We start from the raw sequence: 55,208 nt of genomic DNA on the forward strand, positions 1-55,208 counted from the left end.
GTCTCATCAGCTGTCGAGTTGTAGCTGCGTCTGAAGCCAGCGAGTGTTCGGCTTTCGCCTGCGGCGAAACCGAACACGAATGCCCAGACGAATGCGGGAATCTGGAGCTTGCGGTCGCGTTCGACCACGCCGAGTTCCTCGGCGTGCTCTTCGAGGAACTCGGAGGGAAACAATGTAGTGAGCCGACGCATAATCCGAGATGAGGAGGTTTCGTTGTGCACACTCGATACCTCCTCATTCCTTCCGAAAAGTATCCACGATAAGCTGTCGCTGTCACGTGGTTTCACGCTTAGCTAAAGACGGATAGTTCCAGTTGTTACTATAAACCGCGCGGGTGTGAGAGGTATGAAAGTAATTGGATAAGAGAGGCAAATACGGGTGTTTTAGCTCTTTTTTCGGATTACAATCTGACCGCAGTTTCGCCAATTATCGTGGTTCTCAGATAGAGCGTCCGTAACCCAATAACTCTGCAAAATCCTCTATCGATGGGCGATAATTCAAAAATTTTGTTTAACGCACGTGCTACGCTGGTGTCTAGATGACGCGGTTTTGCAGGTAGTCGAGGTGCTTTGCGTTGTAGACGATCTTGACCTCGTCGGTTTCGGCCGAACCGATACAGGTCAGGACGACGTTTTTGTCCTCGACTTCCTCGTCCGAGAGGATCTGCTGCATGTCCATGTCGATTTCGCCCTCGACGATGATCGCAGCGCAGTTTGCACACGCGCCTGCACGACACGAGAAGGGCCAGTCGTAGCCCTGTGCCTCTGCGGCCTCGAGGATGTACTCGCCCTCGTTGACCTCGAGCGTCCCGTAATCTTCGTCGTCGAGGCCCTGTTCGGCGGCGTCCTCGAAGACGTCGTCGTCGTAAATGTCCCAGCCGTTGTCGTCCACTACTTCGTAGTTGAGGTATTCTACCGTGGGCATCACCCGTCGATTCACGTCCCGCACTGGTATAGCTTGCTGTTCCGTCCGCAATCACTTTTTAAGGCGTGCTCAAAATGTCGCGGTACGAACCGGCAAGCGATAGGCTGAGAGGGATTATCGTAGCCAACCGCCACTTCCGAGACCCGGTCTTCGGCGTGGTATCTCGGTTTGCCGGAAGAAAACTATGAACGTCTACGATATTCTCTATGAGTGGTGCAAATACATGTCTTACCGTTGATACCTCGAGTGGAACGATATCGAATCGGACGGATTGGTCACCGACCGACCGGCTGACCGCGAACTGCCCCCGTTTGGACGGCGATAATCGACGGTAACCGTTCGAACGAGGAGGCCGGGAGTACATCGGAGAATCGTCCGGCTGGAGGTCAAAAGCCGAAAATCGGCACGAATCGGAACGTAAGGAACGCACCGGCGGTGGAGATAATCGGAACGACGTTTTGCATGAGGATCACGCGAGCAGTCGTCGAGGGATCGAAAAGGTCGGACGCCTTCGGGATGTCTCTGGGATCTTCGGTTCCGATTTTGGGGGGCTCTTCGCCTTCCTCTTCGGCGGTAAGCGCGCCGACGGAGACGCGTGTTTCCTCGCCGCGGGCGGCGTCCGGGATCGTCGTCGTCCTCGTTGCTCGACCCCAGCCGAGCCCGATGATGCTCATGGTCGCGATGACCACGAAACTCGCCGGGATACCGATGAACGAGAGCCCGACGACGAGCGTGGAACTGATGACGGCCACGACGATTGCTGCCGTCAACGGAAGGTTCGTGATGTCGTTGCCGAGCGTGTCGAGCGTTCGTCGAGCGATGGTGAAACAGCCGACGGCGACGGCGATCGATCCGAGCAGTATGAGCGGCACCATTTCGATTTCGCCGGTGCCGTAGATCGGTGCGATCGCGTTCGCGATGTTGCTCGTTCCCGAGGAAAACCCCATCAGACAGCCGATTCCGACGACAATGAACGCGCCAGTGATTTCGCGGCGGTCCGCGTTTTCACCGAATCGGAGCCGTGGGATCAGTCCCGATCGGTCGACGGTGATCATCTCACGGTCGCTATCGCTGGCTTCGATCGCGATCCAGGCGTTAATTTTGGGGTAGAAGTACCGACCGACGATGCCAGCTACCCAGAAGCCGATAATCGGGGCGACGATCCACCAGACGACGATCTCGCCCAGAACGGCGAGGTTGAGTTCCCCGGTCGCGAGGCCGAGTGCGGCGATCGCGCCGACGGCCGTCATCGACGTCGAAGCGGGGACGCCGGCGTAGTTGCCGACGAACAGCGCGCCGCCGATGAAAAAGAGGACGGCGACGTTCGCTCGAAGCGTGAAAATATCGGTCGTGTGAACGAGTTCGTCCCCGAGCGTCGTGACGACGTTCGGACCGATCGTGATCGCACCGAGAAAGAAAAACACCGACATCAGCGCCGCCGCCATCAGTTTGGTAATTACGTTGGCACCGACGGCAGGACCGAACGCAGGCCCCGTCGTCGCGCCACCGATGTTGTAGCCGACGAAGACTGCAACGATGAGCCCCACGATCAACAGTACTTCTGTCACATCAGGTGTACACACTTTCCATCCCTAAAAACACGCCTATTTTGCCCGTCACTGTCCAGTGAAACACGTCCAGAACCGACCACTCTCCGAGTCGGTGGGGCCGTCTCGAGGATGGATATCGGTTCGATGCGTCGCGGTCCAACCAGTTGCTGCCGAGAGGAATCAATCCTAAAGAACTTCAATCGAGCGTACCGTGGAGTACAGTAACATGTATTTCGACTCGAAACGCGTCGTGGAAGACGATCGGGGGGGAACTGAATCGCCGGTCCTGTACGACGGCAGTGAGCACAGCTACCGGAACTTCTCCGGAGTTCAGCTCGAACGTCCCGATGGTGATCGGTCATGCTGAACCCGGTCCGTGTCGATGCGGCTGTCGACCTCGCTTACGGCGCGTTGATCGGCCTCTCGATCCTTCTGATTCTGTTCCTTGGCACGAACGTCGGGATCGCTTTCGGTGTGGGTGTGTTCGCATCGTACGTGGTCCACGTCGTCTGGAAGATGGCGCGGTTCGATCCCGACTGGATGACTAGAGCGGTCCAGGAGTCGGTCGAGGAAAGCGTCGGAGAAACGGTTGAAGAGAGCGTTGGAGAGACAGTCGAGGCGAAAGTCAGCGAGACGGTCGAGGAGAGCGTGGGCGAGACGGTCGAAGAGACGGTCGAGAAAACAGTCGGAGAGACGGTCGAGAAGACAGTCGGAGAAACAGTTGAAGAGAGCGTGGGCGAAACGGTCGAGGCGAAAGTCAGCGAGACGGTCGAGGAGAGCGTCGGAGAGACGGTCGAAGAGAGAGTAGGTGAGACAGTCGAAGAGACGGTCGAGAAAACAGTTGGGGAAACCGTCGAAGAGAGCGTGGGCGAAACGGTCGAGGAAAAAGTCAGTGAAACGGTCGAGGAGAGCGTCGGAGAGACGGTCGAAGAGAGAGTAGGCGAGACAGTCGAGAAAACAGTCGGAGAAACCGTCGAGGAAGCCGTCGAACGGACCGTTGGTCGGCAACTCGAGGAGATGCAAGCGGAGGTTCAGGCCGTCGAGGAACGAGTCGATCGCCGCCCTCGCGAGGACGAAGTCGAGCAGTTGATCGATAGCTCCATCGACGAGAAACCCGACCGCAACGACGACAACGACGACGATAAACCGGCTCGAGACGACGCCGAAGAGTCATAGAGATTGTTACACCGATTTACTGGTGTGACCGCAGACGGGTCGCGGTTACCGGACGACGACGACCGGGACCGGTGATTGGCGAACGATTTTATCCGCGACGTTGCCGACGAAGAGGCGATCGGATACCGATCCACCGTGAGCACCGACCACGATCGTCTCGTAGTCGTCGGCCCGGTTGAGGATCGCACGAACGGGATGGCCCAGTTTGACGACGGTCTCTACGTCCGCGTCGCTGTCGGCGTTCGCGACGAGTTCGCGTGCACGGTCGAACGTCGGCTGGGCGTGTTCCTGTGCAGTCCCCTCGAGGTCGTCCGCAAGCGCCAGTCCAGTCGCCTTGCCCCACAGCGGCGACGGTTCTCCGACGACGTGCAAGACGGTTATCTCGGCGTCCGGATACGCCTCGAGTGCGTAAGTGAGTGCCTGTTCGCTCATATCGGAGCCGTCCATCGGAACGAGAACGCGCGAGATCATACGCGTTCTACGCGGGGGGAGCGAATAAACGCCTGGGTCGGGTTCTGGAGCGTCATCCGACGAGGAAGACGACGTTGAAGAAGCCGTAAGCGAGTAGCGTCGACATCGATGGGCCGACGATCCACATCGAGACGTACTTGATGACGGCCCGCGGGTTGAAGAGATCCCCGGCATCCAGGGCCGCCTCGGATTCTTCCGCGCCGATTTCGGTGACTGGGGCGTCGGGTTCGGCCGTCAGCGCCCCCATGGCGATCTCCGCGTCAGAACTTCCACGAATCGCCTCGCGAGCCGTAATAGGACGAGTCGCACGGCCCCAGCCGAGGCCGACGATCGTCATCACCGAGGACATCACGAGACTGATCGGAATGCCCATCCACGAGAGGGTGGTTGTGATCGTCGAGGCGGTTATCATGACGATCAGCGCCGCCAGAAGGGGAATGTCGCTCAGTTCGCTGCCGACGGACTCCATCGTTCGGCGCGCGATCGTAAACCCACCGAGTCCGATGGCGAGCGTCGCGACGACGATCGCGGTGTTCGGCTCGAGCGCGCCGCTGCTGACCAGCGGCGCGACAGCGTTCGGGACGTTGCTCGCCCCGGCACTGAAGGCCATGTAACACCCAATGACGAAGACGACGATCGTTCCCGCGATTTCCTGCGTGGTCGTGTTCGGTCCGAATCCGATCGGCAGTCTCGAGTCGGCCGGAAAAAAGACGAGAAGCGGTCCCTCGGTGGACGTGATCTCGAAGCGTCGGTTGAGCTCCGGATAGACGTACCGCCCGATCGTCGCACCGATCCAGAAGCCGATGATCGGCGTGACGACCCACCACGAGACGATCCAGCCGATCGTCTCGAAGTTGAGGGTATCCGTCGCGAGACCGAGCCCCGCGATCGCCCCGACGGTGGTCATCGACGTCGGAACGGGGACACCGAAGACGTTCGCCACGAGTATTCCCATCCCGATGAAAAACAGGACGGCGACCCCGGCCGCCAGCGAAATCTCGATGTGGATGATTCCCGCGCTCAGCGTCTCCATGACGTTTTGTCCGACGGTCCAGCCGCCGAGAAAGACGAAAAACGTCATGAGTCCTGCAGCAGTCGTCTTCCGCAAGAGCCCAGCACCGACGGCGGGACCCCACGCGATCCCCGTCGACGATCCGCCGATATTGAACCCCACGAAAACGGAGGCAACGACTCCGACCAGCAGAAGGGTTTCCACCATCGGCCGACGATACGGCTGTCGGTCTGAAATAGATACTGGATCCTACAAATACGTTATGTAGATCATATCACATTCGGTGCTCGAGACCGACGAAGTCGGTGGCTTTAGGCGGTCGCTTCCCTTCCGTCCGGCCATGACAGCGTTTCCCGAATTTCGAGTGATTCCCGCGGTCGACGTACAGGACGGCGAGGTCGTGCAACTCGTCCAGGGCGAACGCGGCACCGAAAAGCGCTACGGCGAACCGGTCGAAGCCGCCAGACGCTGGATCGACGCCGGCGCGACGATGCTCCACCTCGTCGACCTGGACGGTGCGTTCGACGGCGAACGCGCCAACGCCAACGCGATCGACTCGGTCCTCGAGGCCGTCGACGTGCCGACGCAACTGGGCGGCGGGATTCGAACCGTCGAGGACGCCACGGGGCTGCTCGAGCGCGGACTCGACCGCGTCATCCTGGGAACGGCGGCGGTCGAAAACCCGGAGATCGTCGCGGAGATCAGCGCGGAACACCCCGATAGCGTCGTCGTCAGCCTCGACGCGAAAGACGGCGAGGTCGTCGTCGAGGGGTGGACCGAAGGGGCGGGGATCTCGCCCGTCGAGGCGGCCGAGCGGTACGAAGAGCTCGGTGCCGGCGCGATCCTCTTTACGAACGTCGACGTGGAGGGACGACTCGAGGGCGTCGCGACCGAACCCGTGCGGGATCTGGTCGACGCCACCGACGTCCCGGTGATCGCGAGCGGCGGCGTGGCGACGCTCGAGGACGTGCGAGCGCTCGAGGACGCCGGCGCGGCCGCCGTCGTCGTCGGGAGCGCGCTGTACGAAGGCGAGTTCACGCTCTCGGAGGCACAGCGAGCGGTCTCCGACTGAAGGCGTTCACCGGGATACGACCGCGAGCCAGACTCACCGTGGAGTTCACTCGTGGACTGGCCGGCAAACGATGTGGTACCCACTGCAACTCGCTGTCCGCCTGATCGAGCGAGGGCTGGGCGGTCAGTGTATGAATAGTTACAGTTGGACCACGACCCTACATTTCACAGCACGAATGTATGACTAAAGTCACTTTCCAATAAACTTATACTAATTTAGTTTTTGTTGAATAGCGTAGCTGGCACGCTACTGAAGGACGTGAAATCGATACGTAAGTTAATGGATAGTACTGGATCGAAATTCGCGAGCGAGCGAACCTTCCAGTGTACGGTTTGCAGTTGTACGTATAGTCGCCGAAAGAGCACCTGTGAGGAGTGCTGGAACGATCGCCTCGTCCGTGTGGAGTAACCGTCCGACGCCGAGAGCGACGAACGACTCACACGGACCGGTGTCAGTCAGTTTCGGAGACCGCATACAGGTCGCGATTTTATCGGTACAACAGACCGGATCAACGCACTCGGGATCGACCGTACGACGGTTGGGGGCGTGGATGGCCGGATAACGGGTGTAACGACATAGCACGGCGAACAATTGGGTATACCACTATGAGGTTTATTCATCCAGGGGCAGTTCACGTGGTTCACTCGAGAAAGACGTTCAGACGTTCTAACAACCGTGTTTCCTTTATCGCTGCGCGAGTCGTGCCGTCACCTATGGCCACCGAAAAACAGCGGCCTCGATTGGGGTTCGGCACGACCGTCTACACCGAAGACGGGGCGCGGATCGGTCAGATTCGCGGGTTCGACGAGGAGGGGTTCTACGTCACGCTTCGGGACGGCCTCGAGGGGATGAGCGTCGAACACGTCCGTTCCGGGCAGAAGTTCGGCGAGGCACACCTGATGTGGCGGTGTCTCGAATGCGGCGAGATGGGAACGCTCGACCACGACCTTCCGGACAGTTGTCCCTCCTGTGGGACCGAACGGGAGAACCTCTACTACTGGACCGAAGATTGAGACGGACTGCTGTGCCGATTTACCAGCGGAATCGCCGGCACGGTCGCGGTTTCACCGGAAATGACGTACAGCAGTCCGTATGAGAGGGGACGGAAACCGTTTTCATCCCGCCCTGCCCACTGCGACCCACAGCATGGACATCGTCGTCTTCGGTGCCGGAAGCCTCGGGAGCCTCGTCGGCGGGCTGCTGGCTCGTGACTCCGCAAACGACGTCACGCTCGTCGCCCGGCGGAGCCACGTCGAGGCCGTCCGCGAGTCCGGACTGCGGATCGAGGGGGAACTCGAGGCCCGCGTCCGTCCCGCAGCGACGACTGACGGCCGGGAACTCGCGGCCGATCTGGCGATCGTGACAGTGAAATCGGCCGACACGGCCGCGGCGGCCGCGGCGCTCGCGACGGGATCGTTCGACGCCGTTCTCTCGCTGCAAAACGGGATGGGAAACGAGGAGACGCTGGCCGATGCTCTGGACGCGACGGTTCTGGCCGGAACGGCGAGCTACGGCGCGATCCGTCGGGAACCCGGTGTCGTCGAGTGCACCGGCCTCGGCGAGGTCGTCGTGGGTACTCGAGGCGGCGAGTCGAGCCTCGCGGATCGAGTCGGGCAGACGTTCGCCGCCTCCGGCCTCGAGACGACGGTTACCGACGACGTGTCACGTCGTCTGTGGGAAAAACTCGCCGTCAACGCCGGCATCAACCCGGTGACGGCGCTGGCCGACGTCGACAACGGGGCCGTTCTCGAGGACCCCGCGAACGCCGTCGCTCGCGGGGCGACCCGCGAGGCGGCACGCGTCGCTCGAGCGTGTGACGTCGGCCTCTCGGACGGGGAGGCCGTCGCCACGATGGAAGCCGTCGCGGCCGACACCGCGGGGAACGTCTCATCGATGCGCCAGGACGTTCTCGCGGGCCGCCCAACCGAGATCGACGCGATAAACGGATACGTGGTCGATCGAGCCGAGGAACGGGGCCTCGAGGCTCCGACGAACCGGACGCTTGCGGCGCTACTTCGGACCTGGGAGCGTGAAAACGATCTCCGGTGATCAGAACAATTGCGAGGAAACGGCCTCTGGTCACCGCACCCGAAGCGTTACTAGAACGGAGCTTCCGGCCCTTCGTCGGCCTCGCCGTCGTCGACGGTTTCACCGGGGAACGACGGACTCATTCCGCCGCCCATGTCGTCGCCGCCTTCCATCCCGGTGTGGGCGTTGACCTTCTCGATTTCGGGGATCTCTTTGACCATTCGGCTCTTGATCGCCTGAATCGTCATCGGGGAGATACCACAGCCGCTGCAGGCACCGCCGAGCGCGATGGTAACCTCGCCGGACTCGCGATCGAGGTCCTGAATCGCCGCGCTACCGCCGTGCATCTGGATCTGCGGGAAGTTTCGACGGAGGAAGTTCGTGACGCGCTCCTCGAGGTCGTCTCCGTCGTTCTGGGTTTCAGTACTCATGAACGCCCGTTGGGTGCCCGAGCCCCTAAACCTTCCGTCCCTGGTGTTCGGTCGACAACCGATCGTCCTCAGGCGAAACCGAAGACGCGCTGGAGTTCCGCCTCGATCTCCTCGACGTGGATCTCGAGTACCTTTTCGAACCGGTCCTCGTCGACGAGGACACCCGAGAGGCGATCGTACGGTTCCTCGGGGAGTTCGACCCGAAACTCGCCGTCGCCTTCGTAGAACGGTTCGCTCTCGTTCAGTACCTGCTGATCGATCGCGTGGACGAGTTCGGAGTCGTACTGGTCGTTCATCCGGTTGAAGGCGTTTTTGTACGCTTGCTGCAGTTCGGGAAAGTAGTTCGCGTACTTGTCCTCGAATTTCTCGGGATCGAAGTCGGCCATACGCGAGGGGAGGACGAGCACCGACAAAAGTCGGACGATCGGTCCCGGTCACGGTCGATCTCGGGCGGGTTCGGGGGCTGTTGGACCCCCCGCTGTGCGACGGTACCGGGGAAAAGTGGCTGCATACGCAAGCGGAACTGGAACCCGGCCCCTCGGCGAGAACGGAGACATGATGGCCGACAACCACCCCATCCGTCGGGAAGAACTGCCGCCCGGCTGGGGGCCTTCGGAACTCCGTGACGATCGGTTTGCCTATCGTCACAGTCGCCCGCCGATCACACTCGTCGCATCGGCGACGAGTGCTGCCCGCTCCCTGCCCGGTCTTGGCCTCTGTCGCTGCTGGAAACTTCACTACCGGTACTCGCTCGGAGACAGAACGATACGTGAAACGATCGGACACGTCTCGAGCCGTCGAGCCGCGGTCGAAGGACTTCTCGAGTGTATGCACTGTGTCCACAGGACCGTCGGCGACGTCGAAGATCCAATCGAGGTTCAGCGCGTTCTCGATCGGGTTTCGCTGTCGTGTTTCCTCCCCGAGTCGGCGGAGGCGACGTCACCAAACGATCCGTGAGGTGCTCGGAGAGCGTTCGCTGACGCTTCTCGAAGCGAGTCCCGAGTTCCTATAGTAGCCACTGGAAGTCAATGCACACCTGATCGCACGAGGTGTACGCGGTTCGGAGCGTGCGCGGTTCGGAGCGAACGGAGTGAGCGAGAACCGCGGAATGGCGAGCGGGGAACGCAGTGACCCGTGAGCGAGTGGAACGAGCGAGAAACGCGGAATGGCGAGCGGGGAACGAAGTAACCCGTGAGCGAGTGGAACGAGCGAGAACCGCGATATAGCGAACGGGGAGTGCAGTGAGCCGTGAGCTGTGCGATCAGTGTGTAAATAGTTCCAGTTGTTACTATATCGACCGGAACCGTCGTCATCAGCGTTTACGGGCGCAGATGAGGGTGCCCGTAGCCATCGATCCCTCGAGACCGGCAAACCGGACGAGGTAGTCTGGCGAGTCTCTCGATATCGAATAACCTCGAGAGCTTAAATCTCATAGTGATATATCGAACGTTGGGGCCGAGACGACGGTTCCAACACAGTGTTTATACCGACCAACGAGCTATTGGCGACACCGACCGGCGCGAATCCTATGACGACTCAAATTCCCTTCGCTATCGATTTTCACGTCCACTCCGACGACTCCTACGACGGCCACGAGCCGATCGAACTCGTTCTCGAGCACGCGGCAGATATCGACCTCGACGGCGTCGTCATCACCGACCACGACGAGATCGACGAATCGCTCCGCGCGGCTCGGCTCGCACCGGAGTACGGACTGATCGGGATCCCCGGCGTCGAAGTCTCGACGCGACACGGACATCTCCTGGCCATCGGGGTCGAACGGCGTCCCGATCCCGGCCAGCCGTTTCTCGAAACCGTCGAGACCGTTCGCGAACTCGGCGGGATCGCGATCGTTCCGCATCCGTTCCAGCGGAGTCGCCACGGGGTCCGGAAACGCCACATTACCGACGCCGACGCGATCGAAACCTACAACTCGATGCTCTTTACCGGCTACCGGAACCGGCGGGCACGGACGTTCGCTCGGCGTCGGGGCTATCCGGAGATCGGTGCGAGCGACGCGCACTACCTGCCGAACGTCGGCAAGGCGTACACAGAGATCCTCGTCACCCCCGACGACGGACGGACGACCAAAGCCGAGATCGACGGCGACGAACTCGTGGAGGCGATCCTCGAGGGACGAACCCAGATCCGGGGAAAGCGGACGCCGGTCCACAAGAGCACCGTTCAGTACGCCAAGGGTGCGGTCCGCAAGTCGACGTACCTCCTGACGTCTCGTGCGCCGCTGATCCCGACGGTGCCGACGTCGATGGATCGTTCAGGATAGCTGGTCGCCGACGATTTCGTCCGCGCGTTCGACGAACTCCGCTTCCCCCCCGGCCGGAACCGTCGCCCCGGCCGCGACGTCGTGGCCGCCGCCGTCGCCGCCGACGGCCTTCGACGCCTCGCTCATGACGACCGAGAGGTCGAGTCCCTTGCGGACCAGACTGTGCGTTCCGCGCGCGGAAACCTTGATCTCGATGTCCTCGCTATCGTCGTCTTCTCCGGTCACGTTTCCGTCCTCGTCATCGGCAGCGGCTGCTCGAGAATCGGTGGACTTCTCCGCGAACGCGAAAATCGGCTTCGATCGACTGATTCCGTCGTTGCCCATCGCCATTCCCGCGACGATGCCGACGATGGTCTCGCGGATCCGATCGCCGGCGTGGAACCACTGGACGTGTTCTTCGACGGTGACTCCCTCCCGGGTGACGAGGTCGATTCCCGACGAGAGGTTCCGGCGGTGGTCTCGCAAGAGCGTGCGGGCTCGCTCGAGCGCACCGTCACGATCGCCGAGACAGACGCCGAGGCCGACGTCGGCGCGGTCGTAGCGTGCGGTCGCGTTGAGCAGCGTCGAGAACTCGCTGGCGTCCCGGAGTTCCGAGCCGACCGGTTCCTCGGCCAGCACGTACGACGTTCCGACGAGTTGGTCGATCTTCCCCGGCGGGACGCCCGTCGAGACGGCCCGTTTGACGAGCGCACTTGCCACGGTCTGTTTCTCCTCGTTCGTGAGGCCGGCCCACCGACGCCACTCGCCGTCTCGCTTCAACTCGAGGTCGAGGTCGTCGAGAAATCGAAGCGCTCCGCTCTCGTCGTTCGAGATGCCGGGGATGTGAACGTCCGTCGCGTACTCGAGGAGTTTGGGCAGGGGTCTGGTCTGTTTGCCGTACAGCGCGAGGTCGGTTCCGGTCTCGAGGACGCCAGCGTCGACGCCCTCCTCGACGATTTTCGCGTTCGCGCCGTGGAGTTCGCCGCCGCTTGCCTGCATGTCGCCGACGGCACCGACGACGGCCAGCGCGGCGAGGTCGCGATTGTCCGCGCGGGCTCGTGACGCCGGCGAGTCTGCCGTGGCAGCGCCGCCGTCGGTCGCGACCGTCGAGTCCGCGTCGGGAGCGGAAACCGTCGCGAGCGCCCGCGCGAGGACGTAACTCGCGCCGGCACCCGAGAGTTCGGACGCGCCGTCGATCCCGAACAGGAGCGGATTGAGGTGGTACTCGGTGTCCGCCCGCGAGGGCGTCCCGTCGGAAGACGAGTCCTGTTCGTTGACCGTGGCCGGCTGGTGGTGGTCAGCGATGACGGGCGTGAACGCGCCGTCGTCCTCGTACTCGCCGATGATGTCGAGTTGCCCGCTCCCGAAGTCGGTAAAGAGGACGGTGGCGTACTCCGTTGCCGCGATGTCCGCGATCGCCTCCCCGTCGAGCTGTTTCTCGAAGACCGCCTCGAACGGGATACCAGCCCGCTCGAGGGCCTGTGCTGCGATCGCGGCGCTGGTCAATCCGTCGGCGTCGATGTGAGACGCGAGCAGAACGCGATCGGCCGCACGGAGCCGTTCGGCACACGCAGTCGCTCGCTCCTCGAGTTCGGGAACCGGCCCGGTCATCGGTACATCGGTCGATTGTGGGTCGTCATAAGGGATAAACCTCCGGTCCTCGAGTCGATCCAGTATAGTAACAACTGAATCGATTCACACACCGATCACAGTATCCGCGGTTCTCACTCACTCCGTTCGTCCTGAACTGCGCGGCCGTCATACGATCGGGTGTGCACTGGCTTTCAGTGGCTACTATCGCTTTTCGGGCGCTGGTTCTTCGAATTGGAACGCCTTCTGGACGGCCTCAGGAAGGGATGGTCGCGGAGCCGTTTCGTGCCGGCGAACCTTCTCTGATTTGTTCGTTTCTTCGTAGACTGCCCGGGCAACCGGGACTCCACGAAGGAAGTTGTGTTCGTACAGTACTTCGACGCCACGTTCGGTCGGCCCCCAAAACCGAGACGGTAGGTCTCGTGTGGATATGTTCGGCTCGTGGACGTAGACGTCCAGGAGACCGGCCTCTTGAAGCGTCTCGAGTTGATCGAGAATCGCACCTTCATTTTTCTGAATCATGTAGGAGAGTTCGGCTAGCGACGCGAGGTGGTGAGGATGGCCTAGCAGACACTGGACGATCAGATGGCGGGTCTCCTGGGAGAGTAACTCCCGCATTTCGCGTTGCTCGGCGAAAGGATCGTCGAAGACATCGCCCGCAGTATGGCTCATAGTGGACTGTAGCATGGCTCCGAACATAACGATTTGGGGTAACTAAGTGACCGATCGGACTATATTACTAAGTTAATCAGAAAACGTATCACTGAGCCAGTTGACGAACGAAATATGACGACGCCATCTGTACCGCCGAACGCCGGACAAATCATGGGTGCTGTCCGTCGCGCTCTGCACGACGTTGATGTCACACCGACAGAAGCGATGGATATTCTCTCGTGGGCACAAGACGAACTCCCAGCCATCTACGAACGGGACCAGACCGCGTATCTCGTCTTAGGAAGTTATCGGTCGCCCTATATCCGCCGGGTACGGTCGGTAAGTGATCGACTCAATCGCCGCTACGGAACCTACGCGTTCCTGATCGGCGATCTGGACGATATCGACGTCTCACGACTCCCCGAGTTCCGCGTCAAGTTTCATCTTACAGCGGCGCTCGCCGACTATATCACGACCGTTATCGAGCAGGATGCAGGCGGCGAGATTAACGAACTGGGCAAGCTTTCGGAGACAGAATATTTCAGGAAGGCGTACGTCCTGCCACGAGGCTACCGGTGGGACACGGAATCAAATCTTCGAGACAGAGACGACGTCCTCGCCGCAGCGGCTCAAATCGAGACTGCAACTGGTGCTGACGAGGAGACGAAACAGTCCGAACTATCGAAACTTGTCGATCGAGCCACTGCGGCTGGGATCGATGTGACTGTCGAGGATCTCACAGAGTGGCTTGCCGATCGTGATCTGGCGGTTCCCTCCTACAGCTGGATTCAGTTGAACGATTTCAGACTGTTCGAGTTGCAGGATCGGTGTTACCCATGGCTAACCGAAGACGATTTGGTGGAACGAACGGACGAGTTACCAGGTTCTCCGCGACCACAGTGGGAAGAGTAGATCCTGTGTTGCTATGACGGACGAGCACAACCCCGTACCCGTCGAACCGAACGGAGGCGAACAACCGTGACCGGGCTGTTCGAACGCGAAGTCGGCCAGGGGTGGGAGTCGCTCCATCCACGCGTTCGCGACCGGTACGGCCTCGAATCCGGCGAGAACCGTCAGGCGGTCGGCGTCGGACGCATGGACGAACTCGAGCGCCACCCGCTCGCGCTGCCGGTACTCTGGCTCGCCACCGCCGACGATTTCCTCTTTCCCGAGGCCGGCACCGACGTACCGTTTACCATCACGACGGTGCCGTTCGTCGACAGTAACGGCAACGAGGCGCTGTTTCTCGAGCGCGAGTTCGAGACGTCGCCGCCGCGAACGTTCGTCGATACGCTCCGCTGGAACCCGGCTCGAGGGGGTATCACGAACCTGTTCGGCCGCCGGGGCCTCGTCGCCGCGGACCTTCACGTCGACGCCGACGGCGATCGGCTCGCGCTCTCGATCGGGAGCCAGTGGCTGCGAATCGGCGGTCGGTACGTCACGCTGCCGGGACCGCTCTCGGCTGACGGTCGGCTGCGAGACTGGTACGACGAGGAAGTGGGTCAGTATCGCGTGGCGGCCGAGATCACGAATCCGCTGCTCGGGGCGGTCTTCGGCTACGAGGGCGCGTTCGATCACGAGTTCCGGCCGCTCGAAGGCGACCAGCCACCGCCGGCCGCGCTGGACGGACTCGACCTCCCCGGTGGGTACGGATGAGCGAATCTAGCACTGCGGCTTCGGAACTCCGTCGGCCGGCGAGTCGCGGGTGTCCGTCCGTCGCCGGCCGACGCGTGACCGACCTGAGCGCCGCGCTGGGTGGTCTCGTCTGGCTCGCGATCGTTGTCGGGGCTCAAACCGGAGCGATCGGCTCGTCGGCCGTCGAACGCTACGTCGCCCTCGCGACGCTCGTCCTGGTCCCGCTCGGGCTCGGATTCCTCCAGCCGGTTCGGGACGTCACGGGCTCGAGGACGCTCTACACCGCCGTCGTCGTCGGCCAGTTTCCGGCGGCGCTGGCGGTCGTTGCCGGGCTCGCGGCGTCACAGGGATCGGTCGTCGCGGTGGCGCTCGTCGTTCCGTGGATCGGCGTCACCGGTGGGGTGGCCCTGCTCGGCGCCCAACGGCTCGCCTCGAGACGCGGCGGGCCGCTCCCGGAACTCGCGATCGACGTCGCCTGCCTCTACGTTCCCGTCGCCGCCGTCTTCGTGCTCCTGCATACGGCCGGGATCGGTCTGGGGTTCGCGCCGATCATCGTTCTCCTGACCGGAGTCCACTTCCACTACGCCGGGTTCGTCCTCCCGCTCGTCGTCGGCCTGACCGGCCGACTCCTCACGGACGAGGACGGCCGATTCGGATCCACGATCGTCGGTCGCACAGGGGCCGCCACGACGGTCGTCATACTCGTCGGAATCGGTCTGATCGCGGTCGGGATCGCGTTCTCGGCGCTGCTCGAGGCCGTCGCCGTCCTCGTCTTCGCGCTCGCCGTGGTTGGGTTCGCCGTGCTGTGGGTTCGCGCGGTCGTTCCGGCGGTAGCGCGGGTCCCGGGGGCGTTGCTCTCCGTCGCCGCGCTGTCGGTCTGCTGGACGATGGCGCTGGCGCTCGCCTTCGCCTACTCGTCGCTCCCCGGGACGTCGGTTTTGATAACGATTCCTGAGATGGTTCGCTGGCACGGCAGCGTCAACGCCGTCGGCTTCGCGCTTCCGGCGTTGCTCGCCTTTCGGCTGCTCGAGAAAGAAAGACGGCCGTCGCCGTAGCGCTCGAGTCGGTACACGGATCTGCGAAATTCACAGACCGTATCAACCGATTTGCATATGTGTTAGGCGGTTTACAGACGTCTCAGCCGGTTAACACCGCCCGCGCGAGCGCCTCGAACGTCGCTTCTTCGGGGACGACGTCGACCGCGAGGCCCTGTGACGACGCGGTTTCGGCCGTCGGCTCGCCGATGACGCCGACGGTCGCGTCCGCCAGTCCCGTGAGCGCGTCGTCGCGCACGCCGCGCTCGGCGGCGGCCTCGAGGAAGTGTTCGACGGTCAGCGAGGACGTGAAACAGACGGCGTCGAGGTCACCGGCGGCGGCCAGTTCGGCCGAGTCGCCGCTGCCGTCCGGTCGCACGAGTCGATAGAGAACCGTCTCGTGGACGTACGCGCCGGCCGCCTCGAGTCCCTCGAGCAGAACCGGGCTGCCGTGGTCGCTTCTGGCGACTTCGATCCGCGCGCCGTCGACCTCGGCTGCGAGCGTGTCGACCAGTCCGCTCGAGGTGAACTCCTCGGGGACGATATCGACGGCGTACCCCTCCTCGCGGAGCGCGTCGGCCGTCGCGGGACCGATCGCACAGACGGTTTCGCCGGTCGGCTCCCAGCCTGCTTCCGAGACGAGTTCCGCGCCGGTCTTGCTCGTGAACACGACGTAGTCGGCGTCGGTCCGGGGCGTCGCGTCGGCCGGTTCGACCGCGAGCATCGGGTCGGGAACCGGGTTCGCACCGAGGTCTTCGAGCAGCGACACGGCCTCCTCGAGGCGCTCGTCGTCGGGGCGGAAGACGGCGACGGTCGGCGGCCCCGTCGATGGTGCGGAGTCGGCCGCCGTTTCGCTTCGCTCGCTCATCGGTTCTCACCCCCGCGGTCTGCCGTTCGGTTCGCAGAGCGGCTGCGTTCGTTTTCGAGGAACTCGACGACCGAGTCGCGGGTGCCCGCGACGTCGCCGATCACCGTCACCGCGGGCGGCGAGATTCCCGCCTCGTCGCGGGCGTCGACGATCGTCTCGAGGGTGCCCGTCGCGACCTGCTGTCCGGGCCAGGTTCCGCGTTCGATCAGTGCGACCGGCGTCTCGGGGGCCATCCCGGCCTCGAGCAGCGCCGTCGTGTAGTCCGGAAGCCGGCCGACGCCCATCAGGACGACGATCGTTCCGCCGGTGGCGGCGAGCGCGTCCCAGTCGACGGCCGACTCCGCTTTCGTGGGGTCCTCGTGGCCCGTGACGAACGAGACGGAGGAGGCGTGATCGCGGTGGGTGACCGGGATCCCGGCCACCGCGGGCGCGGCGATGGCGGAGGTGACGGCGGGAACGACCTCGAAGGGGATTTCGCGGGCCGCGAGGTGCTCGGCTTCCTCGCCGCCGCGGCCGAAGACGAACGAGTCGCCGCCTTTGAGCCGAACCACGGCGTTGCCCTCGCGGGCGAGTTCGACCAGTCGCTCGTTGATCTCGGACTGGGGCGTGCGCTCGCCGCCGGCGCGTTTGCCGACGTCCTCGCGTCGGTCCTCTGGAATGGCCTCGATGATCTCGGGACCGGGCAACTTGTCGTGGAGGATCACGTCCGCGGCCTCGAGCAGTCGCTTCGCCCTGACGGTCAGCAACGCCGGATCGCCCGGCCCGCTGCCGACGAGGTAGACGGTTCCCGATTCGACGTCCGTCGTGGAGTCTGTCGCCGTCATCCTATTGTCTGTATCCGTCATCCGTCCGATCTCACTTCCCCTCTGGCTGGTCGTCCGTCGAGACGGGGGCGTCGTCGCCCCCGCTGGCCTTTCGGGCGCGTTCGATCAACTCGTCCGCGCCGCGATCCGCGAGATCCGCCGCGAACGCGCGGGCGGCGTCGGCGTGCGTTTCGACGGGGAGGTCACGAGTCGTGAGCACCGACTCCTCGCCGTCGCGATCGAAGACGCTCACCCGGGTGTGGACGTACTCCCCCTGCAAGATCGCGTAGATCCCGATGGGCGCGATACAGCCGCCGCCGAGTTCCGCGAGCAGCGTCCGCTCGACGGTCGTCTCGACGCGACTGCGCGGGTGGTCGATCGCCGACTGGATCTCGCGGGCGGTCTCGCCGTCGCGAGCCGTCACGGCGAGGGCACCCTGACCCGGCGCGGGGACGAACGACTGCGTGGGAAGGGACTGGAAGTCGACGGAGTGGGACAAGCCGCTTCGCTCGAGGCCGGCTTCCGCGAGGACGATCGCGTCGTAATCCGTCTCGACCTCGCGTCCGAGCGCTCGCCGCTCGAGTTCCGAGAGATCGTCGAACCAGTCGTCGACGGTCCGGTCGAACTCCGGCTCGAACTCCTCGTCACCCGTATTCGCCTTCCGTTCCTCGTCGGCTTCCGTCCGATCCTGGTGTTCCCCCTGCAACGCGGGCGCGAGCAGCTTCTCGAGGCGGGTGTCGACGTTCCCCCGAAGCGGTTCGACGGTCAGATCGGACCGTTCGGAGAGCAACTGTGCACGGCGGCGCAGACTCGAGGTCCCGACGGTCGCACCCTCGGGTAGCTCCTCGAGCGTCGAGCCGTCGGGGGTGACGAGGACGTCCCCCGGCGGGCCCCGCTCGGGAACCGCGGCCGTGACGAGTTCGGCCGGCTGTTCCGTCGGCATGTCTTTCATCGAGTGGACCGCCCCGTCGAGATCACCCTCGAGAACTCGCTCGTCGAGTTCGCGGACGAACGCACCCGTCTTCCCCAGCTGGTGGATGAGTTCGTCCCTGATCTGATCGCCCGTCGTCTCGACGGTGACGAGTTCGACCTCGTACCGGCGCTCCTCGAGGGCCTCCTGTACCAGCGAGGCCTGTCGCCGGGCGAGTGCAGAGCCCCGTGTCGCCAGCCGCAACGTCCCGCGCGTTCTCATGGAAGGTACTCGTCGTCTCGGGTATGAAAAGCGCACGCTTGTGGGTCGGGACTCGAGTCGCGACGGCTGCGCGTTCGCGTCGCCGTCACTCCCCCGGGAGACTCGTTCGTCGTCTCCGCAGGAGGTAGTAACCCGCGAGCACCGGCTGTAGCGGGGCAAGCGAGAGGCTCAGGAACGCGAGGCCGAGGTAGAGTCCGGGGTTCGGCCGCCAGGAGTCGCCGTAGGTGCTGACGTAGGCGGCGTCCTGGTGGATCGCGATCGGGAACGTCCCGAAGGCGATCGCGCCGGCGAGGCCGACGGCGGTCAGGAACAGCCCCGGCAGCGAAAAGACGACGGCGATCACCGCCCCGGCGAAGCCGATCACCGTCGTCGAAAGCGACAGGGCGACGACCAGCCACCACCCGGACCAGCCGGGTCGCGTGCCGAACCGTTTGTGGCGACGATAGAGGTAGAACACGCCGGCGACCGGTGCCCAGAGGAGCGCGAAGAGGGCGTTTCCCCACGGGCTCGGTCGCCAGTGGTCGCTCGCGCCGCCTTGCCGACGGACCCGTCGAGCGTCGGCGAACAGTGCGATCGAGAGACCGAGGGCCAGGAGGGTGTAGCCGAACGTTCCGACGAGGACGAGCCCCGACTCGAGCAGCGGGACTCCGGGATCGGCCTCCTGTAACACGCCCACGACGCCGACGCCGATCACCGGCGGAAAGAGATACAACAGCCGCTCGAGGAGACGGGCCCACTCGACGTTCGCGAGTACCACCGACGCTCGAGCCATCAGTCGGCTTCCGTCGACCGTTTTGCCGCCCTCACAGCGCCTCTTTGTACGCCTCGAGCGTCTGCTCGACGTCCTCGTCGGTGTGGCCGTAGCTGACGAACTGACACTCGAACTGATTTTGCGAGAGGAAGATCCCCCGTTCTTTCATCTCGCTCCAGAAGATACGCCGCCAGCGGTCGGTTTCGGCGTGTTTCACGTCGGCCGCGTTCTTCGGGCAGTAGTCGTAGCGCGGGCAGGTCGGATTCTGTCGACAGCCGGCCTCGCACTGTTCCTCGAGTGAGTTCGGTCCCGGTCCGTCGCGCGTGAAGATCACTTTGAACATGCTCGCGGTGCCGGTCACCGTGTAGCTCGGTGCCTGATCGGCGACGATCTCGGTCAACCCGCGACGGAGTCGCTCGCCGAGGGCGTCGACGTAGTCGTAAACGTCGTTTTCGGCGGCGAACTGCAGGGTCTCGAGGCCGGCGGCCATCGTGACGGGGTGACCGGAGAAGGTGCCGGCCTGGAAGACGGGTCCCGACGGTGCGAACTGCTCGACGATCTCGGCGCGACCGCCGATCGCGCCGACGGGGAACCCGCCGCCGACGATCTTGCCGAAGGTCGTGAGGTCGGGCGTGACGCCGAACTCGCTCTGGGCACAGCCGAGTCCGCCGACGCGGAATCCCGTGATCACTTCGTCGAAGATCAACAGCGAGCCGTGCTCGTCGGTGATCTCGCGCAGGAACTCGTGGTACCCCTCCTCGGGATAGACGATGCCGTAGTTGCCGAGGATGGGTTCGGTGAGTACCGCGGCGATGTCGTCACCGTGGTTCTCGAAGACCTCGCGGATCGCCTCCTCGTCGTTGAACGCCACCGGGATGGTGTGGTCGGCGAACGACTGTGGGACGCCCGCCGAGGAGGGGGCCGGGTTCTCGGCGTCGCCTTCGACCAGCGTCGACTCCTGGGCCCCATGGTAGCCACCCTGCATGACGACGATCTTGTTGCGGCCGGTGTAGCCGCGGGCCAGCCTGACCGCCGAGGTGGTCGCTTCGGTTCCCGAGTTGACGAAGCGGATCTTCTCGACGCTCGGGACGTGGCGGACGACGAACTCCGCGAGGTCGACCTCGACTTCGGTCGGCGTCCCGTACATCGGCCCCTCGCTCGCCTTGCGCTGGATCCCCGCTCGAACCGGTTCGGGGAGGTCGTGGCCGAGCAGGAGCGGTCCGAGTCCCATCACCCAGTCGACGTACCGATTGCCGTCGGCGTCGACGACGTGGCCGCCGTCGCCCTTCTGGACGAAAAACGGGTAGGGTTCGATCGCGGCACGAACCGCGGAGTTGACACCGCCGGGCATCACCGACAGCGCCCGGTCGTACAGTGCTCGAGACTGCTCGTGGTTCATAGACTGGCGTTCGAGAGGGGAGCCCAAAGTAGTACCGGGGTCGGTCGAGGGTGCTCGAGACGACCGTTCGCGGTCGAGGAGAGAGCCCAAAGAGAGCGTGACGGATCTCATACGGTTTACTGTAGATCGTTTCCGGTGAGAACGCGACCCGGGCGGCGGTCTCACCGGTAAATCGCTACAGTAATCCGTATCAGTGACGAATCAGCGGTTCAGATCGTATGGACTCTTGAGTCGGTGTCGACAGCAGACCGCATCAGACGGCGTCCTTCCCCGTCTTGCCCGTCCTGACCTGATAGGCGTTCTCGACGGGGAGAACGAATATCTTCCCGTCGCCGGGTTCGCCGGTGTTCGCCGCGTCGGCGATCGCTTCGACCACGTTTTCCGAGGAGACGTCGGCTGTGTGGCTACCGCCGGTTCGCTGCGGGCCAGCAGGCCCGCTCGCGACGACGCACTCGATTTTCACCTTCTGGTGGAGGTCGACCGTGTACTCCTCCCCGCGCCACTGGCCCGTCTTCGCGGGCTGTGATCCCCGTCCCGAGACGTTGGTGACGGTCAGTGACGGCGCGCCGACTTCGGCGAGTGCCTGCTTGACCGCACCGAGCTGGTCGGGGCGAACGATAGCGGTGATCAGCTCGAGGTCGCCGTCGGTGGCTCCCCCACCGTCCGTACGGACGGTTCCCCCGTCAGCACGACCGCCGTCGGTCGCGACGTCTGGACCGCCGAATTCGGGGTAGGTGTCGACGCCGTGTTCGGCCAGATCGAGCCCGTCGCGTTCGTGATCGGGCGTGACTCGAGCCTCGCCGACGAGCCTGAATGCACCCCAGACGGCAGCGGTCGCGAGCACCGTCCAGATCGTGATGACGGCGACGCCGACGATCTGCGGGGCGAACGCGCTTGCCTCGATCGAGAGGATCCCACCGGCGATCAGGCCGCCGCCGATGGCGGTTCCCTCGATCGACCACAGCGGGTAGATGACGAGTCCGAGCATCCCCGCGGTCCCGTGGACCGGGAAGACGGCGCAGACGTCGTCGATCTTGAGCCGTTCGTCGACGAATTTGAAGACGATCGGAAGCTGCGCGCCGGCGAGGAAGCCGATCGCGATCGCGCCCATCGGCGTGATGAGATCGGTCGGGCCGGTGACGCCGACGAGGCCGGCGAGCATGCCGTTCGCGACGTACAGCGTGTCGACCTTCCCGTTCATCGCCAGCGAGACGGTGGACGCACCGAGTGCGCCCAGCCCCATCCCGAGAGCCGTGACCATCGCGACGCTGCCGACGTAGCTGAAGTCGGCCAGTTCGAACGTACCGGTGTCGATGACGGTCGCCGCGGTGCCGACGTTGAATCCGAACCAGCCGAAACAGAGAATCAGCGTCCCCAGCACGGCGAACGTCAGCGAGTGACCGGGGATGATGTTGACGCCGCCGTCGGCGTCGTACTTGTCCATGCGAGCGCCGATAATCCAGGCCGCGGTGAGGCCGGCGACGCCGCCGACGCCGTGGACGACCATTCCGCCCGCGAAGTCCGCAAAGCCCAGGCTCTCGAGGATCGGCGTTCCGCCGGGGGCGTACCACACCATCCCGGCGACGACCGGGTAGATGACCGCCGCGAGGAGGAACGTGTACGTCACGTACGCCCGGAGCTTCGCACGGCCGGCGACCGCACCCGAAACGATCGTCGCGGCCGTCATCGCGAACACCGCGCTGAACAGCCACATCACCCAGTCGAACGATCCCTCGCCGAACATCGTCAGCGGCGTCGAGTCGCCGCCGACGAGGGCCGCACCGACGTTGTTGGCGATCCCCATCCCGACGACGAAGAAGACGAAGATACCGACCGCCCACGTCAGCATGTTCTTGGTCAGCTGGTTCGCGACGTTCTTCGAGCGGACCTGTCCCGCCTCGAGCATCGCGAATCCCGCGTGCATGAAGAAGATGAGGAACGTAACCGTCAGCGCCCACATCAGGTTCATCCCCGTCGCCAGCGACTCGAGATCCGCCGCTTCCGCCTGGAGGACGACCGGTTCGATCACGGACGATCACCGACCGGATCTCCAGCAACACCACGTATTGTTTTACGAACGCCCATACTAATTCCGAATAGCCCGTCGTTTGTGTTCCAAATCACGTTCGCACAGTATCGACACACACTATATAAGGATAATCGTTGGAGTTCGTCCAGAAATGCTCCATAATAGGTTAGGGTGTGAAAGTCTAGAGGCGGTATAATCTATATAAGGTCCAGGGAGCGTCCACTCGTTCCGTTTCTCGGACGGTTAGTGGCCGTTCGTCAACCGCGAGTCGGGAGCAAAGGAGGCGAATATTGTCATTAGGGCCGCCGGGACCGACACTTCACCCCGCTATCGACTCGCGCGCACCAAACGTCGCCGCTCGAGCGGGGGATTTCGACAGGTTCTGGACGATCGTCCGAACGGTCGCGAAGAACGGTGTCAGCCCAGACGCTGGGCAACGTCTTCGGCGAAATAGGTGAGAATCAGGTCCGCACCCGCCCGCTTGATCGACAGCAGCGACTCGAGTGCCGCCTCCTCCAGATCGAGCCATCCCTTCTCGGCGGCGGCGTGTATCATTGCGTACTCGCCGGATACGTTGTAGGCGGCGACCGGCTGGTCGAACGCCCGGCGAACATCCCGGACGACGTCGAGGTACGGGAGCGCCGGTTTGACCATCAACACGTCGGCGCCCTGCTCGGCGTCGAGTCGAACTTCCCGCATCGCCTCGCGAGCGTTCGCGGGGTCCATCTGGTAGTGCCGGCGGTTGCCGAACGAGGGTGCGCCGTCGGCGGCGTCCCGGAACGGGCCGTAGAACGCGCTCTCATACTTGGCGGCGTAGCTCGTGATCGGCACCTCCTGGTAGCCCGCGTCGTCGAGCGCGCCGCGGATCGCCGCGACCATGCCGTCCATCATCCCGCTCGGCGCGACCATGTCCGCGCCCGCCTCCGCGTGAGAGACGGCGATCCGCTCGAGGGACTCGAGGGTGGCGTCGTTGTCGACGGTCAGCGCCGGATCGTGCTCGCAAGCGGAGTCGTGGTCGTGGTCCCCTTCACCCCGCAACTCCTCCTCGAGCGGCCCACAGTGGCCGTGGTCGGTGTACTCGCAGAGACAGACGTCCGTGATGACGTAGGCGTCGGTTTTCGCGGTGATCCGGCGCGTGGCGTCCTGGATGACGCCGTCCTCGACCCAGGCCCGCGTCCCCTCCGGGTCCTTCGATTCCGGGATGCCGAACAGCATGACGGCCTCGACGCCCGTCTCGAGCACTTCCTCGACGCGGGCGACGCTCTCTCCGACCGGGACGCGCTCGTGGCCGGGCATCGACTCGATCGGAATCCGTTCGTCGGTCGTCGCGTCGACGAAGATAGGAGCGATGAAGTCCGTTGGCTCGAGGCTGGTCTCGCTGACGAGCCCGCGGATCCGATCCTGGCGGAGTCGTCGCGGGCGGTGAGTGAGGTCCATACCGGATGCTATCGGCGGAACCGTCAAAAGCGGTGCGTTCGCCCGCAGCCACACCGAAACATTCGTTTGAGCTAGCCGGAAACTTATGGCGATCCAACCGATCGTCTCGAGTATGCGCCGCCGCCGCTTCCTCGCCGGAGCCGTCGTCGGAGGGAGTCTCCTCCCCGGCTGTTCCGCCCTCTCTGCATCCGAGACCGAGCCAGAGCCGGATTCGAACGACCGCCCCCAGTTCGGCGTCGACGACGCCGACAGCGAGTCGAACGGAGACGACACGGACGAACCGAAACCGACCGAACGCGGTTCGCCGTTCGACGAACCGACGGTCGTGGACTTCGAGACGGCTCCGCTCACAGCCGCCGTCGTGAACGGCCGCGTCTCGACCGACGACGGGCTGTCGATGCACCTCGAGTTCGCCGAACCGGCAACCGCAGAATCGCCGGCGACACTCGTTGCAACCGTCGAGAACCGACGGCCGTACGAACAGACGTTCCGTCCGCGACGACTGCTCGTTCTCGACGATCCGGCCTCGAGCCGCTCGAGCGACGACCGAAACGTCACCGTCTATCTCGCGCCCGCGGCGGACCACCCGCTGGCCGAGACCTCCCCCGGGTACGACCGCGACGGGGGCGGCCGGTGGCGACTCGAGACCGTCCGCGACGACTGGTTTCCCGACCTGGTGACGCTGGGGGCCGAAGAGCGCGTGACCGGCGAACACTACCTGCTCGGAGACCACCGACGCGGCGACGAGCCGATCGAAGCCGGCCGGTACGAGTTCACTCGGCGCGGCGACGGATTCGAAATCGCGATCTGGTCGACCGACGAGCCGGGCCCCGACGCCGACTCGTCGCTTGCGGACGCGACGGTCCCTTCACAGCCGGACGAAACCGACGTCCGGTGGTACCACGACGCGACGCCGGAGACGCCGGTCTTCCTCGAGCCGAGTCACGAATCGGTCACAGCGCCGGCAAAGATCGAGTTCGACCTCGTCAACCACGGCCGGGAGTCGCTGTCGGGGAACCCGTACTACTGGCGACTGTTCAAACTCGAGGGTGGCCGGTGGTTTCCGATCGACCCCTGGGAGTGGCCGATGCCGGCGGCTGCGGTTCGGCCGGGCGGCGTCGACGAATCCGAACTCTTCGTCTACGACGGCGATCCGGCCGAACGGTGGGGCACACGGACCGTCGGTCACCTCGGCGGCGGCCGATACGCCTACACCGTCGGCTACAGCGCGGACGACGAGACGCATGCAGCGGCGTTCGACCTCGAGGCCCCGCCGCTCGAGGTCTCGGTCGAACTGGATATCGCCATCGACGACGAGGGTGAAACGATCGTCGTCGAACTGCCGAACTACGAGGAGGCCCGCCGACCCGCGACGGTCACCGTCTCGCACGCGGGATCGGACGGCGACTTCGTCGATCTCGACCAGCGGCTCGTTCCGGAGCAACTGCCCCGGCGCCCGTTCAGAGCGCTGCGGAATTCGCTTCCGCTGTTCGAGAACGGCGTCGAGACGGTTCGGGTCAAGACGGACCGCGGAACGGCGCTTCGTCGCTTCGGATACGAAGAGGACGAGACGCGGACGATCGCCTACGACGGCGACCTGTTCGAGACGACCGGGTCGCTCGAGGAGTGACAGACGACCGGGTCGCTCGAGGATGATTCGCGTCCGTGCGGGCGCGTCGACGAACAACTGACTTCCCATCCGGCTCGAGGTTTCAGCACACTAATGACCGTGAAGCGTTACCGTTTCGATCGAGCCAGAATGATTGCGTCGATTCCGGCCGGCCGACGACCGGTCCGAGACGGACGAACCGAGTTCGGCGTAACTCGACCCCCGACCGGCGCGGACGAGAAGCGATGATCCGCGCACAGCTTCGCATCCGTCTGCCCGACGGCGTGTGGGTGGCCGACGTTTCGCGGCGGTTCCCCGACGCGACGTTCGAACTGCTTGCGGGCTACCGGGTCGACGGCCGCGCGACCGAACTCGGCGAGATCGTGACCGACGAGCCCGACGCGGTCCTCGAGGCGCTGCGTGATCATCCCGCAATCACGGAGTTCGAACCCCTCGAGGCCGCCGACGGGCGCGTCCTCAGCAAGTACGAGTCGACGGACACGGATCTCTACGAGTTCGTCGAGACCTCCTCGCTTCCCATCGAGTTCCCGGTCGTCGCTCGGGACGGCTGGTTCGAACTCGATCTGACGGGAACGCGCGACGAACTGGATCAACTCCGGGCGATCATCGAGGCGGCGGACGGATCGTACGAACTGCAGTCGGTCGTGAGCACGGCCGATACGGACACGCTGGTGACCGACCGCCAGCGGGAACTCCTCGAGACGGCGATCCGGGAAGGGTACTACGAGGTCCCGCGAGAGTGTACGCTTGCCGATCTCGCCGAAACGGCCGACGTCGACAAATCGACCGCGAGTACGATCCTCCGGCGGGGCGAGGCGACGCTGCTCAAGTGGTTCTTGACCGGGCCGGATCGAAAGGGCAGGCGTCTCCGATAGCTCGCAGGAGACCGAGTCGGTTCACGATCAACTCTCGAGCGACGCCCACGATACTCGAGCGATACCAGCAAGCGACACTCGAGCGACGCCCGCGACACACGAATCGCCATTGCCGAGACGACGCGGACCGCCACTGCCGAGGCGATGTCCGGCCCAACATGTTGCCGGAACGTACTCCTACTTCTGGACGAGACGATTGGTTATGTTCGGTACGGCTACCGGGATCCTGAATCTTCGAACGCTCGACCAGCGCGGGGCGGAAAGCGTCGACGGGCGGCTCTACATCCTGATCGCTCTGGCGACGGTCTTCGGCGCTGGACACCACGCCGACCACGTCGTTCGCGGGAATCACGTCGGATGGCCGCTGATTCCCGAGGTGACGGTGTTTACCTACACGCTCGCGATTTACCCGCTTCTCGCGCTCGGTCTGTACCTGACGCTGACGGAGCGGGTCGGCGCGGGGTACTGGACCGTCCTGTTGGCTGTGATCACCTTCGCCGTCATCGTCACCCACTTCGGACCGTTTGCGACCGAACCGCCACGGGACGTTATCGCTCCATACGAGAACGTCTACGTCGGCTACGCCGCGTTCGCGTGGTTACTCGGGTTCGTCGGATCGTTGGTCGCGGCGACCGCCTACTCCGCCCACCGCTTTCGGTGGGCTCGTTCGACGGAGGTACGAGGCGAGGATGAGAGAAAACGGACCGACCGAAGCGGGACGCGTTGATCGCGCTGCCGTCGTCCGGACGGACGTGTCACGACTATTCTCCCGTGACGGAACCCACCGACGACTACGGCGACTCGTCTCGGAGCGCGCCCTCGATCGACTCGAGGTCTGCCTTTCGGAACGGACCGTCGACACTGTCCGGATCGTCGTCGTCCAGGTCGCCGATCGTCCAGAGGATGCCCGCCCGCATCTGTGATTTTGGTGGGAGGTCGTTCGCGTCGACGTCGTAGCCGACGGCGTCACAGATCGCGGCGAGGGACTCTTTCGTGAAGGCCGTCGACTCGATCCGCTCGTATCGGTCGACGGCCAGCCGTATCTCGTTTCGGAGTTCGTCGACGGTTCGGGCCATACGGGTCGCAACGACGGGGCGGGTCGTGTAGATTCCGGTCGGCCGTCGATCGGCTTCGTCCGGGGTTCCTCGTTCGCGTGACTGCCCCGGGGCTCCGAACTCGAGTATAGCAGGCCCGGTGAGGGGATCACGATCGGCCGGGTCCACATCGAGTGCGGATCTCCCATTCGCCCGGACGGGCCCGCCGTCCGATTATATACCTGCTGGTTTCTCCGATTTCGCCGTTTCGAACGGAGCAGGTTACTCCCTGCGGTTTTAGGCACCCCTAACTCGAGACGCGACTCGTACTCACTTAAAAAGAGTCCGTACTTTTAAGTGTGGGCCACCCGTCTGAACCTGTTAGCAATGGCCATAGATCCACAGTTTCACGAGAACCGCGAGAAGGTCGGTGAGGAAAACGGCATCGCCGTCTGGGGCCCCGTCGACGAGCCGGAGGAACTCGGTATCCGGGGGACCCACGTCGCCGTCGACTACGATCTCTGTATCGCCGACGGAGCCTGTCTCGAGGACTGTCCGGTCGACGTCTTCGAGTGGGTCGACACGCCGGACCACCCCGAGAGCGAACGGAAGGCCGAACCGACTCACGAAGCCCAGTGTATCGACTGTATGCTCTGTGTCGACGTCTGTCCAGTCGACGCAATCGACGTCGACGCGGGTCGAACGGCGTAATCCTGCAGAAACCCTCGAGAAGACTTACTCGGCGCGATCGACGTCGACTTTTTCCTTGAGCGTTTCGAGTCCGTCGCTCTCGGCGAGTTCCTGCAACCGCTCGCGGAAGTGTTCCTCGCAGAGGCCGACCTTGACGCCGTCGGATTCGGCGGCGAAGGCGGCCGTGCGGTCGCAGTAGTGGCAGTTCATACGAGCGTGTAGGAACCCCGACGCATTGAACCCTCCGCTCTCGGCTATCGTTGGTATCATTCTCCCTATAACTCGAGGCGGTCGTACTTCGCCCGCGAGAGTCCGGCGAGACCGAGACGCCCGTCGTGGGCGTCGGAACCACCGGTCGCGAGCAGGTCGTGGCGGTCGATCGCCCGCTCGACCGGTTGGAGGTCGACGTCGCGATCGTAGGGGTAGCGCAACTCGAGGGCATCGAGGTCGGGCGCCAGCGCGAGCGCTCCCTCGAGGTCAGGATACCGCAGGGGATGTGCGAGCGAGACGATCTCGCCCGCCTCCGCGAGCGCCGCTCGGCCGCGTTCGAACGACGGGATCTCTCGCGGGACGAAACACGGGCAACTGGAGCCGATGAGGTGGTCGAACGCACCCTCGTAGTCGTAGTCGGTGTCCGGATGGTCGTCGATCGCTCGGGCGACGTGCGGGCGGCCGAATCCCTCGCTCGCGGTCAGATCCAGGTCGACGCCGAGACGGTCCTCGACGCAGTCGACGATCGCCTGTCCTCGCTCGATCCGGTTCGACTGAATCCGCTCAGTCGTCGCGACGAGTTCGTCCGTCGGTTCGACGCCGTACCCGAGGAGGTCGACCCGCTGGCCGCTTTCTGTTTCGACCCGGAGTTCGATTCCGTGGACGATCGTAACGCCCTCACGCTCGAGAATCGGGTCGTCGAACGGCTGTAATCGATCGTGATCGGTCACCGCGACGACCTCCACGCCGCCACGACGGGCCGCCGCCGGTAGTTCCTCGAGCGTCAGGCTGCCGTCCGAACGGGTCGTGTGGACGTGCAGATCGGCGTAGGACATAGCTCACCTGTGGACCGGCGCGGTTTAGCGGTTTCTCTCCGTCGTCACGGCACCGGACCGTGGTCTCTAGAGGCATACTAGGAAGCTAGTCAGTAGGGGAGGACTAGTAATCCTTTATGGACAATGTTTATAATCATTGTTCACACACAATATGGTGTAATGCTGCTCAACGGCACCGGCGACGTCATCGACGACTACGACTACCCCGCAACGACCGACGAACTGATCGCGGAGCACGGAGACCGGACGCTCGAGCTCCCGAACGGCACCGAAACGGTCGGCGAGGTACTCACACGTCTCGAGTCCGAAACCTTCCAGGCCCCCGAAGACGCTCGATTCGCCGTCTACACCGCGGTGAGCGACAAAGCGATCGGCCGCGTCGGATACAGCGACCGCGACCCGACGCCGGTCGGCAGTCCGTACACGCCCGACGCGATGTCCTTCTAGAGGCGGACTGATTCCTTCTAGAGGTAGACTGTCCACTGCTTCTCTCGATTGGCCGAACGCCGTTCGCCCGACGGACGGCGTCGTGGCTCGGAGTTCTCTTACAGCAAACCACCTCACCCGAGGATCAACAGTCCCCAGTCCAACCCGAGGATCACCCGTCGTTAGTCCAGAAATTCGACTGCGTCCGCGAGTTCGAGCGGAACCGACCCCTTCCGATAGCCTTCGACGTGGCCGTTCGGGCGGGCGCGGTAGACCACCGCTGGTCGGTGACGGACGTCCGGCTGTTCGCCGCGGACGGCGTTCCAGGCGTCGTCACGAAAGCTCGAGCAGTCGACGAACAGGATCGCGCCGCCGCCGTGGGCGGCGAGCTGGCCGTTGACCTTGGTCTCGGCGGTGTCGCGAACGGCGGCGACGGGGCCGGCCGCCGAACGGTTTTTCGGCGGCTGGGGCCGGGTGACCTCGACGAGGACGTTGGTCTCGTTTCCGCGGGCGCGAAAGTCGAGGGAGTGGCCCGTCGTCACCTCGATCTCCGGAACGACGTCGTAGCCGGCGTCGGTCAGGATCTTCGCGGCGACGAACTCGCCCATCGCCGCGCTCATGCGGACCCGATCGACGTGGTCGCTGGTGCCGAGCTTGCCGGACATGACGTGTCTGTGCTCGTCGAGGACGCCGGTCTCGAGAAAGCCCTCGAAAAACCGCGTCGTCTCCCGCCGGCCGGCGTCGGGAAAGCCAGCCGCGTGCTCCCGAAAGAACGCTCGAGTCGCCTCCCGGCCGTCTTTCGACATGAACACCGGGAGGAAAAACCACGAGATGTGCGGGTAGTCGGCGAGCCACGGGTCCGACTCGTGGAGCGTCGAGAGCAGTTCCCGCTGGGCCCACCGTGAAACGTGATAGGGGACCTCCCGCCAGCCGAACTTATCCGTTTTCCACAGCGACGACGGCGTTTCCGTGTTCCCCATCCAGTAGGCGTCGTCGTCCTTCCGGGCGAACAGTGCGAGGTCGCCGTTTTGCATCTCGAAGCGGTGAGTGTCCCACCCGCCACCGATATCGAACCGCGGCGACACCGAACGAGCACCGATGTTCGATCGCAACGGCTGTAAAATCTTCCGTCGAACTCGCTGCTCGCTCCAGTTCGTGGGCGAATAGCGAAAGCGAAGCGGCCGTGCCACATCGGTTCTACGGCGTAGACCGCCATACGTCTTACGAGGGTGTCCCAACCGGAGAGCATCATGAACGACCGTTACATTGATATGGAACAGCGCCCTACATTGGTTATACCTACCATGTCAATGGGTGCCTATGATGAAGACGAACACGAGCGCCGCGAACAGCAGGCCTCGAGAGTCGATGCGGATTTCGACGACGAGCGGACGATCTATCACGGTCAGGTCGAGTACGATTCCGGCGACTCTGCGGAAGCGCTTTTGAACAAGTTCGAGGAGATCAAGTCGGACTAGTGGCCGCGCGACTCTCCTTTGGGGGTTTCCCTCCGCGCTGAGCCGACGGTTTCTCGATCTCGAGCGAGCGTTTCGACGTGTCACGTCCCCCACGCTCTCCGATCAGTCGTCGAGGCGCTCGCTCGTTAACCCGGACGTTACTCGCCCTCGAGATCGTCCCATCCCGGCGTCTCCGGCGCACCGCGGGCGTCCTCGACGTCGGCGGCGGTCGACGGAGACGGAACGGTCTCGCCCGCAGCGACTCGGCGTCGGTGCCACTCTCGGATCGCGGGACCGATCCACGCTCCGTCCTCGTCGGTCGCCACACCACTCCCGCCGCCCGATTCGTCGGTCGCCGCCTCGAGCGCTCGGTCTCGCGCTCGCTCGTAGTGAGCCTCCGAAATCTCGACCGTGCCGGGACTCGAGGCGGCTGCCACTGCGGCAGTTTCCGCCCGATCCTCGGCCGTCAGCTCTCCCGCCGCGAGTCGCTCGATCGTCCCCTCGAGCGCCGCCGGTCGGGGATGACAGAAGAGTTTCTCTCCGATCGCACCGGTTCCGAGCAACAGGCCGTCGGGCTCGTCGTCGACTTCCGTCGAGACCAACCGTTCGCCACCGAACGTCTTCTCGACGCGTTCGCACTCGGTCTCGACCCCGAGCGCGAGCGTCTGTTCCGGGTAGACACCGCAGTCCTCGGGGAAGAACTCGCCGTCGTAAACGCGACACTGTAACGTCGACGGATCGAGGAAGACGCAGGTTGGGAGCCACGACGGCTCCTCGCGTCCGAACGGCGCGACCGGTTTCGGCGGTTTCCGCAATCCGAGGAAGAAGACCGGACGGCCTGCGACGGCGGCGATCCGTCGGCCGTCGATCTCGACGCTCTCGCGGTCGTCCCGAGCGTGCCAGAACCGCGGCGTCAGGGCGGGGACCGCCCCCTGCTCGAGGACCGTCCGAACCGTCCCGCGGGTGAGCGAAACGAACGTGGGATCGTCGTCGACCGGGTTCCGGTCGACTTCCGCCTCGTCGTGAGTCCGACCGTGAGACCCGTTTTCGCCGTGTGTCCGACCACGAGATCCGTCGTCACCGCGGGTTTCCGTCTCGAGTAACGGCCGCCAGTCGAGACAACAACCCGCACAGCCCTCGCAGTTGACCTCCATGACCGGCGGTACGACGGCGGTCGGTATATACTGCCGGCCGGTATCAACCGGTCCGGTTCTGTCGCGGGACAACGACTTTCACCGTCCGGAACAGACGGTCGCGTATGGCAACGGACTCCTGTGACGGCTGTGGTCGACCGGTATCGGTCGCCGGCGGTATCGCCAACGTCTGGACCTTCGGCGAGGACGACGGCAGCGACGGGACCGCGATGACACTGGAGTTCGAGGACGGAACCTCACACATGCTGTGTTACCCCTGTATTGGGGTACTTCCCGACGAACCGACCAGCGCGGACGTCGACCGCCTCGAGCAGGTCGACGGGGACACCTCTCGGCTCGAGCCCCGGTGAAAAAGTAGCGAATGGAGTGACAGGAGACGACACTGGAGCGGAAGGGGTGGGATTCGAACGCCACGAGGCACGTGAGGCCGCCGCGGACCCGAGGGGCACCGCGGTGCTCTACCGCTGAGCGACCCTTCCGCAGTAGATCTGTGGCGCGGTTCGGTATTTGTAATCGGCCGGCTACCCGGTGGTAGACGGTCCCTTCGATCGCGACGGTCCGTAGCCTTTAGGGTGTGACCGCGCCGTGAATCGAACGGTGAACACCGAGCGGATCTTCGATGCGTTTCCCGCGCCGAGCTACCGCGGGAACCAGGAGCAGGCCCTCCGTGACATTCGAGACGCCTTCGCGGCCGACAACGACGTCGTGCTCGTGCGCGCGCCGACGGGAAGCGGGAAGTCCCTGCTGGCTCGAGCCGTCGCCGGCTGTGCCCGAACTGTCGGCGAGGCCGAGCCGAGCGAGGCGTCGGGCGCGTACTACACGACGCCGCAGGTCTCACAGCTCGACGACGTGGCGGCCGACGACCTGCTCGCAGACCTCAACGTGATCCGCGGGAAGTCGAACTACACCTGCATCCTCCCCGAGGAGCGAAACACGCCGGTCAACCAGGCCCCGTGCGTTCGCGAGCGCGGCTACGACTGCTCGGTCAAGCATCGGTGTCCGTATTTCTCTGATCGTGCGATCGCCTCGAACCGGGAGATCGCGGCGATGACGCTCGCGTACTTCATGCAGACCGCCGGCAGCGAGGTCTTTCGAAAGCGAGACGTCGTCGTCATCGACGAAGCACACGGGCTGGCCGAGTGGGCCGAGATGTACGCCACGATCCAGCTCGGGCCACGGACGGTCCCCTTCTGGGACGAGCTTCGCGTCCCCGACATCGACGGCATCGATCGGGCCGTTCGGTACGCCGAGAACGTCGCACAGACGTGTGGCCGCCGCAAGGACGACCTGCTCGCACAGGAGACGCTGTCGCCCGCGGAGGTGCGCGAGCGCGACCGCCTGCAGGAACTGATCGGCGAACTCGAGTGGTTCGTCTCGGACTACCGCGATCCGGAGAGTCCGACGACGTGGCTGGTCGACCAGTCCGAACCGTCCGCCGGCGCTCGAGGGGATGATCCGGCCGACGACGAAGACGACGACGGAGGCGGGCCCCTGACGATCAAGCCGATGAATCCCGAGAAGTACCTCGCCCACACCGTCTGGGATCGGGGCAACGCGTTCGCCCTGCTGTCGGCGACGATCCTCAACAAGGACGCCTTCTGTCGGCACGTCGGATTGAACCCCGACAACGTCGCGCTCGTCGACGTCGGCCACACGTTTCCCGTCGAGAACCGACCGCTGTACGACGTCACACAGGGAAAGATGACGTTCGAACACCGGAAGGAAACGACGCCGAAACTCGCCCGGACGATCGTCCGGACCATGCAACACCACCCCGACGAAAAGGGGCTGGTTCACGCCCACTCTTACGACATTCAGGAGCGTCTGGCCGACCTCCTCCGGGATTTCGGCGTCGGCGACCGAATTCGGGTCCACGACCGGGACGACCGCGACGCCGTCCTCGAGGAGTGGAAAGCGAGCGACGATCCCGACGTCTTCCTCTCGGTGAAAATGGAGGAAGCCCTCGATCTGAAGGGTGACCTCTGTCGCTTCCAGGTGCTGTGCAAGGCACCGTTTCTCAACACGAGCGACTCGCGGGTCGCACACCGACTCGAGGAGGGCCAGTGGGCCTGGTACTACCGGGCGGCCCTGCGCACCGTTATTCAGGCCTGCGGCCGGGTCATCCGTGCGCCCGACGACTACGGTGCGACCTACCTCGCGGACTCGAGTCTGGTCGATCTCTTCGAACGGGCGCGAACGGACATGCCCGACTGGTTCGAAGCCCAGGTCGATCGGATGAGCGAACCGCAACTTCCACCGTTCGAACCGCGGGCGGCCCTCGACGGAACGGAATCCGGATCGACGACCGGTTCGACCGGGGAGGCGGGGTACCAGCGCACGCGGACCAGCTCTCGAGGGAACCGCTCCTCGCAGCGATCGTCACGCTCGAGTCCGCTCGCCGACGTGTGGGATACCGACGGGTGACGCGGATCGATCGAGCGCGGATCGATCGAGCGCGGATCGACTGGATGCAGATCGACCGGCCGGAGGCGAGAACGCGCGGTGTCGAGTGACGAAACCGGGGCCGCGAGAAAACCGAGTAACGGGGACGTGTATCAAGACCGCGGGCGACAGTAGTCCGCGCCGCGGAGCGGATCCCAGCGGAGCCGATCAGAACGCGGCGAGTGCGCCCCAGGCGATCATCGACGTGACCATGAGGACCGCGAAGATGACCGCGATGAACTGACTTCGATCCATGTCTAGCGTGACTCACCGCGGGGCTATGAATGTCACGACCGATCACCGTCGTTCCCGCAGTCGGCCGCTCGGAGTCGGTTGATCACTCGAAGCGTCCGTCGAGGACGACGTGGGACACGCCCGCGCTGTGGCTCTTGACGCGACGTTTCCCGACCACCTCGAGTTCGCGACCGGCCGCCGTCGCCGCGCGCTCGAGTCGCTCGAGCGGTCGATCCCACAGAAGCGACTCCGGCGTCGCCTCGTGGTAGTGGATCACGCCGCCGGGGACCAGCGCCTCGAGCGCTGTCGGCAGGAATTCGTGGGCTTCGTCGGTTCGCGCGGCGTCCGTCGTAGACTCCTCGTCGGCCGATTCTTCGGCGCTGCCGTAGTATCCCATCACCACCCTGTCGGCGTCGACATCGCTCGTGAGTTCCCGGCAGTCGGTCATGTAGGCGTCGACGCGGTCGTCGACGTCGTTCAACACCGCGTTCTCGAGGAGGTTCCGGAACGCGGTCGGGTTGATCTCGGCTGCGGTTACCCGCGCGCCGGCACGAGCCATCGGCAGCGTGAAGTAGCCGATGCCGGCGAACATGTCGAAGACGTGCTCGTCGGTTCCGGTCCGTGTCGGCCCGTCCGCGGAGTCTACAGGCCGTGACTCTGTGTGCACGACCTCGCCCATCCGCGCCCGCTCGGCCTGGTTGCCGGGCGAGAACATCACCTTCGCGGGATCGAGTCCGTACCGGGTCCCGTGTTCCGCGTGGATCGTCTCGGTATCCGGATCGCCCGCGAGCAGTCGGGTCCGTGGCTCGCGGCACGTTCCCGCCTCTCCGTCGTTGGCGATCCCCTCGTTGGCCAGCACGCTGTCCGCCTCGCCGTGGAGTTCGAGCAGCGCCTCGGCCAGTTCGGTCTCGTCGGGACAGCCGTCGGGAACCGAGACGAGAACGACCGAGCCGACGACGGCCCACGACCCCGGTGCGGCGGCGAGGGCGTCCTCGTCCCAGCCCCGATCGGCGAGTCGGTCCTCGAGGTCCGGCGTTCGCGGTTCGGGATCGACCTGTCGCACGACCTCGAGCACGTCGGTCTCCGACGGCGGTTCCGTAACCGGCAGCGCCACCCGGTCTGGGCCGTCCTCGCGCACCCGTCTCGAGTCGTCGTATACGCCCTCGACGCGAAGCGACTCGATCGCCGTCTCCGTACGCGGTTTGTCGACGATCACTGCGAGCGGGGCGTCGGTATGTGCCCCGACCGAAGTCGACTCGAGCGAGGGTTCGTCTCCGTCCGATTCCTCACGCATCGCTCTCGTCGTCCTCGCGCGGGTTCTCGTACGGATCGTACGGCTCGGTCGTGGCGGTGTCAGTGCCACTGTCCGGGTCCGGGTCGGGGAGTACGTGGAGTCCGGCGCGGCTTTTCAGGACGGGCACCGTTTCGGCGTCGGGGTCGAAGTAATCCGGCCGGGACACCGTCTTCGCCTGATACGTTTCGGGATCGAGCACCTGGACCGCGTTCTCGTCTTCGACCGTGACGACCGTCGTCTCGACGGCGTCACCGCGCTCGCCGAGTTTGCGGGCGTCGGGCGAATTCCCCTCCTCGTAGCTCGCCTCGTAGCGCTCGCCGGTTCGAACTCGAACCCCCTTGAGGTTGCCTCGAGCGCTGCGGACGAGTACCGGCCCGTCGTCGTCGGCGTCGTCCTCGAGGTCGATGACGTCGCCGGGTCTGTACGGCGGCAGACGAACGGCGAAGGTGACGCGATACACTTCGTTGCCGTCTTCGTCCTCGGTGACGAGCGTCTCGGCGTCGTTGACCGTGCCGCCGAACTCCTGGACCATCTTGTTCGAGATCTTCTTGCCGATCTTGTTGGTCGAAACCCGAATATTGAGGCCGTCGTCGGTCTCGGTCGTCTCGGTGACGAACGCGTTCCGATCGCCGGTCGCCTCCATCTCGGCGACGGTCGTGTTCGAGATCTCCTTTGCCCGCTCGATCTCCTCGTCGGTCGGCGTCCGCCGTTCCGCACGGATCTGGACGATGCTGGCGTAGTAATCGCCGGCGATTCGGCCACAGCGGGTGCAGGTCTGCCGGGCGATCCTGACCGGCACCGTCACCCGCTCTTCGACCGGCGTGCCCCGAGCCACGCCCGTAAAGTAGCAATGCATCCGGATCGTGTTCTGGTCGACCTGTTCCGGTTCGACCTGCCAGGCGACGTCTTCGACGTCGACGTGGACCCCGAGCGCGTCGCTGACCTCCTCGATCGCGACGTCGGTGTAATCTTCGGCACCCACGTCGACCCATCGGTTCCCCCGGTGAACCGCCCCACACCGGGCGCAGACCCGAACGTCGACGTAATCCGGCGCGTCCACGAAGTCGAAGTCGTCGAAGTAACACGAGTCACAGAGTTCGACGTCGGAACCCGGCCGGAGCGGATCGGTCGCCCGTTTGCCACCGGTCTCGACCGATTCACCCACGGCGTCGTCGTTCGCGTCGCTCGGCGATCGATCGGGAACCGGATCCCCACAGCGGGGACAGAACGCCCGCGATTCGTTCATCGTACGTCAGGTTAGGGATTCAGCGGGTTATACTGTTCGCTGTGCGATCCGCATCCGTCCCGTCGGTTTTCAGAACTTGACACCTCCACGCGAAATGAAGGGGTCGAGTTCGGCGGCGACGGATCGGGCTGCATCGAGGAAAGCACATATTTACCGTTCCCGTCCGGCGGTTTCTCTCGGTTTCGACTGGTGGGCTGTCGACTGACCCTGCGCTTCGACTCCGCAACTCGAGGTACACTCCGAGTGTCAGACGTTCGTCAGACAGACTCGAAAATCAGTGTGTCAGACGTCGTCACGTCCCAGGGTCTCCATGCGAAACGAAGGGGTTCGAGTCGTGGATGCGAAAATAGTTTCACGTCTTATACGTTCTACGCACGAGTGACTATCGCCGGTCGAATGTCACGGGGCTTATTTCAGTCGAGAACGTAGATCGAGTATGAACTGGCAGGCGGACTGGGGACTTCGGTTCCGGATGTTTCTGACGATGTTTCTGTTGTTCGCGCTATACATCGTCTTCGCCGCGGTGCTCACGGGGTATCTGACCGGCGGTCCGAACTTCCTGGTCTTCGGATTCCTGTTCGGCGGGATGTCGCTGGTCCAGTACTACTTCAGCGACACGCTCACGCTCAGAAGTATGGGGGCGAAAGACGTTTCTGCGGACGAGTATCCCCAGCTTCACGCATCGGTCGAGCGTCTCTCCCAGCAGGCCGATCTCCCGAAACCGAAAGTCGCCGTCATCGACTCGAACGTCCCGAACGCCTTCGCGACCGGCCGGAACCAGAAAAACGCCGCAGTCGCGGTGACGACGGGTCTGATGCGAACCCTCGACCGGGAGGAACTCGACGGCGTGCTCGCCCACGAACTCGCCCACGTCAAGAATCGGGACATGATGGTGATGACCATCGCGTCGTTTCTCTCGACGATCGCGTTTATGATCGTGCGATGGGGCGCGTTCTTCGGCGGCGGTCGCGGTCGCGGTCGCGGCGGCGGCGGTATCGTCGTCGCGATCCTCGTCTCCCTGATCGTCTGGATCATCAGTTACCTGCTCATCCGGGCGCTCTCGCGCTACCGGGAGTACTCCGCCGACCGGGGCGCAGCGGCGATCACCGGCAACCCATCGGCGCTCGCCTCCGCACTGATGAAGATCTCCGGACAGATGGATCGTGTCCCGAAAGAGGACATGCGCGAGGAGGCCGAGATGAACGCATTCTTCATCATCCCGATCAAGTCCGGCATCGTCGGCCAACTGTTCAGCACGCACCCGCCGACTGAAAAGCGCGTCGAACAGCTTCGAAGTCTAGAACAAGAGATGGCGATGACCTAATACGGATTGTTGTACCTGTTCGTCGGTGCTGATCCCTACCACGCGTGGGGACGATCGCTCCATCAAATTCTCATCGGACACTGCGGGCCCTTCGAAGCGCTTTTGCCCTGGCCGAAGAAAGCGCTTCTATAATGCTCGAGCGGGAGCAACTCATCGAAATCGTCGTGGCCGTCTCGTCTATCGTCCTGATGCTCGGGGCCATGATCTACATCGGACAGACGTACGGCAGCGACGGCGTCCTCCAGCCCGAAGGAGCGGAACTGCTCGTCGCCGTGATCGTCGGATTTATCTTCTTGCTTACCGCCGTGGGGATCGGTCTCGCCGTCACGTTGAACGACCCCGAAGACGGTCTCGAGGACGACGACGCCGACGCTCAAAACGCCGCCTGATCCGGGTTACTGTACGCCACTACCGACGCACCCGCGATCCGAGCAGCTGGTGTATCGGCCCATCGTGCAGCAATCCGTCTGACGCCGCCGGCACCTTTTTCACGTAGTGAGTGTGACATTATCTATGGCCAGTTCCGACTCGAGTTCTGCGGCCGTCGAAACCGGCGGCCTCCGTCTGCTCGGGGTCGCTATCGCGTTCGGCCTGGTCGGTTCTTCTGCGCTCTTGCGGTCGACGGCGGTCGCCTCCCCCACGACAGCGTTCGGCGGACTGGCGATCCTCACCGGTCTCGGCGTCTTCCGGCTGTGGCGACGTTCGCCGACGCCCGAAGAGACCGACGAGAACCGATCGGAGGAAAGCGACCACGGCAGAACCGACGATCGAGCCGGCGACCCGAGTGAACCCGACTGCGACGACGGTGACTCGAGCGTCTGGAACGCGATCCCGCGCTGGCAGTACGGGGGACGCCACGTCGAATCGGGCGGACTCGCCCGCGGCGAGCAGGAGGAAGCACTCGCGGACGTCAAACAGCAAGCGGAGGAACTCTCCGACGATCCGTACCGAAAGTAACCGACGTATCGCAACGACCGACGAGTTCAATCGCCTGTGGACTCCGCCTCGTCCGTCTCCGTCTCCGTCTTGCGCCAGTCCTCGAGTTCGTCGTCCTCGGCGTCGTCGATCCGCTGTTCGTAGTAGGCCATCGGATGCGGAATCCGCTCACAGAGGTCGTCTTTGTTCACGCAGTCGCCGTACGATTGCATCGTCGCACACGAGGGTGGCGAGTACTCCGTCGGCGACGTGTCGCCGCGGATGTGGTCGGTCTGATAGCGGGTCATCTCCTCGCCGAACGACGAGTTCACCCGGTAGAGGTCGACGATTTCGTCGGTGTTCATCCCGATGCTCGCGAGGAACGCAGTGATGGCAAACCGGGAGTGGTGTGGAAGGTGTTCTCCTTTCTGTATCTGATCCAGCAGGGACTTCATACAGGGCGGGAACAGGTCGGGAACGACGGTGTCGATCTCGCGGGTGAGATCCAGCTCCGCGAGCACGTCTCTGATCTCCGTCACGTCGTCCTCGAGACCGACGGCGATCGCCTCGGGGACCTCGAACGGGAGGCCGTCCTCGATTCGATCACGGATGGCCTCGCGCAGCAATTCGAGCAACTCGTCCTCGTCGACCGGAACCTCACCCCGGGCGAGCGGTCGATTCACGAGTCGCCAGCCGTCGTCCCACAGGTCGGCGGCGAGGGGAAGGTAGGTTCCGACGGCGATTCGATACTCCCCGTCCGAGGCTTCTCGAATCGCCCCCTCCAGGTCGAACTCCGCGAACAGGTCCTCGAGATCGAGTCCCGCCGTCTCGACGCTTTTCAGTTCGGTGGTGTCGGCGAGGTCGTCGACGAACCGTTCGTAGGCCGTCGCGGCCTCCGCGCGAGCGTACCGGCGAACGAGGACGCGTTCGTCGACCATCGACACGAGGACGCGCGCGACGGGATAGGAGAGCAACTCGACGCGGTGATCGCGGTGTGGTTCGCCGGTGGTGCCGTCCTCGATCGCGGTAATGACGCGTTGGCGGGCGCGGTCGACGACCGCCCCCTCTCGCTCGACGACGGTCGCGAGATCGACCGCCTCCGTCGCCACGGTCTCGCGGGCGGCCTCAAGAAACGGGTACCGGGCGTGCAGGCGCTGCATCGGTAATGGGATGTTACTCCGTCGGGATAAACGCGCTGGTTACGATCCCCCGACGGAGTTCGTCCGACAGAATCGGTAACAAGCGGTTGCCAGCGTGGTAACAGTATATTACCGCCAATCACCCGATTCGAGAACGGCCGCGTTAGGGCGGCGGCCGATCCGGCCTCGAGGGTCGATTTCAAGGGCCCCCAACACGTCGGTGCGGGTATGCCACGGGTTTCGGGTGACGGCGCGTCGATCTTCTACGAATACGACGAGTGCGACGGCGATGCGGACGGCGATCCGGTCGTGTTTCTGCAGGGACTTGGCGACGGGCGGTGGATGTGGCGCTGGCAGCGCGAGGCCGTCGCCGACGCTCACGACGTGATCGCACCCGACACGCGGGGAACGGGACGATCGGATCCCGGACTCGCGCCGGTCGTTCCGCGTCTTCCCGGGCGGCTCCGCCGACCCCTGTTGTCGGGGCCGGCGGGCTACTCGGTCGAAGGGCTCGCCGACGACCTCGAGGCGGTGCTTTCGGACGTCGGGACGCGCCGTGTCCACCTCGTCGGCGCGGGACTGGGGGGTATGGTCGCTCAGCAGTACGCCCTCGAGTATTCGCGGGCGGAGACGCTGACGCTGTGTTCGACGAGCCACGGCGGGATCGACGCGGTTCCGGTTCCTGAAGACGTCCGAGCACAGATCGTCGGCGAGTCGAGTGGAAACGAACGCGAGGCGCTCAGGAATCGGTTGCGTCCCGCGTTCTCCGACCGATTCGTAAACCGCAATCCGCACCTGATCGACCGGATCATCGAGTGGGGACTCGAGCAGAACGCTGACGCGCCGGCGCGCGAATCTCAGCTAGCCGGCGTCACGAACTTCGACGTGAGCGACCGGCTCGAGCGAATCCGCGTCCCGACGCTCGTCCTCCACGGGACGAACGACAGGGTCGTCCCGTCCGGGAACGCGTTACTGCTCGAGGAGGCGATTCCGGACGCACGCCTCGAGTTGATCGAGGGAGGGTCACACTACTTCTTCCTCGAGGAGTCCGAGCGGACGAACGAACTGTTGAACTCGTTCCTCGAGACGCGTCTCGAGGCGTAGCCCGGTCGTCAGCGACCCCGGTTCGATCCGAAAGGAGGGTTTCGTCGGTCTGGAGTGTCGAACGGCCCTGCTCGCGGGCGGAATCGAACCGTCGGTCATACGGATTGTTGTACCTGTGTGCCGGAGCGACCGGACGCCGTCCCGCGGTTGCTCCGGTAGTGACTGACAGCAGTCCGTATCAGGCGTTCGAAGTCGACTTCGGTGTCGCGTCGCTGATCCGTACCTCCCCATCGCTGCAGACGCCGACGTCGAACCCCTCGTAGGTGAACCACACCTGATGAGAGGCGTCGTCGGCCCGGCAGGCGTGATCGAAAAGGGACTCGAGTGCGTCGGGATCGATTGCGTCGTAAAGCGGTGTGAGTTCGAGCGGATCTCGCTCGACGAGCGACGCAACTGCCGTAACGATGGCCGCGGTCGGCTGGTCGTCGACCGCCGGATCGAACGTCGTCACGTAGCTGTCTCGCGGTTCGGATGCGTCAGCGGGATCGTCCACGGAGGGCATACTGCTCTCTACTGTGGACGTGCTGGTAGGTACTATCCTTACTATGTAGCAATATTAAGTGTCGTGTCGTTCCGCTGGGACGACCGCGTCAATCGTCAGTAGACGACGCGGCCCGCTCGAGCGCGCGTCCTCCGTCGCCGAAAACCCCGGTGAGGAGGTTCCGGTGGCCCCGCCGGAGCCGGCCGGCCAGCGACTGGCGCGTGATGTGCAACTCCGAGGCGAGGTCGTCGAGAGTCGCCCTGCGCGGATCGTCGAAATACCCTCGTTGAAAGGCGAGTTCGAGGGCCTCGAGCTGTGCCGGCGTCACTCGCTCGTCCTCGTCGGTGTACTCGAGGGGCTGCAACCGCACGAGCGTGATTCGGACGCCGTGGCTCCGACACCGGTCCTGGAACGCGCCGAGTTCCGCGTGGTCGTCGACCCGAAGCTTGAACGTCCACCGCTCGTGTTTTCCCGTAGCCGAAAGCAGAGACGCGTTCGACTCGGCGATCGCACTGACGATCCCGTCGAGATCGGGGTTCCAGTCGACCCGGTACAGTAACCCCCGTTTTCCGAGGTCGTCGATCAACGTGAATTCGGTCGCCGCGTCCGTCTCTCCGATCGCCGCCTCCACGTCGATCCGTTCCGCTCCTCGAATCCAGACGTACGGAAACAGCGAGTCGTTCACCGGGACGATCCGCTCGAGTTCGACTGAGACGTCCGGGACGGTCACGAACAGTTCCCCGAGCGGGAATTCGTCGGCCTGGACGCAAAACTCGACGAGTATCGCCATTGCAGTTGCGTGACGGTAACAGACTCCATAAATCCGGGGGTACAAGTCAGGTGCCGTGAGGGTTCGACAGTAACGACGAGATTCCGATCCGCGGAGCGTCCCCAATCCGGTACTACCCCTCCCCAGACCGCCAACAATGCGGCGTCGGTCGCGAACTGACGCCGTCCCCATCGGTGACCACGTTCGATCGATCGGTCCCCGAATCGACCGGACGGACGTCTCACGAACCGAAATCGAGCCTCGAGAATTGCCGGACGCGAAAACGGCTGTCGGCCAAAACGACGGTCGATCCGGAGAAGACGGCGCTCGATCGGCTATCGGACCGGACGATCAGTCGCTCTGGATACGCGGCGCGAGCATGTAGGTGACTTGCCCGTTGCCCTCTCCGAATCCGAAGTAGATCTTGACCGGGAACTCCTCGCCCAGATCGAGCGTCACTTCGGTGTCGGCGGGGATCGCCTTGTTCATGTCTTTCAGATAATCCAGCGAGAACAGCGAGTGAGCTGGGCCGACCTGCAGGTCGATCAGGTCCTCCTGGGTCAACTCGAGGTGGACGTCGTCGGTGTCGCCCTCGGCGTTGACGTAGAAGAACTCCTCGGCGTCGTCGACGCCGAGTGCGATGTGGTCGGAGACCATATCGGCCGCCGTCACCGAGCGGTTGACGTCTTTGCCCTCGAGGACGACTTGTGCCGGGAGATCGAGGTCGGGAATATCCGGTTCCTGGCGGATCGAATCGGGATCGATCAGCGCGAGCGTGTACTCGAGTCCGTCGATCTGAATGTGGAGCTTTCGGGTCTCCTCGTCGAGTTCGAACTGGACGAGCTGGCCTGATTCGGCCATACCGGCGATATCCTCGAGTCGGGAGAGGTCGACGCCGATCAGCCCGCCGTCGGCCTCGTACGATTCGAACGCGGCCGCATCGAGCGAGAGATCGACCATCCCGACGTTTGCGGGGTCGACGGCCCGGATCTCCAGCCCGTTTTCCTCGAGGTGGATCTTGCACTCGTCGACCAGCACGCTCACCGAGTCGAGCGCACTGGTGAGCGTTTCCGCGCTCACGATGGCCTTGAACATATGCGTCGGGATACGAACGGTCGCCATAAAAAGCCACCCTTTACGGCTGGACGCCTCGAAGCCCCGTCATACAGTCGGACGGAAGGCATAATGCGGATTACTCTCACTGTATGCCGGAGCGACCGGGCGCCGTCCCGCAGTCGCTCCGGTAATGACGTACAGCAAACCGTATGAGACGTCGGTCGCGAATTCGTGGCCGTCGCCATCGGAGACGGCCGCAGGAGGGCGACCGATCGTCGAATAATGCTATCCGCCAGTATCACGACTCGATCTTCTCGACGATCTCCCTGGCCTGCTCCTCGGCTTTCTCCTTGCCGACGATCTTCTGGATCAGGACGCTGGTCACCTCCCAGTCGTCTTCGCCCTCGAGCCTACCGGTCCTGACCTCGCTACCCTCCGAAACCGACTCCGCAGGATTTTCCGCCCAGTCGGGCGTGCGGATCTCGTCGTAGCGATCGGAATCGCGAAATCTGACGTGGATGTACTCGTCTTCCGTCTCTACCATCTCGACGTCCGGAACGTCGGCCATGGTCGTGTCGCCGTCGTCACCGAGCCTAAATTCCCGCCTTGCGAGTGTCGAACGAGCTCACCGACCGATCGGTCGTACAGGTTGTGACCCGCTGGCTCCTCTCGCATCCGTCGAACGCCGCGGTCCGTACGTGCCACTGGTGGCCCTCGAGGCGGTAGAGTCGGTGTGTCCGATTCGATTCCCGCGGCTCGCGAGTTCGAGGGCGTGTCGAAGACGCACTCGAGCGGGTGCGACGATGGTGTCTTGGTGAGAAGGGTCGAACTGGCCCGACGGGACCGCGCTCGTGGTCTCTGCCGTCGCCGCAACGGCGTTCACCCCTCGTAGACGTGGCCGTCGCTGACCGGCGGTGCGCCCATGCCGATCACCGTCGTCCGCTCCTCGGAGTCGTTGTGCGCTCGGTGTGGGCTCTCCGGTTCGGCGACGAAGAACTCGCCCCGATCGACGCGGTAGACGCGGTCGGGCGTCTCTACGGTGAGTTCCCCCTCGAGCACGTAGAACGCCTCCTCCTGTGTCTCGTGGTAGTGCAGCCCGGAGAGGGGGATCTCCTCGCCCGGTTCGACGTGGTACACTCGGAGCCCCATCTGCTCCATTCCGGCGGCCTCGCTCACGTAGCGCATCTCCGACGGGCGATCCGGCTCCGGCTCGAGGTCGTCCGGATCGACGACGTGATACCCCATACCGAGACGGTCGTCGGCAGAACGTGGTGAATGCTTCGGTGCCGTGTCCGGGACGTCCATCCAACGTGGGCCGGTGCCCCTCGAGCGGTGACTCTCCCGAAGCTTGTGGCCGCCTTCATACGGATTACTGTAACTGTGTACCGGCGCACCCGTCGCCCGGGTCGCGGGTGCGCCGGTAATGATTTACAGTAAACCGTATCAGCGGTCGATACGGCTCGAGTGCTCGACCGACCGTGGGTCTTCATCCCGACGAAGATCACGCGCCACCAGTTCGACGAGTTCCGGAAGTCTGTCGTGATCACGCGGCCGGGAAAGCGCCAGAAACGGCGTCTCCTCGGTTATCGTCGAACACGATCGGAAGTTGTCCGCCGTCGCCCCAGTCTCGTCGAGTAACCCGCCGGTGTAGGTTCGGGCGATCAGTTCGACGACGCGATCTCGAGGGGGAACCGGCTCGAGGGCGAGTTCGTCGCCGTCAGACAGCACGTAACACCTCGAGAGCGACACCGGATCGGCCGTCGCGTCGATCCGTTTGTATCGCTTTTCCGAATCGCCGATCTCCTCAGGCCGACTCGTCCCGTCGACGTCGAGCGCGTCGATCGCATCCGGCAACAGTCGGATCTCGGGGACGCCCGGGACGACGACCGGCCGGCCGGACTCGAGGCGGATCCCGACCAGATCGTCCTCGAGGGTCGTATACCCCAGTTCGTGGAACGCGGCTGCCGTCGTCGACTTGCCCGCACCCTGCGGTCCGAGAAAGACCGCCGCTCGGTCGTCGACGGCGACGGCGCTCGCGTGGACGACGAGTTCGCCCCGCTGGTGGAGGACGAGTCCCATGATCTCGTTCGCGAAGAGGCGTCGAACGACCTTTCTCGGCGGATCTCGTTCGGTCACCGAATCGAACAAAATCCGTCGTCCCTCTTCGACGAGAAACGAGCCGATTCCGTCGTAGGTGAGCCGACAGGCGGCCGGCTCCGCCTCGAGACGGCGGATTCCGGTTCCGGACACCGATTCCGGTACCGGATCGACGCTTGCCCTCCGAATTTCGACGTCGACGGCCTCCGCTGGCGCTTTTGCCCTCGGGAACTCCGGGAGCGTCACTGCCGATCGAATCCTCAATCCGTACGATGAGTAGTGGTTCATAGTTCGTGTCTCGGTTTTCTCGGTCGTCTCGCGCTCGTTCGTTCGTGATCCCTATCGCCTCGAGCCCGCAGCCCCGAGCTGTGAGCCGTACAGCGCAGCGTACTCCGAGTCCGCGTCGATCAGATCCCGGTGGGTACCCGATTCGACGACGCGACCGTCGACGATCGTGTAGATCCGGTCGGCGTCTCTGACAGTCGACAGCCAGTGGCCGACGACGACCGTCGCGTACTCCCGGCTCATCGCCTTGATCCCCTCGAGAATCGCCTCCTCGGTCGGCGAGTCGAGTTCGCTCGTCGCCTCGTCGAAGACGAGGACGTCGGCGTTCGACAGCAACGCTCTGGCGATCGCGACGCGCTGGCGCTGCCCGCCCGAGAGGCGGACGCCGTCGTCGCCGACCTCGGTCTCCAGACCGTCGGGAAGCTCCGAGAGAAACGTCGAGACGCGAGCGATCTCGCAGGCGCGTTCGATCTCCTCGGCGGCGGCGTCCGGCCGTGCGATCGCGACGTTGTACCGCAGCGTCTCGTTGAACAGAAACGGACGCTGGGGGACGACGGCCACCCGATCGTACCAGCAGTCGGGATCGATCCGATCGAGCGCGGCTCCGTCCGCGTAGATCCGGCCCTCGTCGGGTTCGTACAGCCCCGACACCAGCGAGACGATCGTCGACTTTCCGGCTCCCGACGGGCCGACGAGCGCGATCGTTTCGCCTCGGTCGACGCGCAGGGAGACGTCCTCGATCCCGCCTCCGTCAGCGCGATCCCTGTGAGCCAGCCCTGTCTCGTCCTCTCCGCTCTCGTATCGAAAGCTCACGCGATCGAACTCGAGGGTCGTTATCGACTCCTCGAGACGGACGCCGCCCTCGCGTTCCGCGCGTCGTTCGAACGCGTCGACGAGCGCGCGGGTCCGGACGAGATGTGGAAGTGCCCCGTCGAGCGAGTAGATGGTGTTGTTGAGCTGGCTCACGAGCGGCGAGAGCCGAAACATCGCGAACAGGAAGACCCCCAGCGCGGCAAACGAAAGGGTCAGAAACTCGATCGCGACGTAGACGAGCGCGAACACGACGAACGCGTTGAGTAGCTGATTTGCCTTCCCCAGTGCAACCTGATTTCGCTCGAGTCGAACCCGCGTCGAGACGAGTCGATCGTGGGCCCGTCGGTACCGCTGGTGCAGGTCCTCGACCATCGAGAACAGCTTCACCTCGCGGCGACCCCGGATGGCGGCGCTCGTAAGCGACTGGACCTCCTCGTTGGCGGCGGCGACCTCGTCGCCGATGGCGTACCCCGGTGTGAGGACATAGCGAGTGAGGGCGACGACGCCGCCGAGAACCACGACCGTGATGACCGTCAACGCAGGCGAGAGCACGAGGGCGACCGCGGCGTACGCGGCGGCGAAGAACACCCGCTCGATCGCACCCAGAAGTTCGGCGATGACGCGTGCCGACTTCTGGGTTTCCGTGACGATCGTGTTCATGATCTCGTCCCCGTCCTGCCCGTCGATCGTCGACACGGTCGCGGAAAGCAGCGCCTCGTAGGACTGGCGTCGCAACTCAGCCATGTACGTCGTCGCCAGTGACGCCTGTAGCCAGCCGATCAGGAAACTCGTCCCGTACCGGATCGTCATCACCAGCGCGAGCCCGAGAAGTAGCGCCTCGAGGGTAGCAGTGACGCCGACGACGGCGTACGCCCGAACGAAGATCGCAGCTACCCCAGACGTTTCCTCTGCGAGTCCGCCATCGGCCTGTGCCGCCTCGATGATCGGCAACAGCAACGTGAGTCCGATTCCCTCGAAGAGGGCGGCGACGAACTTCAACAGGAGGATCGTCGCCGTCAGTTTCGGACGATATCGAAGTACCTCTCGGAGGGCGTCGAGTTTCTCGCCGATCGACGGCTCGGGTTCGCTCGTCCGACTCGTCATGGGTTTGCGTTCGTCCGGCTGGGGTTCGAGTCGGTTTCGCCTCGGCTGCGTGGTCGACGACCGATCGCCGTCCGGAGGAGGCGACCGCACCGAACGAGCGAATACAGCGGCGCGAGCGGGCGGGGCAACGAAACGGCCTCGATGTCGGGTCTCGTCGGTTCGAACAGACAGGTCGCCCAGAACGTTCCCCTGTCGCGGTATCGCTCGAGCGTACGAGACTGGAACCTCCACAGTTCGTGTTCCGGGTACGCCGAGTCGTCGAACAGGTGGTCCCGAACGTGCAATCGAAGCGGCTCGATCGCCGGGTCGGCATCGATTCGCCGTCTGACTCGCACGGGCAACTGCGTCTCGAACAGCGACGCCGTCACCGCGAGACCGAGAAGCAACATTCGCGTGCAGTTGTGGGACTCGCTCCGGCGTATGACGGTCTCCCAGTCGATCGAGTTTCGCTCGAGATCCGCCGCGACGTCACAGATCCAGCGGAGTCGATCCCAGCGGTGACGAGTTCCGTGGACGCAACACGAGAGCAGCCGATCCTCGGGCGAGAGGACGGGGACGTCGGTGCCGGCGATCGACGTGGTGGACCGACGGTCCCACACCGACTCCAGTTCGATCGCCGTCGGAAAGCGCCGTGCGAGCACGCGCCAGTGGAGTTCGACTTCGACTGGTTCACAGCGGTGCTCGAACGCGTAGTCGCGAGCGAACCGGGTGTACGCCCACTGCTGGCTGCTGGTAAGCCCATCCGTCGTCTCGCGAACGTACTGTGGATCGTATCCCTGCTCGAGCAGCACCGATCGTGCTGCCGGGAGATCCGTCCGCCTGACGAGAACGTCGAGATCTCCGAACTCGCGTCGCCCGACGTCTCCGTAGGCGATTCGGGCGAGTACCGGTCCGCGGTACGGAATCGCCCGGATTCCCTCGCGCTCGAACGCCTGCGAGAGCGACGCAGTCGTCTGAAGCAGTCGGAGATTTCGACGCGCGACGTACGCCGAGCGTTCCTCGAGGGTCTCGAGTGCCTCTGGAGGGACGGTTTCCTCTCGCTCATGGCGGACCGCCTCGAGGAAAAGCGGGGTGACACAGTGGCGTCGAGTGAGACGGCAAACGGTCTCCCAGTCGAGTCCGGACTCGAACCAATTCGGTCGAACCGACGTACCACGTATACCGGCCTTACAGCACCGGATGACGAACCGTTCTTCATCCCCGAACCGACGTGTCATTCTCGTATAAATCAATTACAGTGTATTATAAATTTAACTATAGGTGACGGTGAGGGACAGTGTCGAAGGCTTCGTCCTCGATCACTCAGTGCTGGGTCGATACGCTGGATTTCAGTTGTGTCCACTCACTCTTCGTTCCGAAAACACCATATGTTAACCAGTACTCACCGTAATATAATATGGATTGGTCCGCGTATCGGCTGCCGACCGTCGTCGATCGGGAGTTCGATCGTCTGATTTCGATCGTCGCGTTCGGCGGCGGTATCGTTATCTCGGTTCTCTCGGTGGTCCTCGGCCTCGGACAGTACGGGCTGGGACTGGCGCTGATCGTGGGACCGATCGCGTACGTCGGTCTCAGGGGACGGTCCGTCGATCGAACGGGGCGTGTGATACCGTGTCCGTCGATCGTCTTCGAGGCCTCGAGCGTCGTCTTTCTGGTCGCACTCGCGGTGTCGTCCGGGTCGTTGCTTCTGATGGACCACGCGAGGCCGGCGATTCACTTCGTCGCGGTCACTGTTGCCTTCGGTACGGTCGCCCTGGACGTCGTCTACCACGCGCAGGCTGACCGGCGATCAAAGCAACTGATCACGGTCGTCGTGTTCCTCAAACTGATCGCGACGTCGCTGGTGTATCGAACGGGTCGGTTCTTCGTCACCCCGCACCTGCCGGGGTACGACGTCAACTCACACCTGGGGATCGCGACCGAAATCGTCACTCGAGGCGGTCTTCCGCCGGAAAGCTCGCACCTGTACGGCCGCTACGTCTGGGCATCGATCTTTCACACGCTGGTCGCGACGCTCCGGCAGTTGGGCCTCGAGGAATCGTCGGCCCTGTTCGTCGTCGTGTGCTTTTTCGCGGTCGCGACGATCCTCTTGACGTACGCGATCGTGACGCGACTGGCAAGCGAGCAGGCAGCGCTCTTTGCAGCGCTTTTCGTCTCCGTCGCGGACATGTTCGTGCTCCGGGGCGTGACGAGTATCACGCCGTCGATTCTGGTGATCGTGTTTACGATGGCCGTCCTCGTTCTGTTCGTCAGACTCGACGGACTGGCCAGGGTGGGAGTGGCAGCCATCGTTTCGCTTCTCGCGGTCGCGCTGTTTACCCATCAACTGTCCTCGCTGATGCTCTCGTTCGTACTCGTCTCTCTGATCGCCGGGACGTACGCGGGAAGAGCGCTGGATTTCGTCACCGACGGCCACAGACCGACTCCGCTTTCGCCGTTTACGGTTGCGCTCGTCGGGCTCTTGACGGTGGCAAGCTGGATGGTAACCGAAGACAGCGGCGGAACGGACCTGCTCACCGTCGCGGTGTTGCGCGTCGTTCGAATGGTGACGAGAGTCACCTCGGGCACTGCAAGCGCCAGTTACGCCGCAACGTTCGGCGAGCATAGCGTCCTTTCGAACCTGCTTTACAACCTCGGCTACTCGATTCTCTTCGCGCTCGGCGTCGTCGGTGCGCTGCTCTGGACTCACCATCGAAACCGGACGACGAACCGGTTAGCGTTCCTGATCGCCGCCGCCGGATTGTTCGTCTTACTCTATCCGGGAACCGTCGCGGGGCTGTCCATGTTCATCATCCCCCACCGCGTGCTGGTCTTTCTGGTGTTGTTCGTCGTCGTCTTCGCCGGCGTCGCCTGCGCGCAACTGATCTCGCTCTCGCGGCAGCATCAGTTCTCCGTGGTCCCCGTCGTCGTTTTGCTCGTCTTTTTCTCCGTGACCGCCCCCTTCATCGCACAGGACAATCCCCTCTATGCGGAGGAACGAACCGTACAGACCGAACTGACGGACGACGAAATCGACGCGATGTTGTACGCGACGGCGGTCGCCTACGGGTCGGAAACGCTCGTCTACGTCGACCCGCTGCTCGATCCGCGAGGAATCGTTCAGGAACAACGCGAGGCGGGCCAGGACGTCCACCGCCTGATCGGAATCTATCCGCCCGACGACGACTGGGTCGACGGCTCGCTCGTCGTCGTCCGGGACGACTACACCGAAACGGGATACCAGAACGCAAACCCTGGAACGTTCGGCAGCGCCGGCCAGCAGTTTTCCTACGGACCGGAACCGCTTGCGGGCTGTGACCGGACTATCGTCTACCAGAACGACGGTGCAGCGGTGTACTCCCTCGAGGATGGGTGCTGATATCACCGATTGCATACTAATTAATATTTAAGAATATATCAATGGATTATATATTCCCATGCCCGATGGATCTATACGATGAACGCAATCGGTCGATTCGATACGAACTACCGCGAAGGTGGACTGCTGTACGCCAGCGCGCGCTGTCTCGAGGGTGGCGCGTCGACGGTGGGAACCGCGACGAGTGGTCTCGCCAACGTACTCGCACGGGAACTGTGGTACCGGCCCCGGTATCCGCTGTCGCTCTCCGACCGACTCGATGCCTGGCGACACGGCTTCTCTTCGAAGACGTTCGCGTCGCTGTCGCTGGCAGACGAGAATCTCGAGACGTACCTTTCGGACTGGCAACAGAAACGGGTGATCCACGGCGGCGTAAACGACGAGTACGTCGAGGTACTCGAGAACAAACTCGCCTTTCACATCGCGACGAGCCCGTACGTCGACTCCGTCCCGGCGCTGTACGGGACGATCGAACGCGGGGAGTTCCTGTCGTCGGAGACCTCTCCCGCCGAGGACCTGACCACAGTCCTCGAGGAAGTGAAGGACGTGATCGTAAAACCCATCGACGGTCGACTCGGCCATGACGTCTATCACGTCGTGGCCGGCGACGACGGCTACGTTCTCAACGATCGGCAACTCACGTCGACCGCGTTCGACGGCTTCGTTCGGGGCCTCGACGGCTTCGTCGTCTCGGAGTTCGTCACCCAACACGAGTACGCCGCGACCATCTGTCCGGAATCGGTGAACACGCTCCGGATCTTGACGATCGGTGAACCCGGATCAGACGAGATAGACGTCGTACGAGCAGTCCACCGATTCGGGTCGGGAGAGACGTCTGGCCCGACCGACAACTGGTCCGGCGGCGGCTGTGCCGCCCCGGTGGACATCGAGTCGGGCGAACTGGGGCGGGTCGTCACCTACGCGAGCGAGAACGGAACGCAGCGGTTCGACGCCCACCCCCAGACGGGAGCGCAGGTCCGGGGAACGGTCGTCCCGCAGTGGGACGAGATCACGGACGCGGTCAGGGAAGTCGCCGAACTCCACCGGGCAAATCCCTACGTCGGCTGGGACGTGGTCCTCTCGACGGACGGCCCCGTCGTTCTCGAGGGCAACCACGCACCGGGGAATATCTTGCTTCAGATCGACGAGGGGTTGCTCGCCGACGACCGTATTCGGGAATTTTTCGACCGATAAACCCATCCGCTCGTACGGTCCGTAAACGAGTTACCCGTCGGAGCGGCTCACACCGGGACGCGCTCGAACACGGCGCGTCGCGTCGGTTCGCTGAGGGCGAGAAGTGCACCGGTGTAGGCCACGACGCCCGTGGTGACGGCCAGTACCGTATCCACCGTGTGACCGACGAGGTGAACGCGAGTGACGGGGTAGACGACGGCCAGCATGATGACGCCGGCGACGAATTGTCGCCTGAACTCCCGCGTTATGAACGTCTCGAGGCCGAAGTACGTCTTCGCGTAGTAGACCAGCGACAGGTACCGAAGCAGTTCGGACGTGATCGTCGAGATCACGACGCCGATCGGACCGAGCGCGAGGATGAGCGTCACGCCGAGGACGACGTTCAGGCCGAGTGTGGCCGCCGAGATCCGCATATTTACGTCCGGCCGATCGATGCCGTTTACGTACTCGATGAGCGGCTGGGACTGGGAGACGACGATCCTGTACAGTGCGAGCCCGATCAGGAGCACGCCGGCTGGCGCGAACTCCTCGCCGTAGACCAGCACGATCACGTCTTCGGCGACCAGCAGCGAGCCGAAAAACAGCGGGATCGAGAGGATACTCGCGTACGAGAGGATGCCCGTCACCTCCTGTGCGTACTCCTCTCCCTTGCTCCGGAGGGTGCTCACTCGCGCCATCAGGAACAGCGCCGCACTCGAGGAGACGATCGTCGCCGTCAATCCGATCCGGTAGGCGATCTCGTAGTGGCCCGCCGCGGCCGGCGTCACGAGCAATCCGAGCAACAGGATGTCGATCCGGGCGTACGTCCGGCCCAGTAACTTGTTCGCGATACTGAAACGACCGTACTCCCACAGGCTCCGGATCGTCTCGAGTCGCGGCAACGCCGGGGTCGTGTAGCCGTAATACAGGAGCATCGGCAGTGCGATCACGATACCCGCCGCGTAGCCGTACACCAGCCCGGCGACGCCGAAGCCGAGAAGGATGAGTCCGATCTGGAACGGAAACGCGGCCCACTCCTGGAGCGTCGACGCCCACGATGCGGTTCCGACGCGTCCGAACCCCTCGGTCAACCCCTCGAACAGGATGAACGCGGAGATCATCGCGAAACTCAGCGCGACGTACAGCCACCCGTTTTCGACCTCGAGGAAACCATCCAGCGGCGTCCGGAAGCCGTAGGTCAGACCGAAGACGATCGGAACGAGGACGATCCACGACAGGATCATCGCTCCAGTGATCTGATCCGCTTCGCCCGTGACCTCCGAGATGCGTTTTTTCCCGGCTTCTCCCCATCCTTTGATGAGTCTGTCGAGGATCTCGGTAATCGAAAGGATCAGGTAGAAACTCCCGTAGCCGGCGGGACCGAGGAGCCGAGCGAAGAGTATCGATCCGGCGAACGCGATCGCGATCTTGACGACTTTGGCGATCGAACTGCTGACGACCTCTCGTGTGGCGGTCGTATCGGTGGCATCGGGGGACATCGGCGCAATCGCGTTACTCCGGACTCATCCGGCGATCATCTCGTAGGTCTGTTCGATCATGAACTCCGTCGTGTCGATCTTGTCCTCCTGTAGCGCTTCGTAGCGACGCTCGTATCGCTCCTGATCCTCGTCTCGAAGAACGCTCACTGCCTTCTCGAGGCCGTTTTGTTGACGGTTCGGTCCCGAAAAGTTGTAGGCGAGTCCGTACTTGCTCTCGAGCTCGTCGAGGTAGCCGACCCGGATC

General features: G+C 63.9%; 57 protein-coding genes, 1 tRNA gene and 1 pseudogene (1 of these 59 running past the window's edge). 24 read left to right on the top strand and 35 right to left on the bottom strand.

Going from position 1 to position 55,208, the window contains the following annotated elements; all coding sequences use genetic code 11:
- The 3 genes and pseudogenes from EA473_RS12620 to EA473_RS12630 all read right to left on the bottom strand — a co-directional run.
- Positions 1-191 (bottom strand): annotated as a pseudogene (locus EA473_RS12620) (IS4 family transposase); the annotation flags it as partial.
- Positions 192-534: 343 nt separating this feature from the next.
- On the bottom strand, positions 535-924 hold the full coding sequence (gene fer, locus EA473_RS12625; RefSeq protein ID WP_124196021.1) for a ferredoxin Fer: 390 nt from the start codon (positions 922-924) through the stop codon (positions 535-537).
- 386 nt (positions 925-1,310) lie between these two features.
- Positions 1,311-2,492, bottom strand: coding sequence for an inorganic phosphate transporter (locus tag EA473_RS12630; RefSeq protein ID WP_124196022.1), 1,182 nt, complete (start codon positions 2,490-2,492; stop codon positions 1,311-1,313).
- 342 nt (positions 2,493-2,834) lie between these two features.
- Here EA473_RS12630 and EA473_RS12635 point away from each other — a divergent pair, with 342 nt between their 5' ends.
- A complete protein-coding gene (locus EA473_RS12635) occupies positions 2,835-3,650 on the top strand; it encodes a hypothetical protein (protein WP_124196023.1) in 816 nt (271 codons plus the stop codon).
- Between the two features lie 45 nt (positions 3,651-3,695).
- On the opposite strand, the gene EA473_RS12640 is transcribed toward EA473_RS12635, so the two are convergent.
- Together EA473_RS12640 and EA473_RS12645 are read right to left on the bottom strand one after the other, a co-directional pair.
- Positions 3,696-4,121 carry a universal stress protein gene (locus EA473_RS12640; protein WP_124196024.1) on the bottom strand — a complete coding sequence of 142 codons (426 nt, stop codon included), beginning with the start codon at positions 4,119-4,121 and terminating at the stop codon, positions 3,696-3,698.
- A 52-nt stretch (positions 4,122-4,173) separates the two neighbouring features.
- Positions 4,174-5,340: an inorganic phosphate transporter gene (locus EA473_RS12645; protein ID WP_124196025.1), complete on the bottom strand. Its 1,167-nt coding sequence runs from the start codon at positions 5,338-5,340 to the stop codon at positions 4,174-4,176.
- A 133-nt stretch (positions 5,341-5,473) separates the two neighbouring features.
- On the opposite strand from EA473_RS12645, the gene hisA reads away from it, so the two are divergent.
- The 3 genes from hisA (at position 5,474) to EA473_RS12660 (ending at position 8,254) form a co-directional block, all read left to right on the top strand.
- Positions 5,474-6,205 (top strand): 1-(5-phosphoribosyl)-5-[(5-phosphoribosylamino)methylideneamino]imidazole-4-carboxamide isomerase, encoded by a 732-nt coding sequence (gene hisA, locus EA473_RS12650; protein ID WP_124196026.1) that lies wholly within the window; start codon positions 5,474-5,476, stop codon positions 6,203-6,205.
- 713 nt (positions 6,206-6,918) lie between these two features.
- A complete protein-coding gene (locus EA473_RS12655; RefSeq protein ID WP_124196027.1) occupies positions 6,919-7,218 on the top strand; it encodes a DUF7130 family rubredoxin-like protein in 300 nt (99 codons plus the stop codon).
- Positions 7,219-7,351: 133 nt separating this feature from the next.
- A complete protein-coding gene (locus EA473_RS12660) occupies positions 7,352-8,254 on the top strand; it encodes a ketopantoate reductase family protein (protein ID WP_124196028.1) in 903 nt (300 codons plus the stop codon).
- A 50-nt stretch (positions 8,255-8,304) separates the two neighbouring features.
- On the opposite strand, the gene EA473_RS12665 is transcribed toward EA473_RS12660, so the two are convergent.
- Positions 8,305-8,664: a NifU family protein gene (locus tag EA473_RS12665; RefSeq protein ID WP_124196029.1), complete on the bottom strand. Its 360-nt coding sequence runs from the start codon at positions 8,662-8,664 to the stop codon at positions 8,305-8,307.
- Between the two features lie 68 nt (positions 8,665-8,732).
- Positions 8,733-9,050, bottom strand: coding sequence for a DUF5783 family protein (locus tag EA473_RS12670; protein ID WP_124196030.1), 318 nt, complete (start codon positions 9,048-9,050; stop codon positions 8,733-8,735).
- A 115-nt stretch (positions 9,051-9,165) separates the two neighbouring features.
- Here EA473_RS12670 and EA473_RS12675 point away from each other — a divergent pair, with 115 nt between their 5' ends.
- Both EA473_RS12675 and EA473_RS12680 read left to right on the top strand, forming a co-directional pair.
- Positions 9,166-9,621: a hypothetical protein gene (locus EA473_RS12675; RefSeq protein WP_394341309.1), complete on the top strand. Its 456-nt coding sequence runs from the start codon at positions 9,166-9,168 to the stop codon at positions 9,619-9,621.
- Between the two features lie 571 nt (positions 9,622-10,192).
- Complete coding sequence (locus EA473_RS12680; protein WP_124196031.1) at positions 10,193-10,948, top strand: PHP-associated domain-containing protein; 756 nt, start codon at positions 10,193-10,195, stop codon at positions 10,946-10,948.
- Here EA473_RS12680 and EA473_RS12685 read toward each other — a convergent pair.
- Positions 10,940-12,538 (bottom strand): DHHA1 domain-containing protein, encoded by a 1,599-nt coding sequence (locus EA473_RS12685; protein WP_124196032.1) that lies wholly within the window; start codon positions 12,536-12,538, stop codon positions 10,940-10,942. The two genes, EA473_RS12680 and EA473_RS12685, sit on opposite strands and share 9 nt — an antisense overlap.
- A gap of 183 nt (positions 12,539-12,721) precedes the next feature.
- Positions 12,722-13,189 carry an ArsR family transcriptional regulator gene (locus tag EA473_RS12690; protein ID WP_124196033.1) on the bottom strand — a complete coding sequence of 156 codons (468 nt, stop codon included), beginning with the start codon at positions 13,187-13,189 and terminating at the stop codon, positions 12,722-12,724.
- A 207-nt stretch (positions 13,190-13,396) separates the two neighbouring features.
- Here EA473_RS12690 and EA473_RS12695 point away from each other — a divergent pair, with 207 nt between their 5' ends.
- The 3 genes from EA473_RS12695 (at position 13,397) to EA473_RS12705 (ending at position 15,861) form a co-directional block, all read left to right on the top strand.
- The gene (locus tag EA473_RS12695; RefSeq protein WP_243645251.1) at positions 13,397-14,083 is read left to right on the top strand and encodes a hypothetical protein; all 687 of its coding nucleotides are present in this window, start codon (positions 13,397-13,399) and stop codon (positions 14,081-14,083) included.
- Positions 14,084-14,149: 66 nt separating this feature from the next.
- On the top strand, positions 14,150-14,827 hold the full coding sequence (locus EA473_RS12700) for a DUF4166 domain-containing protein (protein WP_124196034.1): 678 nt from the start codon (positions 14,150-14,152) through the stop codon (positions 14,825-14,827).
- Positions 14,824-15,861, top strand: a complete 1,038-nt coding sequence (locus tag EA473_RS12705) for a YndJ family transporter (RefSeq protein WP_124196035.1) — start codon at positions 14,824-14,826, stop codon at positions 15,859-15,861. The genes EA473_RS12700 and EA473_RS12705 overlap by 4 nt, the downstream gene beginning before the upstream one ends.
- Positions 15,862-15,943: 82 nt before the next feature.
- Here the strand turns inward: EA473_RS12705 and EA473_RS12710 are convergent, their stop codons facing one another.
- The 7 genes from EA473_RS12710 to hemB form a co-directional block, all read right to left on the bottom strand.
- A complete protein-coding gene (locus tag EA473_RS12710; protein ID WP_124196036.1) occupies positions 15,944-16,708 on the bottom strand; it encodes a uroporphyrinogen-III synthase in 765 nt (254 codons plus the stop codon).
- Positions 16,705-17,532 (bottom strand): uroporphyrinogen-III C-methyltransferase, encoded by an 828-nt coding sequence (cobA, locus tag EA473_RS12715; RefSeq protein ID WP_243645252.1) that lies wholly within the window; start codon positions 17,530-17,532, stop codon positions 16,705-16,707. The genes EA473_RS12710 and cobA overlap by 4 nt, the downstream gene beginning before the upstream one ends.
- A gap of 31 nt (positions 17,533-17,563) precedes the next feature.
- A complete protein-coding gene (hemC, locus tag EA473_RS12720; RefSeq protein WP_124196038.1) occupies positions 17,564-18,703 on the bottom strand; it encodes a hydroxymethylbilane synthase in 1,140 nt (379 codons plus the stop codon).
- A gap of 85 nt (positions 18,704-18,788) precedes the next feature.
- On the bottom strand, positions 18,789-19,475 hold the full coding sequence (locus tag EA473_RS12725) for a hypothetical protein (protein ID WP_124196039.1): 687 nt from the start codon (positions 19,473-19,475) through the stop codon (positions 18,789-18,791).
- A 31-nt stretch (positions 19,476-19,506) separates the two neighbouring features.
- On the bottom strand, positions 19,507-20,853 hold the full coding sequence (hemL, locus tag EA473_RS12730) for a glutamate-1-semialdehyde 2,1-aminomutase (RefSeq protein WP_124196040.1): 1,347 nt from the start codon (positions 20,851-20,853) through the stop codon (positions 19,507-19,509).
- A 253-nt stretch (positions 20,854-21,106) separates the two neighbouring features.
- Positions 21,107-22,882, bottom strand: coding sequence for an ammonium transporter (locus EA473_RS12735; RefSeq protein WP_124196041.1), 1,776 nt, complete (start codon positions 22,880-22,882; stop codon positions 21,107-21,109).
- A gap of 417 nt (positions 22,883-23,299) precedes the next feature.
- The gene (gene hemB / locus EA473_RS12740) at positions 23,300-24,319 is read right to left on the bottom strand and encodes a porphobilinogen synthase (RefSeq protein ID WP_124196042.1); all 1,020 of its coding nucleotides are present in this window, start codon (positions 24,317-24,319) and stop codon (positions 23,300-23,302) included.
- A gap of 112 nt (positions 24,320-24,431) precedes the next feature.
- On the opposite strand from hemB, the gene EA473_RS12745 reads away from it, so the two are divergent.
- From EA473_RS12745 to EA473_RS12755, 3 genes are all read left to right on the top strand, one after another.
- Complete coding sequence (locus EA473_RS12745; protein WP_124196043.1) at positions 24,432-25,949, top strand: hypothetical protein; 1,518 nt, start codon at positions 24,432-24,434, stop codon at positions 25,947-25,949.
- Positions 25,950-26,173: 224 nt separating this feature from the next.
- Positions 26,174-26,824 (top strand): helix-turn-helix domain-containing protein, encoded by a 651-nt coding sequence (locus EA473_RS12750; protein WP_124196044.1) that lies wholly within the window; start codon positions 26,174-26,176, stop codon positions 26,822-26,824.
- 202 nt (positions 26,825-27,026) lie between these two features.
- Positions 27,027-27,551 carry a hypothetical protein gene (locus tag EA473_RS12755; RefSeq protein ID WP_124196045.1) on the top strand — a complete coding sequence of 175 codons (525 nt, stop codon included), beginning with the start codon at positions 27,027-27,029 and terminating at the stop codon, positions 27,549-27,551.
- Positions 27,552-27,615: 64 nt separating this feature from the next.
- On the opposite strand, the gene EA473_RS12760 is transcribed toward EA473_RS12755, so the two are convergent.
- Positions 27,616-27,900 carry a hypothetical protein gene (locus tag EA473_RS12760; protein ID WP_124196046.1) on the bottom strand — a complete coding sequence of 95 codons (285 nt, stop codon included), beginning with the start codon at positions 27,898-27,900 and terminating at the stop codon, positions 27,616-27,618.
- A 345-nt stretch (positions 27,901-28,245) separates the two neighbouring features.
- Between EA473_RS12760 and EA473_RS12765 the strand changes: the two genes are divergently transcribed.
- Positions 28,246-28,569, top strand: coding sequence for a 4Fe-4S dicluster domain-containing protein (locus EA473_RS12765; RefSeq protein WP_124196047.1), 324 nt, complete (start codon positions 28,246-28,248; stop codon positions 28,567-28,569).
- 24 nt (positions 28,570-28,593) lie between these two features.
- Here the strand turns inward: EA473_RS12765 and EA473_RS22300 are convergent, their stop codons facing one another.
- Both EA473_RS22300 and EA473_RS12770 read right to left on the bottom strand, forming a co-directional pair.
- A complete protein-coding gene (locus EA473_RS22300) occupies positions 28,594-28,758 on the bottom strand; it encodes a DUF6757 family protein (RefSeq protein ID WP_165875282.1) in 165 nt (54 codons plus the stop codon).
- Between the two features lie 65 nt (positions 28,759-28,823).
- Complete coding sequence (locus EA473_RS12770; protein ID WP_124196048.1) at positions 28,824-29,594, bottom strand: PHP domain-containing protein; 771 nt, start codon at positions 29,592-29,594, stop codon at positions 28,824-28,826.
- A gap of 159 nt (positions 29,595-29,753) precedes the next feature.
- Between EA473_RS12770 and EA473_RS12775 the strand changes: the two genes are divergently transcribed.
- Complete coding sequence (locus EA473_RS12775; protein ID WP_124196049.1) at positions 29,754-30,041, top strand: DUF5789 family protein; 288 nt, start codon at positions 29,754-29,756, stop codon at positions 30,039-30,041.
- Between the two features lie 161 nt (positions 30,042-30,202).
- Here the strand turns inward: EA473_RS12775 and EA473_RS12780 are convergent, their stop codons facing one another.
- A complete protein-coding gene (locus EA473_RS12780) occupies positions 30,203-31,210 on the bottom strand; it encodes a DUF5784 family protein (RefSeq protein ID WP_124196050.1) in 1,008 nt (335 codons plus the stop codon).
- A gap of 114 nt (positions 31,211-31,324) precedes the next feature.
- Here EA473_RS12780 and EA473_RS22305 point away from each other — a divergent pair, with 114 nt between their 5' ends.
- The gene (locus EA473_RS22305) at positions 31,325-31,498 is read left to right on the top strand and encodes a DUF5786 family protein (RefSeq protein ID WP_243645253.1); all 174 of its coding nucleotides are present in this window, start codon (positions 31,325-31,327) and stop codon (positions 31,496-31,498) included.
- A gap of 137 nt (positions 31,499-31,635) precedes the next feature.
- Here EA473_RS22305 and EA473_RS12785 read toward each other — a convergent pair whose 3' ends face one another.
- Complete coding sequence (locus EA473_RS12785; protein WP_124196051.1) at positions 31,636-32,631, bottom strand: YkgJ family cysteine cluster protein; 996 nt, start codon at positions 32,629-32,631, stop codon at positions 31,636-31,638.
- Between the two features lie 104 nt (positions 32,632-32,735).
- Between EA473_RS12785 and EA473_RS12790 the strand changes: the two genes are divergently transcribed.
- Positions 32,736-32,981, top strand: coding sequence for a DUF7561 family protein (locus EA473_RS12790; RefSeq protein WP_124196052.1), 246 nt, complete (start codon positions 32,736-32,738; stop codon positions 32,979-32,981).
- A gap of 38 nt (positions 32,982-33,019) precedes the next feature.
- On the opposite strand, the gene EA473_RS12795 is transcribed toward EA473_RS12790, so the two are convergent.
- A tRNA-Val gene (locus EA473_RS12795) sits at positions 33,020-33,110 on the bottom strand.
- A gap of 118 nt (positions 33,111-33,228) precedes the next feature.
- Here EA473_RS12795 and EA473_RS12800 point away from each other — a divergent pair.
- The gene (locus tag EA473_RS12800; protein ID WP_124196053.1) at positions 33,229-35,055 is read left to right on the top strand and encodes an ATP-dependent DNA helicase; all 1,827 of its coding nucleotides are present in this window, start codon (positions 33,229-33,231) and stop codon (positions 35,053-35,055) included.
- A gap of 355 nt (positions 35,056-35,410) precedes the next feature.
- Here the strand turns inward: EA473_RS12800 and EA473_RS12805 are convergent, their stop codons facing one another.
- Together EA473_RS12805 and EA473_RS12810 are read right to left on the bottom strand one after the other, a co-directional pair.
- Positions 35,411-36,601: a class I SAM-dependent methyltransferase gene (locus EA473_RS12805; protein WP_124196054.1), complete on the bottom strand. Its 1,191-nt coding sequence runs from the start codon at positions 36,599-36,601 to the stop codon at positions 35,411-35,413.
- Entirely contained in the window at positions 36,594-37,847 is a 1,254-nt protein-coding gene (locus EA473_RS12810) for a 60S ribosomal export protein NMD3 (RefSeq protein ID WP_124196055.1), read from the bottom strand. Before EA473_RS12810 ends, EA473_RS12805 begins: the two co-directional genes overlap by 8 nt.
- A gap of 436 nt (positions 37,848-38,283) precedes the next feature.
- On the opposite strand from EA473_RS12810, the gene htpX reads away from it, so the two are divergent.
- The 3 genes from htpX (at position 38,284) to EA473_RS12825 (ending at position 40,128) form a co-directional block, all read left to right on the top strand.
- Positions 38,284-39,171: a zinc metalloprotease HtpX gene (gene htpX, locus EA473_RS12815; protein WP_124196056.1), complete on the top strand. Its 888-nt coding sequence runs from the start codon at positions 38,284-38,286 to the stop codon at positions 39,169-39,171.
- Between the two features lie 131 nt (positions 39,172-39,302).
- The gene (locus EA473_RS12820) at positions 39,303-39,560 is read left to right on the top strand and encodes a DUF7472 family protein (RefSeq protein ID WP_124196057.1); all 258 of its coding nucleotides are present in this window, start codon (positions 39,303-39,305) and stop codon (positions 39,558-39,560) included.
- A gap of 124 nt (positions 39,561-39,684) precedes the next feature.
- The gene (locus tag EA473_RS12825; protein WP_124196058.1) at positions 39,685-40,128 is read left to right on the top strand and encodes a hypothetical protein; all 444 of its coding nucleotides are present in this window, start codon (positions 39,685-39,687) and stop codon (positions 40,126-40,128) included.
- A 26-nt stretch (positions 40,129-40,154) separates the two neighbouring features.
- On the opposite strand, the gene priL is transcribed toward EA473_RS12825, so the two are convergent.
- Positions 40,155-41,246 carry a DNA primase regulatory subunit PriL gene (gene priL, locus EA473_RS12830; RefSeq protein WP_124196059.1) on the bottom strand — a complete coding sequence of 364 codons (1,092 nt, stop codon included), beginning with the start codon at positions 41,244-41,246 and terminating at the stop codon, positions 40,155-40,157.
- A 207-nt stretch (positions 41,247-41,453) separates the two neighbouring features.
- On the opposite strand from priL, the gene EA473_RS12835 reads away from it, so the two are divergent.
- A complete protein-coding gene (locus tag EA473_RS12835; protein WP_124196060.1) occupies positions 41,454-42,329 on the top strand; it encodes an alpha/beta fold hydrolase in 876 nt (291 codons plus the stop codon).
- 178 nt (positions 42,330-42,507) lie between these two features.
- On the opposite strand, the gene EA473_RS12840 is transcribed toward EA473_RS12835, so the two are convergent.
- A complete protein-coding gene (locus EA473_RS12840) occupies positions 42,508-42,831 on the bottom strand; it encodes a HalOD1 output domain-containing protein (RefSeq protein WP_124196061.1) in 324 nt (107 codons plus the stop codon).
- 88 nt (positions 42,832-42,919) lie between these two features.
- Positions 42,920-43,600 (bottom strand): helix-turn-helix domain-containing protein, encoded by a 681-nt coding sequence (locus EA473_RS12845; protein ID WP_165875283.1) that lies wholly within the window; start codon positions 43,598-43,600, stop codon positions 42,920-42,922.
- A gap of 136 nt (positions 43,601-43,736) precedes the next feature.
- Between EA473_RS12845 and EA473_RS22310 the strand changes: the two genes are divergently transcribed.
- Entirely contained in the window at positions 43,737-43,964 is a 228-nt protein-coding gene (locus tag EA473_RS22310; protein WP_165875284.1) for a hypothetical protein, read from the top strand.
- Here the strand turns inward: EA473_RS22310 and EA473_RS12850 are convergent.
- The 6 genes from EA473_RS12850 to EA473_RS12875 all read right to left on the bottom strand — a co-directional run bounded on the left by EA473_RS12850 (position 43,931) and on the right by EA473_RS12875 (position 50,151).
- Entirely contained in the window at positions 43,931-44,674 is a 744-nt protein-coding gene (locus tag EA473_RS12850) for a DNA polymerase sliding clamp (RefSeq protein ID WP_124196063.1), read from the bottom strand. The genes EA473_RS22310 and EA473_RS12850 overlap by 34 nt on opposite strands.
- A 259-nt stretch (positions 44,675-44,933) precedes the next feature.
- Entirely contained in the window at positions 44,934-45,203 is a 270-nt protein-coding gene (locus EA473_RS12855; RefSeq protein ID WP_124196064.1) for a hypothetical protein, read from the bottom strand.
- A gap of 311 nt (positions 45,204-45,514) precedes the next feature.
- A complete protein-coding gene (locus EA473_RS12860) occupies positions 45,515-45,880 on the bottom strand; it encodes a cupin domain-containing protein (protein WP_124196065.1) in 366 nt (121 codons plus the stop codon).
- A gap of 198 nt (positions 45,881-46,078) precedes the next feature.
- On the bottom strand, positions 46,079-47,020 hold the full coding sequence (locus tag EA473_RS12865; RefSeq protein WP_124196066.1) for a hypothetical protein: 942 nt from the start codon (positions 47,018-47,020) through the stop codon (positions 46,079-46,081).
- Positions 47,021-47,071: 51 nt separating this feature from the next.
- The gene (locus tag EA473_RS12870; RefSeq protein ID WP_124196067.1) at positions 47,072-48,934 is read right to left on the bottom strand and encodes an ABC transporter ATP-binding protein; all 1,863 of its coding nucleotides are present in this window, start codon (positions 48,932-48,934) and stop codon (positions 47,072-47,074) included.
- Positions 48,931-50,151 carry a nucleotidyltransferase domain-containing protein gene (locus EA473_RS12875; RefSeq protein WP_124196068.1) on the bottom strand — a complete coding sequence of 407 codons (1,221 nt, stop codon included), beginning with the start codon at positions 50,149-50,151 and terminating at the stop codon, positions 48,931-48,933. The genes EA473_RS12870 and EA473_RS12875 overlap by 4 nt, the downstream gene beginning before the upstream one ends.
- A gap of 179 nt (positions 50,152-50,330) precedes the next feature.
- Here EA473_RS12875 and EA473_RS12880 point away from each other — a divergent pair, with 179 nt between their 5' ends.
- Both EA473_RS12880 and EA473_RS12885 read left to right on the top strand, forming a co-directional pair.
- Positions 50,331-52,292 (top strand): ArnT family glycosyltransferase, encoded by a 1,962-nt coding sequence (locus EA473_RS12880; RefSeq protein ID WP_124196069.1) that lies wholly within the window; start codon positions 50,331-50,333, stop codon positions 52,290-52,292.
- A gap of 78 nt (positions 52,293-52,370) precedes the next feature.
- The gene (locus EA473_RS12885) at positions 52,371-53,486 is read left to right on the top strand and encodes a sugar-transfer associated ATP-grasp domain-containing protein (RefSeq protein ID WP_124196070.1); all 1,116 of its coding nucleotides are present in this window, start codon (positions 52,371-52,373) and stop codon (positions 53,484-53,486) included.
- A 47-nt stretch (positions 53,487-53,533) separates the two neighbouring features.
- Here the strand turns inward: EA473_RS12885 and EA473_RS12890 are convergent, their stop codons facing one another.
- Positions 53,534-54,964: an oligosaccharide flippase family protein gene (locus tag EA473_RS12890; RefSeq protein ID WP_124196071.1), complete on the bottom strand. Its 1,431-nt coding sequence runs from the start codon at positions 54,962-54,964 to the stop codon at positions 53,534-53,536.
- A gap of 24 nt (positions 54,965-54,988) precedes the next feature.
- Positions 54,989-55,208 carry the final stretch of a DUF354 domain-containing protein gene (locus tag EA473_RS12895; RefSeq protein ID WP_124196072.1) on the bottom strand. The gene runs 821 nt beyond the window's last position, so the window shows 220 of its 1,041 coding nt (coding positions 822-1,041); its start codon lies beyond the right edge, outside the window; it ends in the stop codon at positions 54,989-54,991.

This window comes from Natrarchaeobius chitinivorans, from assembly GCF_003841505.1.
GTDB classification, from domain to species: Archaea; Halobacteriota; Halobacteria; order Halobacteriales; family Natrialbaceae; genus Natrarchaeobius; species Natrarchaeobius chitinivorans.

Bases quoted from the DNA above. Each gene is read 5' to 3' on its own strand.
- EA473_RS22310 (WP_165875284.1), top strand. From the start codon at position 43,737: ATGCGGCGTCGGTCGCGAACTGACGCCGTCCCCATCGGTGACCACGTT.
- EA473_RS12855 (WP_124196064.1), bottom strand. From the start codon at position 45,203: ATGGCCGACGTTCCGGACGTCGAGATGGTAGAGACGGAAGACGAGTAC.
- cobA (WP_243645252.1), bottom strand. From the start codon at position 17,532: ATGACGGCGACAGACTCCACGACGGACGTCGAATCGGGAACCGTCTAC.
- EA473_RS12705 (WP_124196035.1), top strand. From the start codon at position 14,824: ATGAGCGAATCTAGCACTGCGGCTTCGGAACTCCGTCGGCCGGCGAGT.
- EA473_RS22300 (WP_165875282.1), bottom strand. From the start codon at position 28,758: ATGAACTGCCACTACTGCGACCGCACGGCCGCCTTCGCCGCCGAATCC.
- EA473_RS12790 (WP_124196052.1), top strand. From the start codon at position 32,736: ATGGCAACGGACTCCTGTGACGGCTGTGGTCGACCGGTATCGGTCGCC.
- EA473_RS12655 (WP_124196027.1), top strand. From the start codon at position 6,919: ATGGCCACCGAAAAACAGCGGCCTCGATTGGGGTTCGGCACGACCGTC.
- EA473_RS12845 (WP_165875283.1), bottom strand. From the start codon at position 43,600: ATGGCGATACTCGTCGAGTTTTGCGTCCAGGCCGACGAATTCCCGCTC.
- EA473_RS12785 (WP_124196051.1), bottom strand. From the start codon at position 32,631: ATGGAGGTCAACTGCGAGGGCTGTGCGGGTTGTTGTCTCGACTGGCGG.
- EA473_RS12870 (WP_124196067.1), bottom strand. From the start codon at position 48,934: ATGACGAGTCGGACGAGCGAACCCGAGCCGTCGATCGGCGAGAAACTC.
- EA473_RS12665 (WP_124196029.1), bottom strand. From the start codon at position 8,664: ATGAGTACTGAAACCCAGAACGACGGAGACGACCTCGAGGAGCGCGTC.
- EA473_RS12860 (WP_124196065.1), bottom strand. From the start codon at position 45,880: ATGGGGTATCACGTCGTCGATCCGGACGACCTCGAGCCGGAGCCGGAT.
- EA473_RS12865 (WP_124196066.1), bottom strand. From the start codon at position 47,020: ATGAACCACTACTCATCGTACGGATTGAGGATTCGATCGGCAGTGACG.
- EA473_RS12825 (WP_124196058.1), top strand. From the start codon at position 39,685: ATGGCCAGTTCCGACTCGAGTTCTGCGGCCGTCGAAACCGGCGGCCTC.
- EA473_RS12885 (WP_124196070.1), top strand. From the start codon at position 52,371: ATGAACGCAATCGGTCGATTCGATACGAACTACCGCGAAGGTGGACTG.
- EA473_RS12840 (WP_124196061.1), bottom strand. From the start codon at position 42,831: ATGCCCTCCGTGGACGATCCCGCTGACGCATCCGAACCGCGAGACAGC.
- EA473_RS12725 (WP_124196039.1), bottom strand. From the start codon at position 19,475: ATGGCTCGAGCGTCGGTGGTACTCGCGAACGTCGAGTGGGCCCGTCTC.
- EA473_RS12690 (WP_124196033.1), bottom strand. From the start codon at position 13,189: ATGAGCCATACTGCGGGCGATGTCTTCGACGATCCTTTCGCCGAGCAA.
- EA473_RS12875 (WP_124196068.1), bottom strand. From the start codon at position 50,151: ATGACACGTCGGTTCGGGGATGAAGAACGGTTCGTCATCCGGTGCTGT.
- EA473_RS12765 (WP_124196047.1), top strand. From the start codon at position 28,246: ATGGCCATAGATCCACAGTTTCACGAGAACCGCGAGAAGGTCGGTGAG.
- hemL (WP_124196040.1), bottom strand. From the start codon at position 20,853: ATGAACCACGAGCAGTCTCGAGCACTGTACGACCGGGCGCTGTCGGTG.
- htpX (WP_124196056.1), top strand. From the start codon at position 38,284: ATGAACTGGCAGGCGGACTGGGGACTTCGGTTCCGGATGTTTCTGACG.
- hisA (WP_124196026.1), top strand. From the start codon at position 5,474: ATGACAGCGTTTCCCGAATTTCGAGTGATTCCCGCGGTCGACGTACAG.
- EA473_RS12685 (WP_124196032.1), bottom strand. From the start codon at position 12,538: ATGACCGGGCCGGTTCCCGAACTCGAGGAGCGAGCGACTGCGTGTGCC.
- EA473_RS12640 (WP_124196024.1), bottom strand. From the start codon at position 4,121: ATGATCTCGCGCGTTCTCGTTCCGATGGACGGCTCCGATATGAGCGAA.
- EA473_RS12890 (WP_124196071.1), bottom strand. From the start codon at position 54,964: ATGTCCCCCGATGCCACCGATACGACCGCCACACGAGAGGTCGTCAGC.
- EA473_RS12760 (WP_124196046.1), bottom strand. From the start codon at position 27,900: ATGGCCCGAACCGTCGACGAACTCCGAAACGAGATACGGCTGGCCGTC.
- EA473_RS12710 (WP_124196036.1), bottom strand. From the start codon at position 16,708: ATGAGCGAGCGAAGCGAAACGGCGGCCGACTCCGCACCATCGACGGGG.
- hemC (WP_124196038.1), bottom strand. From the start codon at position 18,703: ATGAGAACGCGCGGGACGTTGCGGCTGGCGACACGGGGCTCTGCACTC.
- EA473_RS12695 (WP_243645251.1), top strand. From the start codon at position 13,397: ATGGATATTCTCTCGTGGGCACAAGACGAACTCCCAGCCATCTACGAA.
- priL (WP_124196059.1), bottom strand. From the start codon at position 41,246: ATGCAGCGCCTGCACGCCCGGTACCCGTTTCTTGAGGCCGCCCGCGAG.
- EA473_RS12750 (WP_124196044.1), top strand. From the start codon at position 26,174: ATGATCCGCGCACAGCTTCGCATCCGTCTGCCCGACGGCGTGTGGGTG.
- EA473_RS22305 (WP_243645253.1), top strand. From the start codon at position 31,325: ATGTCAATGGGTGCCTATGATGAAGACGAACACGAGCGCCGCGAACAG.
- EA473_RS12810 (WP_124196055.1), bottom strand. From the start codon at position 37,847: ATGAACGAATCGCGGGCGTTCTGTCCCCGCTGTGGGGATCCGGTTCCC.
- EA473_RS12820 (WP_124196057.1), top strand. From the start codon at position 39,303: ATGCTCGAGCGGGAGCAACTCATCGAAATCGTCGTGGCCGTCTCGTCT.
- EA473_RS12680 (WP_124196031.1), top strand. From the start codon at position 10,193: ATGACGACTCAAATTCCCTTCGCTATCGATTTTCACGTCCACTCCGAC.
- EA473_RS12805 (WP_124196054.1), bottom strand. From the start codon at position 36,601: ATGCGTGAGGAATCGGACGGAGACGAACCCTCGCTCGAGTCGACTTCG.
- EA473_RS12775 (WP_124196049.1), top strand. From the start codon at position 29,754: ATGCTGCTCAACGGCACCGGCGACGTCATCGACGACTACGACTACCCC.
- EA473_RS12770 (WP_124196048.1), bottom strand. From the start codon at position 29,594: ATGTCCTACGCCGATCTGCACGTCCACACGACCCGTTCGGACGGCAGC.
- EA473_RS12755 (WP_124196045.1), top strand. From the start codon at position 27,027: ATGTTCGGTACGGCTACCGGGATCCTGAATCTTCGAACGCTCGACCAG.
- EA473_RS12645 (WP_124196025.1), bottom strand. From the start codon at position 5,340: ATGGTGGAAACCCTTCTGCTGGTCGGAGTCGTTGCCTCCGTTTTCGTG.
- fer (WP_124196021.1), bottom strand. From the start codon at position 924: ATGCCCACGGTAGAATACCTCAACTACGAAGTAGTGGACGACAACGGC.
- EA473_RS12670 (WP_124196030.1), bottom strand. From the start codon at position 9,050: ATGGCCGACTTCGATCCCGAGAAATTCGAGGACAAGTACGCGAACTAC.
- EA473_RS12835 (WP_124196060.1), top strand. From the start codon at position 41,454: ATGCCACGGGTTTCGGGTGACGGCGCGTCGATCTTCTACGAATACGAC.
- EA473_RS12660 (WP_124196028.1), top strand. From the start codon at position 7,352: ATGGACATCGTCGTCTTCGGTGCCGGAAGCCTCGGGAGCCTCGTCGGC.
- EA473_RS12635 (WP_124196023.1), top strand. From the start codon at position 2,835: ATGCTGAACCCGGTCCGTGTCGATGCGGCTGTCGACCTCGCTTACGGC.
- hemB (WP_124196042.1), bottom strand. From the start codon at position 24,319: ATGGACCTCACTCACCGCCCGCGACGACTCCGCCAGGATCGGATCCGC.
- EA473_RS12850 (WP_124196063.1), bottom strand. From the start codon at position 44,674: ATGTTCAAGGCCATCGTGAGCGCGGAAACGCTCACCAGTGCGCTCGAC.
- EA473_RS12880 (WP_124196069.1), top strand. From the start codon at position 50,331: ATGGATTGGTCCGCGTATCGGCTGCCGACCGTCGTCGATCGGGAGTTC.
- EA473_RS12745 (WP_124196043.1), top strand. From the start codon at position 24,432: ATGCGCCGCCGCCGCTTCCTCGCCGGAGCCGTCGTCGGAGGGAGTCTC.